The organism is Actinoplanes italicus (assembly GCF_003001815.1).
Lineage (GTDB): Bacteria > Actinomycetota > Actinomycetes > Mycobacteriales > Micromonosporaceae > Actinoplanes > Actinoplanes italicus.
Map to the genome: position 1 here is coordinate 401,498 of NZ_PVMZ01000006.1, position 47,006 is coordinate 448,503.

Below are 47,006 nucleotides of genomic sequence, written 5' to 3' on the forward strand. Positions count from 1 at the left end.
GGTGCCGCGGAAGCCCGACGGAAGCGGGGCCAGGTGCTCCGACACCTCGCTGTGCCGTTCCGGGGTCATCCGTTCCCAGGCGGCGAGCTCGCTGTACTGCTCGACCTGCCGCCGATGCGGCCGGACCAGGATGTTCTCCGGGTCCATCGCGCGCACCTCGGCGTTCAGACGGCCGACCAGCGCCCAGCGCAGTTGCTCGCCGGTGGCCGGCTCGTCGGGGATCTCCGCCGGAGGCTGGCCCACGTCCTCGAGAATCCGGTCGAGGGCGAGCAGCAGATCGGCCCGGCGCCGGAAGAGACGCTCGCCGAGCGAGGGCGTCACATGGCCGTCGCCGCGGGCCAGGCCGGCGTTGAAGAACTCCACGTTCTGGCACAGGTCGAAGACGAGGAAGCCGCGTTTGTCACGGCCCGGACCGAACAGGTCGGGGCGCAGCCGGGTGCCACGGCCGATCATCTGCCAGAACTTGGTCTTGGAACGGACGAGCTTGAAGAAGACCAGGTTGACGACCTCAGGCACGTCGATGCCGGTGTCCAGCATGTCGACCGAGATGGCGACGTGCGGCATCCGGTCGTGCTGCGAGAACTCGTCGATGGCGCTCTGCGAGAACGCGGTCGCATGTGTGATGACCTGGGCGAAGCGCCCTTTCAGCTCGGGGAAGCAGTGGTCGAACCGCTTGAGCAGGAAGTCCGCGTGGTCCTGGTTCTTGGCGAAGACGATGGTCTTGCCTAGCCGGTCACCGCCCGCCACCTTCACGCCGTGCAGCATGAGGGTCCGCAACGCCTTGTCGACGGTGTCGGAGTTGAACAGGAACCGGTTCAGCTCCTCCGAGCTGATCTCGTCCGGGACGGTCCCCTCGTCGTCCCATTCGAGGGACTCCCACTCCTCCTTCTCGTCGTCGGGAAGCTCGTCGTACCGGATGCCCCGCCGCTGGAACTTGAGCGGGACATCGATGGTCCGCGGCGGGACCAGGTAGTCGTCGGCGACGGCCTCCTCCAGGGTGTAGGAGTCGGTCGGCACGCCGTCTTCCAGGTGGAACAGGCGATAGGTGTTGCGATCGATCTCGTCCTTCGGGGTCGCCGTCAGGCCGACGAGCAGCGCGTCGAAGTAGTCGAAGATCGCCCTGTACTTCTGATAGACCGACCGGTGTGCCTCGTCCACCACGATGAGGTCGAAATAACCGGGCCCGAATCGGCGCCGGTCGCCGTCCATCTCACCGAGCAGACCCATCATGGTCGGGTACGTGCTGACCATGACCCGCCCGTCCGGGTTGCGCTCGGTGAGCAGGTTCACCGTCGGCAGTCCCGGCGCGTGGGCCCGGAACGCGTTCGCGGCCTGTTTGACCAGCGCCGTACGGTCGGCGAGGAACAGCACGCGTTTCGCCCATCCGGCCCGGCTCAACTGATCGACCAGCGCGATGACCGTACGCGTCTTCCCCGAACCGGTGGCCATGACCAGCAGCGCCTCGCGCCCTCCGGCGGTGAACACCTCACCGATCCGGCGGATCGCCCGGCTCTGGTAGTGCCGGTTGACGATCTCCGAGTTGATCGGGACGCCGCCGAGCGCCTGCCGGCCGGCCCGCCGCTGGATGAGCAGACGCAGCTGTTCCTTGGTGTGGAAGCCCTGCAGTTGCCGGGGCGGGTAGGAGACGTCGTCCCACATCCAGGTCTCGTAGCCGTTCGTGAAGAAGATGACCGGCCGCTGTCCGTACCTGCGCTCGAGCGCGTCCGCGTAGCAGGCGGCCTGGTGCCGGCCCGCCTGCGGGTCACGGGTGGCACGCTTGGCCTCGATCACCGCGAGCGGCTTGCCGTCGTCGTCCCACAGCACGTAGTCGACCTTGCCCCGGCCGGTCCGGCTCGCCGACTCGGGCAGCCCGTCGACCGGGAACTCACGGTCCTCGTCGTCCGCCAGATCCCAGCCGGCCTCCCGGAGCAGCAGGTCGATGACGAACGTCCGGGTCTCGGCCTCGTTGTAGTCGTGGGTGTCCGGGCGGCCCTCGTTCGCCTTCTTCGCCGCCCTGATGGCGGCCCGCAGGGCGGCGAGCTCGGCGTCGAGGTCCTCGGCCCGGCGCCGGGCCTCGGCCAGCTCGGCCTGCTGGCGGGCGAACTCGTCGGCCTGCCTCTTGAGCTCCTCCTGCCGCTGCTGCCGGGCCAGGGCCGGCCGCGGGATCAGCGACGTGTCGAACGTCAGGCCGGTGGGCGGCAGGTGGCCGGGGTCCCGGGCGTATCGTCCGGCGATCCAGAACATGACCTGGAACAGCTCTCCGGTCACCCGGACCGAGTCGGCCACCGGCACCGTCGCCGTGCGATGCACCGCCGCGTTGCCGACCCGGCGGATCACATCCATCTTGGTGCGGATGGCGGGGCCGGCCAGGGCGAGAAGGCTCGGCTCCGCGATCATTCCGGAGAGATCGTTCTTGTACGGCGTACGCAGGCTCTCATCGGCCCGGTAGAGCCAGTTCAGCGCGAGTTCGAGACAACGGCGGGCGTAGAAGCAGGAGGCACGCGGATCGGCGGTGGCGAGGTGCTCGGCCCGCGCCGCCTCGTCGAACAACTCCGGCCATTCCGTCTCGAGAAACGCGAAGTTGCCCACCGGCTCGGTCCCCTCCTCAGAGCTCGCCCCGGAACGCCCGCTGCCGGAGTGCCCCGAACATCTCATCCAGGACCACCCCGCCGCGGCCCACGGTGGCCTCCAGCTCCTCGACGGCCGCCATCCGCCGCTTGAACTCACGTTGCAGCTCGACCGGCGGCAGCGGGACCTCGATCGCCTTCACGATCGGCGTGTTGAGGTTCTTCTGGGTGCCCTCGGGAGCCAGCCGGGACAGGTGCGGCCGCATGATCCGGAAGAACGAGTAGAGGTACTCGGCCAGGACCCGGTCGGACAGGTCCAGGAATGCGAGGAAACCGTCGTGGATGCAGGACCCGACGCCCAGGAACTTCGGAATGCCGACGGTGGCGCTGTTGGTGAGGATCAGCGTCCCGCGCTCCAGGTAGACGCTCTTGGCCCGGCCCGCCTCGGTCACCGTCTCCCGGACGTGCTCGACGGTCTTGCCCCGGGCCGCCGTGACGTCGGAGATCTTGAGCCAGGGAATGGTCCCGCCGAAGTATCGGGGATCCCCGGCCGGACGCGGTGAGGCGCCCCGGATCACCCGGGCCAGCGATCCCACCGGCGCGGTCGGCCACCGCCCGCCGGGTTCGGCCGGGCTGCCGAACATCTCCAGGTAGACGGAATCGGCGAGTTCGTGCAGCAGACCCCGGGCCTCCCGGCGTCGGGCGCGCAGGGCCTCCACCCGGTCGAGAACGCCAGCGACCCGCCGCTGACCGTCCATGGACGGGATCGCCATCCGGATCTCCGCGACGAACGCGGGACGGGCCCGCATCAGGGACCCTCCGACCCCGGCGACGGTGTTCATGAAGCTCGCGTGGAACTCGTCACCGACGAGCAGGTGGCGGAGGTACCCGGGATCCACCGCGTCGGACCGGAACACGATCCATTCGCTGGAGGCGAGCTTGCGCAGGCCGCGGTCCGGGCCGACCACCCAGGCCCGCCGGATGTGCGGGACGATCTTCGACAGGAGGACGTCACCGGCCTGGACGAGCTGCTTGGAGGAGCCGATCTGAGAACCGGGGACCGTCTCCGGCGCGCCCCGGTCGAACGCCGGGATGCTGTAGAGCTCGAAATCCTCGTCCATGAACCTGGCCGGGTTGACCGTCGTGGCGCGGCCGGCCATCAGGTCACCCAGGCGCACGGATTGCTCCCCGCTCATCCGAGCATGCCCTTCAGCTCGGAGATGCCCTGCTGGATCTCGGCCTCGACCCGTTCCAGGTCGTCGAGGATCTCGACGGACGGCCGGTAGGCGAATTCCTCGTGGACGACCTGCTTGTAGCGGTTCAGGCTCAGGTCGTACCCCTGCCCGGCGATCTCCTCCCGCGGCACACAGAAGCTCTGGTCGGTACGGGTGCGCTCGCGTTCACTGCCGTTGCGGCGCGCCCATCGCGCCAGCAGGTCGGGAAGGTTGTTCCGGCCGTGCTCGGCGTCGTCCAGCGGCTCGGCCGGGGTCACGCCGAGCCGGGCCTCGGGCAGCAGCGGGGTGCGCTTGTCGTCGAGGCTGTAGCCGTCGGCCGTCACCTCGTAGAACCAGACGTCGTCGGTGCCGCCGACATCGGTCCGCCGGAAGAACAGGATGGCGGTCGAGACTCCGGCGTACGGCTTGAACACACCGCCGGGAAGCTTCACCACCGCGTCCAGCTTGTGCTCCTCGACCAGGATCCGCCGCAGGTCCTTGTGCGCCTTGGTCGAGCCGAAGAGCACCCCGTCCGGCACGATGACCGCGGCGCGTCCACCGGGCCTGAGCAGGCGCAGGAACAGAGCGAGGAACAGCAGCTCGGTCTTGCGGGTCTTGACCACCTGCTGGAGGTCCTTGGCGATGGTCTCGTCGTCGAGGCTGCCGGCGAACGGCGGATTGGCCAGGATCACCGAGTACCGGCCGGCGTCCTCGTCGGCACTCTCCGCGAGCGAGTCCCGGTAGCGGATGTCCGGCTGCTCCACCTCGTGCAGCAGCATGTTCATGCTGGCGATGCGCAGCATGGTCCGGTCGAAGTCGAAGCCGTGGAACATGCTGTCGTTGAAGTGCCGGCGCTGCTCCACCTCGAGCAGGGCGTCCCGATGGGTGCGGCTGACGTACTCGGCGCTGGCCACCAGGAAGCCCGCGGTGCCGCACGCCGGGTCGCAGATCTCGTCACGGGGGCCGGGCGCCATCATCTCCACGATCAGCTGGATGATGTGCCGGGGCGTACGGAACTGCCCGTTCTGCCCCGCGGTCGCGATCTTGCCGAGCATGTACTCGTACAGGTCGCCCTTGGTGTCCCGCTCGTCCAGCGACAGGTCGTCGACCATCTTGACGACCCGGGCCAGCAGCCCCGCGGTGGGGATGGTGAACCGCGCGTCACGCATGTGGTGGGCGTAGGTCGACCCGTCGCCGCCGAGCGCCCGCAGCCAGGGGAAGACCTCGTCACCCACGGTGTCGAGCATGTCGCCGGGGTCCTCGTTGGTGAACCGGCGCCAGCGCAGCCGATCGGTGTCCGCGCTGTAGATCGGGTCCTTGATCGGCTGCCCGGTCCGGCTCGCGACGCGTTCCTTGCGGGTGTGCAACTCGTCCAGCCGCCGGATGAACATCAGGTAGGTGATCTGCTCGATCACCTCCAGCGGGTTGGAGATTCCCCCTGACCAGAAGGCGTCCCACACACGATCGATCTTGCTCCTGAGCTCGCCCGTAATCACTGGCGCAGAGTACTCGTCAGGCAGGCGCCAGGACGATCTCGGCGCGCGCCCGGCCGCCGCGTTCACTGACGACGGCCAGCACGTCACCCGCGGCGTCGAAGACGGCGTACGGCCCGTCGATGCCGACCGCCTCGAGCGGACCGCCGTGCCGCAGCACCCGGGTCTCCTCCTCGGTGGCGACCCGCTGCGGGAAGGCCCGCCGGGCCGCCTCGGCGAGCGGCAGCCCGATCACGTCGGGAGCGCGTTCCTCCAGGTCGGCGAGGGTGGACGCGGCGTCCAGGGTCATGCCGCCGACCGCGGTCCGGCGCAGCGCGGTGAGGTGCCCGCCGACGCCGAGCGCGGTACCGAGGTCACGCGCGATGGCCCGGATGTACGTCCCGGAGGAACACGTCACGTCGATGTCCACATCGACCACCTCACGGTCGTCGGGCCGGCGGATGCCGAGCACGTCGAGCCGGTGGATCGTGATGCGACGGGCCGGGATCTCCACGGTTTCACCCTCACGGACCCGTTTGTACGCCCGCTCACCGTTGATCTTGATGGCGCTGACCGCGCTGGGCACCTGGTCGATCTCTCCGACCTGGACGGCCAGCCCGGCCCGGATCGCCTCGTCGGTCACGTGGCGGGCCGGGGCGTTCCCGGTCACGTCGCCCTCGGCGTCGTCGGTGATCGTCGACTGGCCGAGCCGGATGGTGGCGGCGTAGCTCTTCTCCGCGCCGATCACATAGGTCAGCAGCCGGGTGGCCCGGTTCACCCCGATGATCAGGACACCGGTCGCCATCGGGTCCAGCGTGCCCCCGTGCCCCACCCGCCGGGTCTTCGCCAGCCGCCGGATCCGGGCGACGACGTCGTGCGACGTCATCCCGGCCGGCTTGTCCACCACGATCAGTCCGTCCGTGTTCACCCGCCCACCCTAGAGCCGCCGGCACGGCCGGGGTTTCAGCGGGTGGCGCCGGTCACCGCCCACCGCGGGGAGCGCCAGCGCAGGAGCAGACCGACGAACCGGGCCAGGGTGAACAGGCCGAGACCGGCCCAGACACCGCCGAGGCCGAGATCGAACGCGTACGCCAGCCAGATGGCCGGCAGGAAGCCGAGCAGTGCCGACAACACGGTCAGGGTCCGCAGGAAGGCCACGTCCCCGGCGCCGATGAGCACGCCGTCCAGGGCGTAGACGATCCCGGCGAACGGCAGCAACGCCACGAACCAGGGCCAGACGATCGCCGCCTGGGCGTGCACCGCCGGGTCGGGGGTGAACCAGCCCGGCACCACCGAGGCACCGGCCGCGGCCAGCACGGCGAAGGCCACCGCGGCCACCCCGCCGGCCAGGGTGACCCGGCGGGCCACGTCCCGCGCCTCGTCCGCGTCACCGGCACCGAGGGCGGCCCCGACCAGGGACTGCGCGGCGATCGCCACGGCGTCGAGGGCGAGCGCCGCAAAGAACCACAGCTGCAGCGCGATCTGGTGGGCGCCGACCGCCGCCACCCCGAACCGGGCGGCCACCGCGGTCGCGGACAGGAAGCAGACCTGGAAGGCGGCGCCGCGGATCAGCAGGTCACGCCCGAGCACGACCTGGCTCGCGATGACCGACGGGATCGGGCGCAGCTCTCGGGTCTCGCGGATCAGTGCGGTCAGGAACAGGGCACCGCCGATGGTCTGGGCGGTCACGTTGGCGATCGCCGAGCCGGTCAGTCCGAGGCCCACCGGATAGACCAGGATCGGGCAGAGGATCGCGGAGAGCACGTTGGCGCCGAGCACGATCCAGAGCGGCCGGCGGGCATCCTGCACCCCGCGCATCCAGCCGTTGCCTGCCGCGGCGAGCAGCAGGCCGGGCGCGCCCAGCGCGGCGATCCGCAGCCAGCCGGCGGCCGCCTCGGCGGTTTCCGGGTCACCGGCGAGCAGCCCGGCCAGCGGGCCCGCGGCGGTCACTCCGACCAGGGCGAGGATCAGTCCCACGCCGATCGCGAGCCAGGAGGCCTGCACCCCCTCGGCCACGGCGGCGGCCCGGTCCCCGGCTCCGAAGCGGCGGGCGGCACGGCCGGTGGTCCCGTACGCCATGAGCGTGCCGAACCAGACGGCGAGCGACATGATCGTCCCGCCGATCGCGACTGCGGCCAGCGGCACGGAGCCGAGGTGGCCGACCACAGCGGTGTCGACCAGGACGTAGAGCGGCTCGGCGGCGAGCACCACGAGAGCGGGCAGCGCCAGTTCGGCGATCCGGCGTGCTGTCGCGGTGCGCTGCGGCGGGCTCATGGAAACTCATGATGCCCGCCGACAGGTAAGGGCCGCAAGGCGGCCCGTCACTTACAACTACTGACGCGTGTCCATCGAGGTCTGCAGCGCGCGGCGGGCCTGCTCGGCGGAGTCGTCAGAGGGCTTGCTGGGCTTCGACTTGGCAGCCATGAGAGGGAGTCCTTCCAAAGGTGCGGGCGAGCGACGCCCACGGTCGGTCGAGCGGGGCGTCACCGGCGAGCGCGGGGTCGCCGCAGCCTCTGGCCCGGGTGACGCGACCCGGGTCGGTGGACCCGGGCGGCTCGAGGTTCCGCTGAAGGCATCGGTGACAGCCGGGCGGAACCAAAACACCGTTCAGTCCCAAACTAACGTTCAGTCATGCCCTCGCACCCCGCGTTCCCGCGATCCGGGACGAGAAAAGCGGGAGCCCCCCTTTCGGGCGACCCCCGCCATGCAGGTAAAACATCGACTAGTTCAGATGTTCGTCGAGTAGGCGACGCACCGTGTCCACCACGTCGGAGGCCTCGCCGTACCCGGTGAAACCCGCAGCCAGGCGATGACCGCCACCGCCCTGCGAGACCGCCACACCACTCACGTCGACCGCACCCTTGCTGCGCAGCGACACCGACCACTCACCCGGCGCCACCTGCTTGACCACCATCGACACATCCGCCTCGGCCACCGAACGGACCGGGTCGATCAGCGCGTCGAGCACATAGGGCGGCTGCCCGTGCCGCTCCAGATCGGCCAGCGTGGCGTAGGTCCACACCATGCCCCGCCCGGCTGCCGCGGACGGCTCCAGCACGGCCCGCCCGATCACCTCACCGGTCAGCTTCATGGCGCCGAACGGCTTGCTGTCGAAGATCCGCCGCGAGATCTCCCCCGGCCGGATCCCGGTCGCGATCAGCCGCGCGGCCAGCTCGTGGACCGATACCGTGGTCATGTCGAACTTGAACGAGCCGGTGTCGGTCGCCAGCGCGATGTAAAGACACTCCGCGATCTCCGCGTCCAGCGGCACGCCGAGGCGGCTCAGCAGCCCATCGGCCACCACCGAGGTCGCGGCAGCCCGCGGGTCGACCAGCTGCACCCCGCCGAAACCGGTGTTGGACGCGTGATGATCGAGCACCACGCTGGCCGGCGCGTCCGCGACCCGGGCGGCGAGCGCACCGAGGCGCGACTCGCTCGCCACATCGAAGACCAGGATCAGACGGGGCTCGGCGAAGGCGTCCGATTCCGGCACCAGAAGATCAACACCGGGGATTTCGCGGTACGGGTCGGGCACCACGAAGTCGCCGGGGAACGTCGCCCGCACCCGGGTGAAGCCGAGGCGCCGCAACCCCAGCCCGAAGCCCAGCATGCTGCCGAGCGCGTCCCCGTCCGGGTTGACGTGGCAGATCAGCTGGATCTCATCGTCGGGGCCGGCCGAGCGGACCGCCGCGACGGCGGCGGCCCACTGGTCGGCGGAGGGTCCGAGGGTCACCCGTTGTCCTCGCGGGCACCGACCCGCTCGGCCTCGTCGTCCTCGCTCTTGTAAGGGTCCGGATCGCCGGCGTATTTCGCACTCGCCGCGATCCGCTGGACCTCCTCGTCCCGGTGACGTGCCTCGGCGAGCAGGTCGTCGATCTCCTTGACGTGGGTCTGCACGTTGTCGAGCACGAACGCCAGGCTCGGCGAGTGCCGCAGCGCGAGCGCGTGTCCGACCCGGGTGCGGAGCATGCCCTTCGCGCTCTCCAGCGCCGCCGCCGTGGAGGCCTGCTCGGTGACGTCACCCAGAACCGTGTAGAAGACCGTCGCCTCGCGCAGGTCGCCGGTGATCCGGGCGTCCGTGATCGTCACCATGCCGAGACGGGGGTCCTTGATCTCCCGCACCAGCCTGGCCACCAGCTCCTTGATCCGCTCCGCGTGCCGGCGCGTCTTGGCTGGGTCAGACATATCGCCCACCTCCGACTGTGTATCCCGCGGGTCGAACCACCCCGCCCAACTGCTGAAGCGTACCCAGCGTCAATCCTCGTCGCCGTACAGCCGTCGCTTGACCGAGAGCAGCTCGATCTCCGGCCGGCCGGCCACCTGGTTCTCACACGTGTCGACGACGGCGCGGGCCTGCGCGGGCTCGGCGGCCACCACGGCCACCCCGATCCGGGCGCGGCCGTGCAGATCGTGAAAGCCCACCTCGGCGACGCTGACGTCGAACTTCTTCAGCATCGCGATGATCGGGCGGACATAGGAGCGCTTCTGCTTCAGCGAATGCGAGTCACCGGGCAGGAGCAGGTCGAAGACTGCGGTCTCGGTATACATCAGCGAGCAGGGTACGCCCGGAACAGTCCGGGGTTCAGCCCTATTTCCGGGCCACCACCACGTCCCGCTCGATCCCCTGATCCACCCGGTGACTCAACGGCTGGTACTCGATCAGTTTCAGCCCGTGCGCCAGCAGGATGTCCTCGGCCAGCTCCCGCTTGGCGACCTTGGTGTTCCAGGACAGACCGATCGCACCCCCCGGCCGCAGCAGAGGCAGCCACTGCGGGAGTGCCCGCTCCAGCAGTTCCAGCGGCTTGCGGGAGATGCCGCCCTCGTCGTCGTAACTGCCGTGCATCACCCCGTAGGGCAGATCGGCGACCAGCAGGTCGGCGACGTGGCCACGGGACAGGCCCTCCAGCTGAGTGGTGTCGGCCTGCAACACGGTCACCTTCTGCACGGCGCCGGCCTTGTGGTCCTCCTTGCTGGCGGCGAGCGTCACCTCCAGCCGGCGGGCCGCACGGCGTCCCTGCCGGCGCACCGGCACCAGGTCAGCGGTGTGCTTGAGCCGCTTGCGCTTGAGCCACGTCTGCAGGAACAGCTTGTACGCCTCGACGTCCTTGCCGTCGATCTCCACGCCGATGCCGTCATACCCGTACATCAAAGCCTGGTTGAGCGTCGTGCCGCGGCCGCAGAGCGGGTCGAGGACGGTGAGGTGGCCGTCGAGCATCTTGTGGGCAGAGGCGGAGGCAAGCAGCGTGAGATTGAGCACCAGCTTGGTGAACTGCTCGTTCGTCTTGCCCGCGTATTTCGGGATGGTGATCAGGTCGCTGTCGTAACGGGCCAGCGGGGTCAGCTCGACCGGGCGGAGCAGCTCGCCCTCCACCTGCTCGAAGAGCGCGTAGGCCGACGAGAGGTTGGACAGGTAGGCCACGTCACGCTCACCGAGGTCACCGGTGAATGTCAGGTATTCGACACCACCGAGCACTGTCACACCGATGTCGTCGAGTCCCGACGTGAGCACCGGGCCGAACGCGGCCAGCTCCGCCTGTGAGATGCGAGCGGCCTGATCGGCGTAGACGCGGTTGGCGGACGGGGCGAGGAGCATGGCGTACCGGGACATCCGACCATCCTCCCAGCTACGCCGGACCGCCCTGGAAAGGGGGCGGCCCCCGGTGCCGTGTAGCACCGGGGGCCGCCTCAGATCGCTGGACGTTGTTACGCCCGGACCTTCTCGCGCATCTCCCAGGTCTCGATGATGTCGCCGACCTGCGGCGAACCATAGCCCTGGAGCGTCAGACCACACTCGAAGCCCTCGCGGACCTCGGTGGCGTCGTCCTTGAACCGCTTGAGCGAGCTGATCGTGACGCTCTCCGCCACCACGACACCGTCCCGGAGGACGCGCGCCTTGGTGTTGCGGCGGATGAGGCCCGACCGGACGATACAACCGGCGATGAGACCGATCTTCGACGAGCGGAACACCTCGCGGATCTCCGCGGTGCCGAGCTCGACCTCTTCGTACTCCGGCTTGAGCAGACCCTTGAGGGCCGCCTCGATCTCCTCGATGGCCTGGTAGATCACGCTGTAGTAGCGGATCTCCACGCCGGCGCGGTCGGCCATCTCCTTGACCTTGTTCGAGGCCCGGACGTTGAAGCCGATGATCGTGGCCGTCTGCTCCGAGGAGGCCGACGCCAGGTTGACGTCGCTCTCGGTGATCGCACCGACACCGCGGTGGATGACCTTGAGCTGTACCTCTTCCGGAATGTCCAGCTTGAACAGCGCGTCCTCGAGAGCCTCGACGGAACCGGAGCCGTCACCCTTGATGACCAGGGTGAGCGACGCCTTCTCGCCTTCCTTGAGGTCACGCATGAGGTCGTCGAGCGACTTGGCGCGGCCCGAGTTGGCGAAGGTCGCCGCACGACGGCGAGCCTGCCGCTGCTCGGCGATCTGCCGCACCGTGCGGTCGTCCTCAGCGGCGAGGAACGTGTCGCCCGCGCTGGGAACCGAGGTGAGACCGAGCACCAGGACCGGACGGGCCGGACCCGCCTCAGCGACCTGCTTGCCGTTCTCGTCGAGCATGGCCCGGACGCGACCGTGCGCGCCACCTGCCACGATCGAGTCGCCGGCACGCAGCGTGCCCTTCTGCACCAGGACGGTGGCCACGGCGCCGCGACCCTTGTCCAGGTGTGCCTCGACCGCGACACCCTGGGCGGGGCCGTCGATCGGGGCGGTCAGCTCGAGCGCCGCGTCGGCGGTCAGCAGGACAGCCTCGAGGAGGTTGTCGATGCCGGTACCGGGCTTCGCCGCGACGTTGACGAACATCGTGTCGCCGCCGTACTCCTCAGCGAGCAGGCCGTAGTCGGTGAGCTGCTGCCGGACCTTGTCCGGGTTGGCGTCCGGCTTGTCGACCTTGTTCACCGCGACCACGATCGGCACGTCGGCCGCCTTGGCGTGGTTGAGCGCCTCGACCGTCTGCGGCATGACGCCGTCGTCGGCCGCGACCACCAGGATCACGATGTCGGTCACCTTGGCACCACGGGCACGCATGGCGGTGAACGCCTCGTGACCGGGGGTGTCCAGGAAGGTGATCGCCCGGTCCTCCCCCTGGTGGGGGACGACGACCTGGTAGGCACCGATGTGCTGGGTGATGCCACCCGACTCGCCGGCCACCACGTTTGTCTTGCGGATCGCGTCGAGCAGCTTCGTCTTACCGTGGTCGACGTGACCCATGACGGTCACCACCGGCGGCCGGGTGACCAGCCGGTCCTCGGCAACCGCGGCGTCGAGGTCGATGTCGAACTGCGCGAGCAGCTCACGATCCTCGTCCTCGGGGCTGACGATGACGACCTCGAAGCCCAGGTGCACGCCGAGCAGCTTCAGGGTGTCGTCGGACACCGACTGCGTGGCGGTCACCATCTCGCCCAGGTTGAACATCTCCTGGACCAGCGAGCCCGGGTTGGCGTTGATCTTGTCAGCGAAGTCGGAGAGCGACGCGCCGCGGGAGAGCCGGATCTCCTGGCCGTTACCGCGGGGAGCGCCAGAGCTCATCTGCGGTGCGGACAGGTTGTCGAACTCTTGACGCCGCTGCTTCTTCGACTTGCGGCCACGGGTCGGCCGGCCACCGGGACGACCGAAGGCGCCCGCGGTACCGCCGCCACGACCGCGGCCACCGGGACCGCCGCCACCCGGACGACCGGGCGCGCCGGCACCGACCGGGCCACCGCCGCCGCCACCGGGACGGAAGCCACCACCGGCACCGCCGCCGCCACCGGGACGGAAACCGCCACCGGCACCGCCGCCGCCACCGGGACGGAAACCGCCACCGGCACCGCCGCCGCCACCGCGGTAGCCGCCACCGCCGCCGCCACCGGGGCCGCCACGACCGCCACCGGGACCGCCGGGACGACCGGCGCCACCGGCACCGGGACCACCCGGACGGGCCGGACGCTGGGCCGGCATCGAGGAGGGGCTGGGCCGCGGCGGCATCGAGGCAGGGCTCGGCCGCGGCGGCATGCCCGCCTGGTTGGGACGCGGCATCGAGGCCGGCGAGGGACGCGGAGCGCCGCCGCCGGAGACACCGAACGGGTTGTTACCCGGGCCACGCGCCGGCGGACGCGGAGATCCGCCGCCGGGACCGGGACGAGGGCCACCGGGAGCACCCGGACCACCGGAGCGACCGGCGGCCGGCGAACCCGGACGCGGCGGGACGCTGCCCGGACCCGGACGAGGACCGGGACCGCGCTGGGCGCCGCCCTCGGTCGTGCCCTGCGGCCGGCGCTCGGCGTCCCGCGTGCGGGCAGCCTGCGCGGCCTGGGCGGCCTTGACGGCAGCCTCCTGCTCGGCCTTCAGCGCCGAGGCGCGCGCCTCGGCGGCCGCCACCTCGATGTCGTGCGCGCTGGCCGGCTTGGCGACCGGGCCGGGCGTCGGGCCCGGACGGCCGGGAACCGGCGCCTTCGGCCGGACGAACGGGCCGGGCGTCGGTGCTGCCGGGGACGTAGGACTGTTGCTGGGTCCACCCTGCGGCGCACCCGGACGACGCGGCGGCTGGGGCCGCCCCATCGGAGGACCGGGACGGGGGGACGCGGACGTGCTCGGGCCACCGGGGGCGGCGGGAGCACCTGACGCCGGAGCCGGCGAGGACGCCGGAATGGCGCCGCCCTGCTCCAGAGCGCCACGAAGCCGTCGGGCCACCGGGGCCTCGACGGTGCTCGACGCGGATTTAACGAACTCGCCCATGTCCTTGAGGGTGGCGAGAACGGTCTTGCTGTCGACCCCGAGCTCTTTGGCGAGCTCGTGTACGCGGGCCTTGCCTGGCACTGCACTCCTCACTTTGAGGTCGTACGAGCAGCGCCCGCACAGACCTCACTCGTGCACTAGAAGCCTGGTCATTTCAGGGACTTCATCGTGTGCTCATCTGGGTCGTCCTACCTTGCTGGGTCGTGACGGGGCGCCAGCGCCTCGTCATCGGTGGTTCCGCACGGCACGGAGACCGTACGGATGTGCTCCGCAAGCAGTTCTGGGTTAGCAAGTCCAGTGAGACGCAACGCACGCCCGAAGGCGCGACGTCGCTCCGCCTGCGCGAAGCAGGCCGGATCGGGGTGCAAATGCGCTCCCCGCCCCGGCAGTCGGCGGGCCGGATCGGGCAGAAGCCGGAGGTGACCCCCCAGTTCCGCCGCGACGAACCGCAGCAGTTGATCGGCCGGCGCGCGTGTGCGGCAGCCGACGCAGGTTCGCATCGGGCCGACCGAGAGCAAGTCTACCTCTCGTTCGCGCCCGACGCTTATCCGGTCAGTTCCCCGCCTCGGCCGCATCACGGTCCGAGACTCCGGCCGGCTCGCTGTCCGGACGGATGTCGATGCGCCAGCCGGTGAGACGGGCGGCCAGCCTGGCGTTCTGTCCCTCCCGGCCGATCGCCAGCGACAGCTGGAAATCGGGCACGGTCACCCGGGCCGTACGGCTGGCGGCGTCCACCACCTCGACACGCAGGGCCTTCGCCGGTGAGAGCGCGTTGCCGACGAACTGGGCCGGGTCGTCCGACCAGTCGATGATGTCGATCTTCTCGCCGTGCAGTTCGCTCATCACCGCGCGGACCCGCTGGCCCATGGGGCCGATGCACGCGCCCTTCGCGTTCACGCCCTGAACGGTCGAGCGCACCGCGATCTTCGTCCGGTGACCTGCCTCACGTGCGATCGCGGCGATCTCCACGGTCCCGTCGGCGATCTCCGGCACCTCGAGGGCGAAGAGCTTCTTCACCAGCGCCGGGTGCGAACGGGACAGGGTGATCTGCGGGCCGCGGAAGCCCTTCGCCACATGCACCACGATGCACCGGATCCGGGTGCCGTGCGGGTACGTCTCGCCGGGCACCTGCTCGGACTGCGGCAGCACCGCCTCGAGCTTGCCCAGGTCGACGGTCACGATGTGTTTCTCGGCACGGGCGGCGTCGGCCTGCACCACACCGGTGACCAGATCGCCGTCGCGTCCCGCGTACTCCCCGAAGTGCTGCTCGTCGGTGGCCTCCCGGAGCCGCTGCAGGATCACCTGCTTGGCGGTCATCGCGGCGATCCGGCCGAAGTCGTGCGGTGTGTCGTCCCACTCACGCACCACCGAGCCGTCCGCGTCGAGCTCCTGTGCCAGGACGGAGGCCACGCCGCTCTTGCGGTCGATCTCCACCCGGGCGTGACTCTCGGCGCCGTCGGTGTGCCGGTAGGCGGTCAGCAGTGCGGTCTCGATGGCCGCGAGAATGGTCTCGAACGGGATCTCCCGCTCGCGCTCCAGGGCGCGCAGCGCCGCGAGGTCGATGTTCACTCCTCGCCCTCCCCTTCGTCGTCGTCTTCATCGTCGTCGTCGGACTCGTCGAACTCGGCTTCGTCCATACGCTTGAACTCGATCTGGACCTTGCCCGCACCCAGCTCGGCCCAGCCCAGCTCACGGGTCGCGCCGTCCACGTCCAGCACCACGCCGGCGTCACCGGCCGAGACCACCCGGCCGACCAGTCCGTTCACCGCGACCAGGCGGCCGGTGTTGCGACGCCAGTGCCGCGGCTCGGTCAGCGGCCGGTCCACACCGGGCGAGCCGACCTCGAGCTGGTACTCCCCGGCCAGGACCTCGCCGCCGGACTCCTCGGCCGTGTCGAGCGCCTCGGAGATCTCCCGCGAGACCACGGCCACGTCGTCCAGGCTGATGCCGCCGTCGGTGTCGATCAGGACCCGCACCACGAATCGGCGGCCGGCCCGGGTCAGGGTCAGGTCCTCCAGGTCGTAACCGGCCTTCGCGACGACGGGCTCGACCACCTCGCGGAGCCGGGTCCGCGCCGCGGTCAGATCGACGCGGGGAGGGACCGGGGTGCTTCGGGTCTCCGGCTCGGGCCGGGAACGGCGGTTACCGCCGGGGCGGCCACCGGGCCGGGCCCCGGCGCGACCACGCTGCGTCATCGGGCTCGACCTCTCGCTAGCTTTCTCGCAGGAACGACTATATGCCGCCGGACAGCATGAGGCCCCGCGGCTGGCGGTGAGCGTAACGTGCCGCCGGGCAGGGCGGCGCGGCGCCGCACCGAATGGTGTTGACTGTGCTCCGTGCTGACGACTTCACGGCGGTTCCTCCTCGGCGCCCTGGCGGGGTCCGCCGCGCTCGCCGGCTGCGGGATCCTCGACCGCGAGCCCGAGCCCGCACCCCAGCCGGACGCCCTGCAGCCCCTGCTCGACGAGGCTCTGACGCTGGCAGCCTCCTACGATCGGGCGATCGTCGCGCAGCCCGATCTCGCCGCCCGGCTGACACCGCTCGCGGAGGATCACCGGGCGCACGCCACCGAGCTGGCACGGGTGATCGGCGCGACACTTCCGTCGGCCGGGCCGTCGGCGTCCGCTCCGACCGCCGGCGACACCACGGCCACGCTCCGTAAGGCCGAGCAGGCCGCGCAGAAGACGGCCGTCGCCGCGTGCAAGGCCGCCCCGCCCGAGCGGGCCGCGCTGGCCGGCTCGATCGCCGCCTGCCGCGCCACACACGCCGAAGCACTGCGCTGACCGCCGGCGCCGCGCCGGTAGGACGGCTGGGCCGCGGCGTGGTCCAGCCCCACCGGCACAGGCGCTAGTCTTCGCCCGTGACCGAACAACTCGCCGCCGCCCTCGCCGCCGAGGAGGCGGCCATCTATGCGTACGGCGTGATCGGCGTCCACCTGGAGGCCAAGGACGAGGTGTCGCGCGCCCGTTCGGCGGACCTCGAACACCGGGCCCGGCGCGACGCCCTGGTGGACCGGATCGACGAGCTGAAGGCCAGTGCCGCCCCGCAGCCGGCCGCGTACCGGCTGCCGTTCGAGGTCACCGATCGCGACAGTGCGCTCAAGCTCGCCGTCCACGTGGAGGACGGCGTGGCCCAGGCCTGGCGGGCGCTGCTCGCGGTCACCGAGGGCGACGAGCGGGTCGATGCGCTGTCGCATTTGACCGACTCCGCAGTTCGTGCGACCCGCTGGCGGCGGATAGCCGAGGTCACACCGCTGACCATGTCCTTCCCCGGGCGCCCGGGCTGATGATCAGGCCACCCCGCCGAGGGCAATGGCCGAGAATGAGAGCGTGATCGCCGAGCTCGACACCACCACGCCCCGCGGGTCGCTCGCCATCCGGCTGCGCGACGCCGTTCAGGAGCGATGGGCGGCCGACATCCAGGCCGTCGCGCTCTGCGGGTCGATGGCGCACGGCGACGACACCGACAGCAGCGACGTCAATCTCGTGGTGGTCACCTACCGCCCCCGGACCGGCCCGAGGCCCACCCGGCGGAGGGTCGACGGCATCCCGGTCGATCTGCGGGTGGTGAGCGCCGAGGACGGTCTGGTCCAGGCCCGGGTGCTGACATCGTGCTGGCCGCTGGAGGCCGACGCGTTCATCACCACGCTCCCGATGGACGACCCGCGGGGGTGGTTCAAGACACGGCGCGAGGCACATCTCAATCTGCTGGCCGAGGCCCGGCCGATGGAGTTCACCGGGCTGGCACGGCAGAACTGGGCGGTCGCCAGCAGCGCGCACGCCCGGGCCGTACGCCTCACCCAGTGGTACGACACCGACGCCGCCCTGATCCTGATGGCCGACGCCCGGCTGCACGCCGCGCTGGTCGCCGGTTTCCTGACCCGCACCTATTTCCGCAACGTGGCCGACGCCGTGAAGCACACCGGGGTGGCCGCGGCCGACATGCAGGAGCTCGGGGCGATCCTGAAATACCAGGCCGAGGAGTTGACCGCGCGCGGCCGCCCGGTGGACGGCCGGCTCGCCGCCCTCTTCGACTGACCGACGGCCGTCAGGGCAGGGTCAGGATCTCGTAACCGTCCTCGGTGACCACCAGGGTGTGCTCGAACTGGGCCGTCCACCTGCGGTCCTTGGTGACCACCGTCCAGCCGTCGCGCCACAGGTCGTAGTCGTGGGTGCCCAGGGTGATCATCGGCTCGACGGTGAACGTCATGCCCGGTTCCATGACGGTGGTGAGCTGCGGGTTGTCGTAGTGCGGCACATACAGCCCGGAGTGGAACGTCTCGCCGATCCCGTGGCCGGTGAAGTCCCGCACCACGCCGTACCCGAATCGTCGCGCATACGCCTCGATGACCCGGCCGATCGCATTGATCGGGCGGCCCGGCGCAACCGCGCGGATGCCCCGCATCATCGCCTCGTGGGTCCGCTCGACCAGCAGCCGGGCCTCCTCGCCCACCTCGCCGACACAGAAGGTGGCGTCGGTGTCGCCGTGCACACCGTTCAGGTAGGCCGTGACGTCGACGTTGATGATGTCGCCGTCCTCCAGCACGGTGGAGTCGGGGATGCCGTGGCAGATCACCTCGTTGAGTGATGTGCAGCACGACTTGGGGAAGCCCTTGTAGCCCAGCGTCGACGGGTAGGCGTTGTGGTCGAGCAGGAACTCGTGCACCACCCGGTCGATCTCGTCGGTGGTCACGCCGGGTTTGCAGTGCTCGCCGGCGAGCTGGGTGGCCTGCGCCGCGATCCGGCCCGCGATCCGCATCTTCTCGATCGTCTCGGGGGTCTGCACGTGCGAGCCGCGCCACTCGCGGGGGCGCTTCTTGCCCACATACTCGGGGCGGACGATATGAGCCGGGACCGAGCGCTCGCGCGACTGCTTTCCCGGCACGAGTGGGGCACGTACCGTCATGGGGACAGCCTAACCGGCGGCCGGAGCGCCACCCCGCCCCGTCCTTGCCGCCTCCAGTGCGCTGTGAAATCGTGTTCGGCGTGGATCACGAGGGTGCGGACCCGGGTTTCTCCGCGGTCGGCGAGGTGGCCGGTGACCGAGTCACCGTCACGGTGACCGGTGAGGTCGACATGGCGACCGCCGACGCGCTCGTCAAGGCGGCCACCCCGGAACGGGTCACCGCCGCCACGCTGGACCTGCGGGCGGTCACCTTCTTCGACTCGGCCGCGATCCACGCGCTCGTGCGGCTGGCCGAGCACTATCCGGGCCGGCTCGAGGTGTTCCCCTCCGACCGGGTGCGCCGGGTCCTCGACATCTCCGGGCTGGGCGGGCAGCCCTGGCTCAGGAACGACTGAGCGAGGGCCGGGCGGTCAGCCCGGGTCAGGAACGACTGAGCGAGGGCCGGGCGGTCAGCCCGGGTCAGGAACGGCTGAGCGGCCGCCGCAGGGTCACCTCGGTGCCCTCGTCCGAGCGGTGCACGGACAGTTCGGTGAGTGCGCCGATCAGCGCCAGGCCACGTCCGCGGAACCCGGCGTCGGTGGCCGGGCGCCAGTTCCCGGTGTCGCGGACGGTCACCAGCACCGCGCCCGGCTCCATCGACGCGGTGACCCTGATCGCCGGTTCGGCCGGGTCGATCGGGTGCTCGATGGCGTTGGCCGCCGCCTCGGAGACCGCCACCACCAGGTCGAAGGCGTCCTCGTCGGGCACCTCGTGCGCGGCCAGGAAGTCCTCCAGCCGACGGCGCAGCACGGTGAGCCGGCCCGGTTCGGCGGGCAGTCGCAGCACGAACTCGCTTGGCTCGGTCACCTCGAGCACGACCAGGGCGATGTCGTCGCGACGGGTCTGCCGGGCCGCCTTGTCGAGCAGCCGGTCCAGCAGGTCGTCGACGGGCCCGGTGGGGTCGGCGACGTCGGCGATCAGCTCGGCGAGGCCGCTGTCGATCCCCTGCCGGCGGTCCTCGATCAGCCCGTCGGTGTAGAGCAGCAGCCGCGATCCGGCGCTGAGCCAGGTCTCCCTGGTCGGATAGGAGACGGTCCCGAGGGCGCCGATCGGCGGGCCGAGCGCGGAGTCGTACAGAAAAGTCCCGGTCTTGCCCGGCTCGATCATGACGGGTGAGGGGTGCCCGGCCGAGGAGTACGTCATCCGCCGCGTCCGCGGGTCGAAGCCGACACAGAGGACGGTCGCGAACTGCCGCCGGCCCAGGGTGTCCACCAGGCGGTTGAGGCGGCTCAGCGCGGTCCCGCAGTCGAAGCCCTCCAGCAGGTACGCACGCAGCGCGTTCCGCAGCTGTCCCATGCCGGCGGCGGCCTGCACGCCTTTGCCGACGACGTCCCCGATGACCAGGAACAATCCGCCGTCCGGACCCACGATGACGTCATACCAGTCACCACCGACCTTGGCCTCGTCGCTACCGGCCACGTAGCGGCCGGCCACGAGCGCGCCCGGCACCCGGGGCAACGACTGCGGCAGCATGCTGTGCTGCAGGGTCGAGGCGATCCGGTGCTCGGTCTCGTACAGCCGGGCGTTGGCCAGCCGCAGCCCGACCAGCCGGGCCAGCTGGGTGAGCACCACCGGCTCGGCCGGTTCGCCGGGGCCGCGCCACACCCGCAGCTCGCCGAGCGGATCCCCGGCGGTGTCCGGCAGCGGCAGCACGACGTCGGGCGGGGCGGATCCCTCGGCACCTCCGTCGCGTTCGGCCCGCCGGCCGTCCGGTGTGGTCAGCACGACCCGGGCGGCCGACGTCATCGCCTGCACGTGCCGGGCCGCGACCTCCAGCACCTCGGCGGTGCCGGGCACGGCGTTGAGGGCGGCGGCCGCGTCGACCAGCCCGCGCAGGCGGGTGACGGTCTCCCGCCGCCGCTGGCCGAGCTCCAGGTTGGCGCGGACCCGCGCGACAAGCTCGCGGGTGGAGAACGGCTTGACCAGGTAGTCGTCGGCGCCCGCGGACAGGCCCTCGACCGCGGACTCCTCACCGGCGCGGGCGGAGAGCACGACGATCGGCACATCGCGGGTACGCGGGTCCGCGCGCAACCCGGTGATCAGGCCGAAGCCGTCGAGCCGGGGCATCATCACGTCGGTGAGCACCAGGTCGAACTGTTGTGCCCGGGCCAGTTCGAGCGCGGCCGCGCCGTCCACCGCGGTCTCCACGTCCCAGTACGGCCCCAGCAGCCGGGCCACGTGTTCGCGCAGGTCGGCGTTGTCGTCGGCGAGCAGGATACGCCCGCCGGGCCCGCTGCGTACCGGCTGCGGCCCGGACGGCCCGTCCCCTGCCCACCAGGTCGCCTCGTCGACCCAGAGCCGTGCCCCGGCCGGATCCGCGGGCGGTGCCGGATCATGGCTGATCATGTCCGGCGGCAGGTGGGCGGTGCCGAACGGGATCCGCACGGTGAACTCGCTGCCCCCGCCGGGCCGGCTGGCCACGCCGACCGTGCCGCCGTGCAGCCCGGCCAGCTGGCGGACCAGCGCGAGCCCGATGCCGGTGCCCTCGTGGCTACGCGACCAGGTCCCGGTGACCCGGTGGAAGCGGTCGAAGAGCAGGGCCTGCTCGGATTCGGAGATGCCGACGCCGGTGTCGCGCACCGACAGCACGGCGTGGCCGTCCTCGGCCCGGAGCCGTACCTCGACACCGCCCTCGCGGGTGAACTTGACCGCGTTGGAGAGCAGATTGAAGACGATCTTCTCCCAGAACTCGTGGTCGACGTGAACCGGTTCGCGCAGCGGCGGCAGGTCGGCGGTCAGGGTGAGCCCGGCCCGTTCGATGGCGGGGCGGAACGTCCCGGCCAGCCGCGCGGTGAGCGGCGCGAGATCGGTGGGCCGGAAGACGGCCCGCATCCGCCCGGACTCCATCCGGGAGAAGTCGAGCACGCTGTTGACCAGCTTGAGCAGGCGGAGCCCGTTGCGGTGCACCGGCACGAGCCGGTCGCGCACGGGCCCGGCCGCGATCGGATCGTCGAGCAGGTCCTCGACGGGTCCGAGGATCAGGGTCAGGGGGGTACGGAACTCGTGGCTCACGTTCGAGAAGAAGGCGGTCTTGGCGCGATCCAGGGCGGCCAGCCGCTCATAGGCGCGGGCGTTGGCCACCGCGCTGGCGATCTGTTCCGCCGCCAGGTCGAGGAACTCCCGGTAGTCGTCGTCCAGAGCGAGGTACCGGCTGACCCCGACGACCAGCGCACCGGCCGTGTCCGCGGCCACCCGGATCGGCAGAACCAGTGCCTCGCCGGCCGCGGACGGCGCCGGGGTGGTCAGCTCGGCCAGCGCGACCGTGCCGGGCCGGCCGCTCGTGATCACCGCGCGGACCGCCGGGTGCGGATCCGGGTCGTCGAGGAACAGCGCGGCGAACGGCACGTCCTCGGCGTCGCCGGTGAGCACCGCGACCGACTCGGCGGCGAGAGTGGCAAGAGCGGCCTGGTGAGGCACGTCCGCAAGCCGCCGGCCCAGCGCTCCGAGGGTGCGCACCCGCCGTTCACCGATGACCCTCCGGGTCGTCTCGGTGACGATGCACATGACGCCGCTGGGCACGCCCTCCTCGGAACGGACCGGGTCGTACGAGATGTCGAAGTACGTCTCCTCAATGAACCCGTTGCGTTCGATCATGAAGAGGCGGTCCCGGGCGAAGAACGACCGGTCGTCGGCGAGCACCCCGTCGAACAGCTCGTGGAGCACGTCCCAGACCTCGGCCCAGAGCTCACGGCCCGGCCGGCCCAGGAAGCCGGGGTGCTTGCTACCCACCACCGGGATGTAGGCGTCGTTGTGGAGGACCACGTACTCCGGGCCCCAGAACAGGATGATCTGGGCCCGGGAGGCGAGCATGGTGACCACGGCGTCGACCAGCTCCGGCGGCCAGGACGACGGCTCACCGACGGCGGTCCCGGACCAGTCCGTCGCGGACATCCGGGCGCCCATCTCACCGCCCCGCTCGAAGGCGTTGCGCAGCCGCCTCGGCAGGACATCCATCCGTCTGCCTCCCACGGATTCACGGGACCGGAGCGGCACGCCCGGTCCGGTGGCACGTTAACACCGCGCCGACGGTGCCGCTCGTCAGGCGACGACGGCCCGGTCCCGTGCCGCCGCTTCGGCCAGGGCCGCGAACGCCCGCAGGTCGGTGGTGCGCTCCGGGTGCCACTGCACGCCGAGCGCGAAGGACTTGCCGGGGTGCTCGACGATCTCGACGACCTGGTCGTCCGGGCACCAGCCGACCGGCCGGAACTCACCCGGATCGGCGATCGCCTGATGATGGAACGAGTTCACCGTGAGGGTACGGCCGAACAACCGGTGCGCCGCCGTGCCCTCCTCGACGACCACGTCATGCCTGCCGTAGTCGGAGGAGCCGGCGGCGAGCGGATCGGTGCCCGCGGCGGCCCGGTGCCGCTCGTGGCCGACCACGTCGGGCAGATGCTGGTGCAGGGAGCCGCCGGTCGCCACGGCCATCAGCTGCAGACCCCGGCAGACACCCAGGATCGGCAGGTCGGCCTCCAGGGCGGCGCGCATCAGCAGCAGCTCGGAGGCGTCGCGGACCGTGTCGGCCTCGGTGGCCGGGTGGCGCGGGGCGCCCCAGTTCGCCGGGTCGATGTCGCCACCGCCGCAGAAGACGATGCCGTCCAGCGACTCGATCACGTCGGTGCCGGGCTCGTCCGGGGTGATCAGGACAGCGCGGCCACCGGTGGCATGCACCGCCTTCACATAGTTCATCGGCAGCATCGCGGCCATCAGGTCGTTACGTCCGTGGTGGATCTGCTCGGCGTACGCCGTCAGTCCGATCAGCGGTCTGCGCATGCTTTCGTGAGCTCCTTCGAGGCCGCCGCCACCAGGGCTCCGAAGAGGCGCCGATCACGGCTCACCTCCGGATGCCACTGAACGCCGAGCACGAAACGCCTATCCGGATCCTCGACCACTTCGGGCAGGCCGTCGGCGGCCCGCCCGGTGACGGTCAGCGAGCCCGGGTCGGCGACGCCCTGGTGATGGAAGCAGTTGATGGTCAGGTCGTCGCCCATCAGGGCGGCGATCCGGCTGCCCGGTTCGAGCACGGCCTGCTGTGAGCCGTACACCCCCGGTCCCGGACGGTGCTTCTCGTGGCCGAGCACGTCCGGCAGATGCTGGTGCAGGGTGCCTCCGGCGGCGATGGTGAGCAGTTGCATGCCCCGGCAGACCCCCAGGATCGGCAGGTCGCGGTCGAGGGCCGCGCGGAGCAGCAGCAGTTCGGCGATGTCGCGTTCGGCGTGGACCACCGTGTGCGGGCCGAGATTCTGGCCGTACAGCGAGGGCTGCAGGTCCGGCCCACCGGTGAGGACCAGGCCGTCCAGCCGGTCGAGGACGTCCGCGTCGTGGTCGTCCGGCGGCAGGATCACCGCGCGGCCACCGGCGAGGCGCACCGCCTCGGTGTAGTCGTGCGGGACCAGCGCGGTCGGGAGGTCCCTCCAGACGCCCCAGTCGGCCGGGAGCACATAGGACGTCATGCCGATGATCGGACGCATCGCACCACCGTAGTCACAGGCGCGCGGCGCCGGTGAACCGACGCCGCGTCACGGGCCCATCTGTCCCACCTACACGGGGATCTGACCCGTACGGGCAGGGATTCGACCCCTTGCACCTTGTTGAGCTGGTGTTAGGGGTTCCATCCCCACCGTAGCGGGTCGGTAAACCTCACAGCGGAGTTACGTACGCTCCGGTGATGCCGCCGTCGACGACGAACTGGGACGCCGTCATGAACGAGGCGTCGTCGCTCGCCAGGAATGCGACGGCGGCGGCGATCTCGTCCGGTTCGGCGAAGCGGCCCATCGGCACGTGCACGAGCCGGCGGGCGGCCCGCTCCGGGTCCTTGGCGAACAGCTCCATCAGCAGCGGAGTTGCCACCGGACCGGGGCAGAGCGCGTTGATCCGGATGCCCTCGCGGGCGAACTGCACGCCCAGCTCCCGGGTCATCGCCAGCACCCCGCCCTTGCTCGCCGTGTAGGCGATCTGCGAGGTGGCCGCACCGAGCAGGGCGACGAACGACGCGGTGTTGATGATCGAGCCCTTGCCCTGCCGCTGCATGTGCGGGATCGCGTACTTGCAGCAGAAGAAGACGCTCGTGGTGTTGACCTTGAGCACCCGCTCCCAGGCGTCCAGGCCGGTGACCAGGATCGAATCGTCGTCGGGCGGCGAGATGCCGGCGTTGTTGAAGGCGATGTCGACCCGGCCGTGCCGCTCGGCGACCCCGTCGAAGAGTGCCTTGACCTGCTCCTCGTCGCTGACGTCGCAGGCCACGAACTCGCCGCCGACCTCCTCGGCGATCGCTTTGCCAGCTTTGTCGGAGATATCCACGCAAACGACGAACGCGCCCTCCGCGGCGAACCTCCGCGCGGTGGCCAGACCGATACCGCTGCCGGCGCCGGTGATGACGGCGACCCGGTCCTGCAAACGCTCCACTTAGTCTCCCGTAGCCAAGAACACGTTCTTCACGTCCGTGAAGGACAGCAATGCGTCGGGCCCCAGTTCCCGACCCAGACCGGACTGCTTCATGCCGCCGAACGGCGTCCAGTAGCGCACCGAGGAGTTGCTGTTGACGCTGAGCGCCCCGGTTTCCACGGCTCGTGAGACCCGCAGCGCGCGCCCGACGTCCCGGGTCCAGATCGAGCCGGACAGCCCGTACTCGGTGTCGTTGGCGAGCTCGATCGCCTCGGCCTCGTCCCGGAACGGCAACACGCTGACGACCGGGCCGAAGATCTCCTCGCGCCAGTGCCGGTCGGCCCGGTTCCGGGCCAGCAGGACGGTCGGCGGAAACCACCACCCGCTCTGATCGGGCACGGAGCCCCGGAACGCCACGTCGGCGCCGTCCAGATAGGACGCGACCGAGCTCCGCTGACCGGAGGAGATCAGAGGACCCATCTCGGATGAGTCATCGGAGGGGTCCAGCACCCTGAAGTCACGGACGGCCGGCTCGAACAGCGCCAGGAACCTGTCGTACACCGAGGCCTCGACGAGGATCCGGGAACGCGCGCAGCAGTCCTGACCCGCGTTGTCGAAGACCGCGCCGGGTGCGGCAGCGGCCGCGGCCGGCAGGTCGGCGTCCGCGAAGACGATGTTGGCGCTCTTGCCGCCCAGCTCCAGGGTCACCCGTTTCACCTGGTCGGCGCAGCCCGCCATGATCGACTTGCCGACCTCGGTGGACCCGGTGAAGCAGACCTTGCGGACCGCCGGGTGGGTGACGAACCGCTGACCCACGACGCTGCCCTTACCCGGCAGCACCTGGAACACGTCCTCCGGCAGCCCGGCCTCCAGGGCGAGCTCACCGAGCCGGATCGCGGTCAGCGGGGTCAGCTCGGCCGGTTTGAGCACCACTGTGTTGCCGGCGGCCAGCGCGGGTGCGAAACCCCAGCCGGCGATCGGCATCGGGAAGTTCCACGGCACGATGATGCCGACCACACCGAGCGGCTCGTGGAAAGTCACGTCGACGCCACCGGCCACCGGGATCTGCCGGCCGGACAGCCGCTCGGGCGCGCCCGCGTAGTAGTTCAGCACGTCCCGGACGTTGCCGGCCTCCCATCGCGCGTTGCCGATGGTGTGACCCGCGTTGCGTACCTCAAGCCGGGCCAGCTCTTCGATGTGGTCCTCGACCACCGCCGCGAAGCGACGCAGAAGCCGTGCCCGGTCCCCGGGCGCCACGCGACGCCATCCGGTGAAGGCCTTCCGCGCGCGGTCGATCGCCGCGTCGGTCTCTTCCAAACCCGTCGACGGTACGGTCGTGAAGACCTCACCCGTCGACGGGTCGATCACCTCTGTAGTCCCCACGCCAAGATCCTCACACTCAGAGGCGCTCGAATCCACGGCGTAGCTCCCAATCCGTCACCGCGGCGTCGTAGGCGGCCAGTTCCACCCGCCCCATGTTCGCGTAGTGGGCCACCACGTCCGCCCCGAACGCCGTTTCCGCCACCGAACTCGCCGCCCAGAGATCGGTCGCCTCGCGCAGCGTGCCGGGCACCCGCCCGGCCGACGGGTCCTGGTACGCGTTGCCGGCGAACTCGTCCTCCAGGGGCAGCTCGTTCTCGATGCCGTGCAGCGCGCCGGCCACCAGGGCGGCGATCGCCAGGTACGGGTTCACGTCACCGCCCGGCACCCGGTTCTCCACCCGCATGCCCTGCCCGTGCCCGGCGATCCGCAGCGCGCAGGTGCGGTTGTCGACGCCCCAGCGCAGCGCGGTCGGCGCGAACGAGCCCGGCTGGTAACGCTTGTACGAGTTGATGTTCGGCGCGAAGAGCAGGCTGAACTCGCGCATCGTGGCGAGCAGCCCGGCCAGCACCCGCTGTCCGGTCTCGCTCAGATGCGCCGGGCCGTCGCCGAGCATCGCACTTCTCGAGGACGAGTCCCGCAGTGAGAAGTGGATGTGGCAGGAGTTGCCCTCCCGCTCGTTGGGCTTGGCCATGAAGGTGAGCGCCATGCCCTCCTGGGCGGCGATCTCCTTGGCCCCGTTCTTGTAGATGACGTGGTTGTCGGCGCTGGTCAGCGCGTCGGCGTAGCGGAAGGCGATTTCGTGCTGGCCGAGGTTGCACTCGCCCTTGGCGCTCTCCGGGATCAGCCCCGCGCCGTACATCTCGTTGCGGATCCGGCGCAGCAGCGGCTCGACCCGGGCGGTGCCGAGCAGCGAGTAGTCCACGTTGTACTGGTTCGCCGGGACCAGGCCGCGGTAGCCCTTGTCCCACGCCTGCTCGTAGCTGTCCCGGTAGAGCACGAACTCCAGCTCGGTGCCGGCGAACGCGGTCAGCCCGTGCGCCGCCAGCCGGTCCAGCTGGCGGCGCAGGATCTGCCGGGGCGACGGCGGCACCGGCTGTCCCGCCGTGTCGAGCAGGTCGGCGAGGACCAGCGCGGTGCCGGGCTGCCACGGGACCCGGCGCAGCGTGCTGAAGTCGGGCTTCATCACGAAGTCGCCGTAGCCGGTGGACCAGGAGGACATCTCGTAACCGTCGACGGTGTTCATGTCGGCGTCGACCGCGAGCAGGTAGTTGCAACCCTCGCTGCCGCCGGACACCACCTCGTCCAGGAAGAACCGTCCGTGCAGCCGCTTGCCCTGCAACCGGCCCTGCATGTCGGTCAGTGCCAGCAGGACGGTGTCGATGCTGCCGTTGTCGACGGAGACGTCGAGTTCCTCGAGATCCATGTGCTCAGTCCTATCAGTCGGTCGACTCGCCGTGGGCGGCCTTCTCGAGGAGGTTCTGCTTCGGCCCGGTGAACCACTTCCGGGCACTGGCGAACCACCAGATCGCGGCCGCCCCGAGCACCACCGCCACGGCGACGATCGTGTAGTTGAACGTCTCCGCGGTGATCGGACTGCTGGGCGGCAGCACGAAGAGCACGCAGATGATCCCTACCCAGACGATGGCGATCCAGCCCACCGGGGCGCTCCACTTCCCGAGATTCCACGGGCCGGGCTGGAAGTCCGGGTTGAGCCGGCGCAGCAGGACCGGTCCGACGTAGGCGATGTAGAGGCCGATCACCGCGATCGAGGTGGCCGCGAAGTACGCGACGGTGTTCCAGAGCGACGGGAGCACCAGGATCGTGGAGAGGCCCACGCAGAGCCAGATGGAGTTGGTCGGCGTACCGGTCCGGGGATTGACCTTCTTCCAGATCCTCGAGCCGGGAATCGCGTCGTCACGGGCGAAGGCGTAGGACATCCGGGAGTTCGCGGTGACCGAGGCCATACCGCAGAACCACTGCGCGACCATGCAGATGAAGAGCAGGAACACGCCGAGGTCGTGGCCGACCGCGTCGATGAAGATCTGCGCCGGCGGCAGTCCGAGGTCGGTGCCGAGCGCGCCCTCGTAGTCCTGGATGGACCAGGTGATCGCGACCAGCAGCACGAAACCGGCGATGACCGAAACGACCACCGACATCACGATGCCGCGGGGCGCCGCGTTGGCCGCGTCGTGGGTCTCCTCGGCGACGTGGGCGGAGGCGTCGTAACCGGTGTACGTGTACTGCGCCATGAGCAGGCCCATGAGGACGGCGTAGACGCCCGCGCCGGCGAAGGTGAAGCCGGTCGCGTTGTAGACCTCGGTGAACACCTCGGAGATGGGTTTGTGCTGGTCGGGGACGACGGCGAGGATGCCGACGATCACCGCGACGCCGATCAGGTGCCACCAGGCGCTGATGTCGGAGAGGACCCGGACCAGGTTGACGCCGAACGTGTTCAGCAGCCCGTGCACCACGATGATGACCAGGAAGATCAGGAACGTCGAGAGGGCTGTCACCTCCAGGCCGAAGGTGAGGCTGAGGAAGGCCGCCGTGGTGATCGCCGCGCCGAAGTCGATGGCCGCGGTGACGGCGACCTCGCCGAGGAAGTTGAACCAGCCGATGAACCAGGCCCAGGCGGGCTTGTTCCTCTTGGCCAGTGCCGCCGCCCACCAGTAGAGCGCGCCGGCGGTCGGGTAGGCCGAGCAGACCTCGGCCATGGCCAGTGCCACGAAGGTGACCATGATGCCGACGAAGAGCCAGCCCAGGGTGATCGCGACCGGGCCGCCGGCCTTCATGGCGATGCCGTACGAGGTGATGGCGCCGGCCAGGATCGAGATGATCGAGAACGAGACGGCGAAGTTGGAGAAGCCGGAGAGACGGCGGTGGAGTTCCTGTTTGTATCCGAGTTGGGCGAGTCGTTCCTCGTCGGTGCTCATCGGGGTGCCTCCTGCACGAAGGACTGTGACCTGAGCCAAATGAGGCTTGTTCGCGACGGTGGAGACCGGTTGCGTCACCGGCGGCAATGCCTGGAGCCAGGTAGGTCGCGAACAAGCCTCACTGCTGGGAGCATGATCGCTCCGCCGTGTTACGACAGTCAATGCACAGGGTTAATTGCGTTGCCGCGTACGGGCCCCGGTGCGAGCCTGGTTGCAGGCGATCCCCTCGGAAGGATCACCAGTGGACACCTCTCCGCCGGCGGCGGTGCGGGGCGCGGTCACCTCTCTCTTCCTCAGCGCCCGTCCCGCACCGCCGCCGCTTCACGTATCGACGCCTGAAAGAGTTTGCGCAGGTGGTCGGACCTTTGCACGAAAAAATCTACAGCGGCGACTCTAGAAATTCGGCGAGGATCGGCCTACATTTGGTTTGTCGGTCACGGCCGGCAAGCAACTGGCACAGACGCTGAGTTGGAGAAGGAGGACGAGATACCGCAGCAACGCGTAATCACGTTGTCCCCTACCCGACAAGAGGTGATCGCAGCCGATGCCTTTCACTCCGGTCGACTGCTAGCGGCACGCAGCCGGTCGACCAGATGCGCCGGATAGAGTCCGGCATCAGAATTGAAAAGCCAGGGCCCCGGTTACCCGCCGGGGCCCTGGACTGTTCCGGTTCGTGTACGAAGAAGACATGGATCGGGACTCCCCGTCATACAGCATGGGCCGCGCCGCCGAGATGATCGGCGTGACCGCGGCCTTTCTCCGTAGCCTCGACGAAGCCGGCCTGATCGAGCCCGAACGCTCACACGGAGGGCACCGCCGTTACTCCCGGCACCAGCTCGACCTCGCCGCCCGCGTCCGGGTGCTGCTCAACGAGGGATTCCTGCTCACGGCCGCCTGCCGGATAGTCACGCTCGAGGACCGCCTCGAGGCCGCGCACCGGCACATCCGCGAACTCGGCGGCACCGTCACGCCCGACCAGGACGCCACCATCCCGACCCAGACCCGCCGCGGCTGACGCCACCCGTCACCGCAGGCCATCGCCGTACGGCACCGTCGCATGGCATCGTCGTCCGCATGGCATCGGAGAACCTCGACGACTGGGTACGGCCACGCCCGACCGCGGCGCAACGCCGCGCCGACGTGTGGACCGGACTGGCCGTCGCCGCCGTGGCCGTGGTCAACCTGTTCCTGGCCCGGCGTTCCGGATTCTACGAACTCCCGCACCGGGCGGCGCTGGCCGAGCAGATCTGCTGGGTGCTGGCCACCACGCTGCCGCTGGTGGTCCGCCGGTCGCATCCGGACGTGGTCGCCGTGCTGATCTCGATCGCCTTCGTCGGCGGGCAGTTCCGCGGCTCCCAGGAGCAGCAGGTCACCACGGGCGTCCTGTTCGCGGCGATCTACACGCTCGGCGCGTGGGGCCGCCATCGCAACCGGTCCCGGTTCCTGCGGCTGGGCATCATCGTCGGCATGTTCGGCTGGCTGGTCCTGTCCTTCGTGATCTTCAGCCGTGAACTGGGCGACCCGGCCGAGAGAGCCTCGCTCGCCTTCAACGCCCTGGTGGTCAACACGGTCTTCTTCGCCTTCTGCCACCTGATGGGCGACGCCGTCTGGAACGGCGCCCGCCAGCGGCACGAGCTCGAGGAGCAGGCCGCCGAACTCCGGGAGGCGCAGACCCTCGTCGCCGAGCGGGCCGTTCTCGGCGAACGTGTCCGGATCGCCCGTGAGCTGCACGACGTGGTCGCCCACCACGTCTCGGTGATGGGCATCCAGGCGTCCGCGGCCCGCCGGGCGATGGACAAGGACCCGGCCCGGTCCCGGACCGCGCTCACCGCCGTCGAGGAGGGCGCGCGCACCGCCGTCGACGAGTTGCGGCGGATGCTCGGAGCGCTGCACTCCCCCGCTGCCGGCACGGAGGCTCAGGACGTGGTCCCGAACGCGGGCATCGACCGCCTGCCGGAGATCACCGACCGGGCCCGGGACGCCGGGCTCACCGTGCGGTACGCCGTCTACGGTGATCCGGTGCCGTTGCCCGAGTCGCTGTCCCAGGCCGCCTACCGGATCGTCCAGGAGGCGGTGACGAACACCCTCAAGCACGCCCACGCGAAGGCGCTCGACGTCCGGGTCCGCTACCTCAGCGGGGAGCTCGAGCTCGACGTGACCGACGACGGGCGGGGCAGTTCCACGTCCGACGGTGGCCTCGGGCTGGTCGGCATGCGGGAGCGGGTGGCGGTGCACGACGGCGCCCTGGAGCACGGCCCGCATCCGGACGGCGGCTACCGGGTGCGGGCGCGGTTCCCGTACCAGGCGGGCGTGGTCCTGTGACCGTCAGCGTTCTGCTCGCCGACGACCACCAGCTGGTGCGGACCGGGTTCCGGGTCATCCTCGAGATGGAGGACGACATCACCGTCGTCGGGGAGGCCGCCGACGGAGCGCAGGCGGTCGACCTGGCCCTGCGGCTGCGGCCCGACGTCGTGCTGATGGACGTCGAGATGCCCGGCGTCGACGGTCTCGAGGCCACCCGGCGGATCGCCGCGGGCGGCGGGCCGTCGGTGCTGATCCTGACCACGTTCGACCGTGACGACTACCTGTTCGCGGCGTTGCGGGCCGGCGCGAGCGGTTTCCTGCTCAAGAACGGAACCCCGGAGGCCCTGACCGAGGCGGTACGGGTGGTCGCCGCCGGCGAGGCGCTGCTGGCACCGGCCGTGACCAGGCGGGTCATCTCCACCTTCACCACGCCCGCGACCGCCGGGGTCCGTCTCGACCAGCTCACCCCGCGCGAACACGAGGTGCTGGTTCTGCTCGCCGGTGGCGCCACCAACGCGGAGATCGCGACCACCCTGCACCTCGGCGAGACCACCGTGAAGACGCATGTCAGCCGGGTGTTGATGAAGATCGGGGCGCGCGACCGCACCCAGGCCGTCGTTCTGGCGTACGAGCTGGGGGTCGTTCGTCCCGGGGGTTGAGGGTCCTTCGGAAGGAGGACCTCCGCGAGCCGGACGACGAGACAGCGCTCGATCTCTAGCGTGGAACGCATGACAACCGTCCTGAACGTGGAGGCCGTGAACCGGACCTTCGGCGAGCGACAGGTCCTCAAGGACGTGTCGTTCACGGTGGACTCCGGCCGGCTGACCGGCTTCGTCGGCGCGAACGGCGCGGGCAAGACCACCACCATGCGGATCATCCTGGGCGTCCTGGCCGCCGACAGCGGCCAGGTGACCTGGCACGGCCGGCCGGTGACCCGTGAGGACCGGCAGAAGTTCGGATACATGCCGGAGGAACGCGGCCTCTACCCGAAGATGACCGTGGTCGAGCAGGTCGTCTACCTGGGACGGTTGCACGGTCTCAGCGCCGCCGACGCCAAGCGCCGCACCACCGCGCTGCTGGAACGCCTGGAGCTGTCCGAGCGGGGCGGTGACCCGGTGGAGAAGCTGTCGCTCGGCAACCAGCAGCGGGCCCAGATCGCCGCCGCCCTCGTGCACGACCCCGAGCTGCTGGTCCTCGACGAGCCGTTCTCCGGCCTCGACCCGATCGCGGTCGAGACCGTGCTGGCCGTGCTTCGCGAGCGGGCCCGCTCCGGCGCGGCCGTGCTCTTCTCCAGCCACCAGCTGGAACTGGTCGAACGCCTCTGCGACGACCTGGCGATCATCGCCGACGGGACCATCCGGGCCGCCGGATCGCGTACCTGGCTGCGCGAGCAGTACACGCTCCCCCGCTACTCGGTCGAGGTCGAGTCCGACGCGGGCTGGCTGCGCGACGAACCCGGCGTCACCCTGCTCGAACTCGACGGCCGCCGGGCCGTCTTCGACCTCGACCCGGGTACCGACGACCAGGCCGTGCTGCGCTCCGCCCTGGCCCGCGGCCCGGTCCGAGCGTTCGCCCCGGTCCGCCCGTCGCTCGCCGAGATCTTCCGAGAGGTGATCCAGTGACCACGTTCGAAGCCGCCAAACTCGTCGCGGGCCGGGAGATCCGGGTCAAACTACGCGACAAGGCATTCCTCTTCGGTACGGTGCTGCTGCTCTTCTTCACGGCACTCGGTGTCTTCCTGCCCATGCTCCTCGACGGCGGCCCCGACAAGGTCGCCGTGGTCGGCGCCACCCACGTGGCCGCCCTCGAGCAGGCCGGCCTCGACGTTCAGGTGGTCGCCGACCGGGCCGCCGCCGAACAGCTCGTCCGCGACGAGGAGGTGTCGGCCGCCGTCGTCGACGGGCCCGTGGTGCTCGCCCTCGAGGACGCGCCGCAGGACGTGGTGTCCGCGCTCAGCGTCGAGCCGCCGGTCGAGTTCCTCGACCCCGACGCGCTCAACGAGGCCGCCCGGTTCCTCGTACCGTTCGTGCTGTCGTTCCTGTTCTTCCTGACGACACTGACGTTCGGCGTACAGATCGCGCAGAGTGTCACCGAGGAGAAGCAGACCCGGATCGTCGAGATCCTCGTCTCCAGCGTCCCGGTCCGGGCCCTGCTGATCGGCAAGGTCGCCGCCATGACGCTGCTCGCGTTCGGGCAGCTCGCCCTGCTGGTCACCTTCGGCGTCATCGGCATGCGGGTGGCCGACGTCGGCGGCCCGCTCATCGACGCGCTGATCCCGACCATCGGCTGGTTCCTGCCGTTCTTCGTGATCGGCTTCCTGATGCTCGCCACCCTGTGGGCCGCGGTCGGCGCGCTGGCGGCCCGGCTCGAGGACGTGAACGCCACCTCCGCCCCGCTCCAGTTCATGGTGATGATCCCGTTCTTCCTGGTCCTCAGCCTGCAGGAGAACCCGTTCGCGATGACCGTGCTGTCGTACGTCCCGTTCTCCGCGCCGATCGCCATGCCCGCTCGCGTCTTCAGCGGCGAGGCGGCCGCGTGGGAGCCGTACCTCGCCCTCGTGATCCTGCTGGCCACCACGGCACTGACCCTGCTGGCAGGCGCCCGCATCTACCAGGGCTCCCTGCTGCGCACCAACGGGCGGACCTCCTTCGCCACCGCCTGGCGCAACCCGACTCCGGTCGGCTGATCCACGGTGTCCACCGGGCTTGGCCGACCCGGTGGACACCACGCCGTGCCGCCCGGCAGGATCAAGGGCATGTCGATGCGATGGGGCATGACCGTGCCGTTCGGCGGCCTTCCGCTCTCCGAGCACTCCGCCGTCTTCTCAGGCCTGGCCGATGCGGGTTTCACCGATGTCTGGACGGCCGAGGTCGCCGGCACCGACGGGTTCACCCCGTTGACGCTGGCCGCCGCCTGGGAGCCACGGCTGCGGCTGGGCACCGCCATCGCCCCGGTCTTCACCCGCGGGCCGGGCCTGCTGGCGATGACCGCGGCGGCGCTCGCCGAGGCTGCTCCGGGCCGCTTCCAGCTCGGCATCGGCGCCTCCTCGCCGGTGGTCGTCGGCGACTGGAACGCCGTCGATTTCGACCGGCCGTTCGCCCGCAGCCGGGACGTGCTCCGGTTCGTGCGTTCAGCGCTCGCCGGTGAGCTGGTCAACGGCGACTTCGAGACCTTTTCGGTACGCCGGTTCAAGCTCGAGCGCCCGCCGGCGACCCCGCCACGGATCATGCTGGCCGCGCTCCGCCCCGGCATGCTGCGCCTGGCGGCCGCCGAGGCCGACGGGGTGATCCTCAACTGGCTCTCCGCCGCCGACGTGACGACCGCCCTGGCCGAGACCAAGGAGGCGACGACGGACTTCGACGTAGCCGCCCGCATCTTCGTGATCCCGACCGAGGACGCCGCGTACGCCCGTACCGTCGGCCGCCGGATGATCACCGCCTACCTGACGGTTCCCGCCTATGCGGCCTTCCACCGCTGGCTCGGACGCGGTGAGGTGCTCACGCCCATGTGGGAGGCGTGGCAGTCCGGCGATCGCAAGGGCGCGCTGGCCGCCATCCCGGATTCGCTGGTCGACGAGCTGATCGTGCACGGTTCCCCGGCCGAGTGCCGGGCCCGGGTCCAGGCCTACGCCGATGCCGGCATCACGATTCCGGTCATGGCGCTGACCCCGACGCCCGAACTCGAGCGCGGCGGCCTGCCGGCCCTGATGGAGCTGATCGCCGCCCTCGGGGCCTGATCAGGCCCGGTCCAGCGCCTCGCCTCGCCGCCCTGGGGCACCCGCCGGCCCCATCACGACCGGTCCAGCGCCTCACGGAGTCGTTCGAGGAGTTCGGCCTGGGTGAACGGCTTGGTGATCAGGATGGTGTTGGGTTCCAGAGTGCCCTCGCCGGTGATGAACGGCTGGGCGTACCCGGACATGTAGACGACCGGGAGCCCGGGCCGGGCGTCGCGGACGTGTTCGGCCAGCTGACGGCCGTGCATCTGGGGCATGACGACGTCGGTGAGCATCAGGTCGATGTGGCAGCTCGGGTCCAGGGCGACCTTGAGGGCTTCCGGGCCGCCGCCGGCGCTCAGGACGTGGTAACCGTGGCGGGTCAGGATGCGCTCGGTGACGGCCCGCAGCGCCTCCTCGTCCTCGACCACCAGGATGGTCTCGCCGCCACGCTGGAGCTGAGCCGGGCCGGCCAGCGCCGGGACCGCGGCCGGCCGCTCCTCGGTGATCGGGAACAGCGCGGTGACGACCGTTCCGGCGCCGACGGTGGAGTACACGGAGGCGTGGCCCCCGGCCTGGGTGACGATGCCGTACACGGTGGCCAGGCCGAGTCCGGTGCCCTCGCCGGGCGGTTTCGTGGTGAAGAACGGCTCGAAGACGCGTTCCAGCACCTCGGGCGGGATGCCGCTGCCGGTGTCGGCGACCCGCAGGCACACGTAACGGCCGGGCGGGGCGGGTGGCCGCATCCGGCGGGACTCCTCGGCGGTGACCTCGTGGTTGCCGGTGTGGACGGTGAGCGTGCCGCCACCGGGCATCGCGTCGCGCGCGTTGACCGCCAGGTTGACCAGCACCTGTTCGATCTGGCCGGGGTCGGCGAGCACCGGCCGGAGCCGCCGGTCCAGATCGGCGTGCAGCTGGATGTGCTCGCCGAGAGTGCGCAGGAGCAGCTGCTCGACCTCGCGGATGACGCCGTTGAGGTCGAGCACGCGTGGGCGTACGACCTCGCGGCGGCCGAAGGCCAGAAGTTGATGGGTGAGCTCGGTGGCGCGCCGCCCGGCCCGGAGCACCTGCTGCAGGTCGCGGGAGGCCTGCGGCCAGGCGCCCGCCGGATCGGCGTCGGCGGCCTCCTGGATCTGCTCGGCCACGAAGCTGGCGTAGTTGAGCATCACCGCGAGCAGGTTGTTGAAATCGTGCGCAACGCCGCCGGCGAGCTGTCCCAGGCTCTCCAGACGCTGGGACTGCTGCAGCTGGGCTTCGAGGCGTTCCCGTTCGGCGGCGGCGGCGAGGCGCTCCCCCTCGGCCTCCAGACGCTGGCGTTCGGCCTGCGCCTCGATGCGTTCGGTGACGTCCCGGATGGCCGCGGAGACGATCAGCCCGTCCTCGGTCTCCAAGGCGGAGAGGCTGATCTCGGCGGGGAACTCGGTGCCGTCGCGGCGACGGGCGCGCAGGGCGTTGCCGGAACCCATCGGCCGGGGTCGTGGGTCGGCGAAGTATCGGCGCCGCTTCTCCGGATGTCCGATCCGCGCCGACTCGGGGACCAGCGTCTCGATCGGCTGGCCGAGCAGCTCGGTGCGCGGGTATCCGAACAGCCGCTCAGCCTGCGCATTGACCAGGGTGATCCGGCCGTCGGCGGCGACGCCGACGATCGCGTCGGGCGCGGCCTCGAGCAGCCCCTGGAACTTGGCCTCCCGGCGGACCCGGTCGCTGACGTCCCGGACCGCGGCGACGATCATGCCGCCGTTCTCCAGGGCGGAGAGCGAGATCTCGGCCGGGAACTCGCTGCCGTCACGGCGTCGGGCGGCGAGGGGGACTCCGGCGCCCATCGGGCGGGGACGCATGTCGCGGAGGTAGGCGAGGCGGTGCCCCGGGTGACGGCCGCGGAACCGCTCGGGCACCAGCAGTTCGATGGATTGCCCGAGCAGCTCCGACCGTTCGTAGCCGAACATGCGGACGGTCTGCGCGTTCACGACAGCGATGCGCCCGCCGCGGTCGACCGCGATGATCGCGTCGGGCGCCGCCTCCAGAAGACCCGTCACCACGGCATCGGAGGGTTCGCTCATGGCCGCACCTCGCCCTTGTTGCCGCCTGTTTCGCCAGCATCATCGAGCGTAGGTGGCCGTGGCCGTCGTGGGACGCGGTTCGTGCGTCCTTCCTGTCACTCGCTCTCGGCTCGTCCTGTCACTCGCTCTCGGCCAGGATCGCGTAGAGCTTGCGCTTGGTCTCGTTGAGCACCTCGAGCGCCTTCTGGCGCTGCTCGGGGGTGCCGCTGAAACCGACCTGCTTGAGCGCGCCCATGATGCCGACGGCCGCGTCGCGGAAGTCCTGCACCTGGGACATGGTGTCGGCGCCGATCTGGGCCCAGGGCGGATTCTGAGCGGCGATCTCGGCCTCGGGCCGACCGTCCTCGGTGAGCCGGTAGCTCTTGCGACCGCCCTCGGCGGTCATCTCGATCAGGCCCTCATCCTCCAGCAACTGCAGTGTCGGGTAGACCGAGCCCGGGCTCGGACGCCAGATGCCGCCCGTCCGGGAGTCGAGCTCCTGAATCATCTCGTAGCCGTGCATCGGGCGCTCGAGGAGCAGCGCCAGGATGGCGGGCCGGACGTTCTGCCGGCCACCGCGGCCTCGCCGCTGGCCGGGCCGGCCGCCGAAATCGGGTGGGGGGAATCCCGGCCCGCCCGGGCCACCGGGACCGCCGAAGGGGAATCCGGGCGGGAACCCGAAACCACGCCGACGGAACTCGCCCGGCCAACCGTGTCCACGCCCTCCATGCATGTGTCGCATGATCTTCTCCGTTCTTTCGCCGATAGATAGACGATATATCGGCAACGTGTCGCCGACAAGGGTTTCTGGGATCGCGGGGTTGCGATACGTGTCGACGGCCCCGCATCTGGCAATGTGGTACCTGTGTTGACGGTGCCCATTCGTCAGCTCGGTGAGCCCGAGCGCGCGGCCGTCGAGCGGATCCTCGACGCCGATCCCTATGCGGGCGCCCAGATCGCGGAGCGCGTGGCCGCGCACGGCCTGAACTGGTGGCGTTCCGACGGGCGGATCTACGGCTATGAGCCGCGCCGCCAGATCGAGTCGATCATCTGGTCAGGGGCGCACCTGGTTCCGGTCGGCGCGACCCCACCCGCGACCGCGGCCTTCGCCGACCTGCTCGGCGCCGAGCCGCGGATCTGCTCATCGATCATCGGCCGCTCCGAGGCGGTGCTCGACCTGTGGGACCGGCTCGGCGGCAACTGGGGTCCGGCCCGCGACGTACGGCCACACCAGCCGCTGCTGGTGACCGACCGGGATGCGCCGGTCCGGCCCGACCCCGACGTACGCCTGGTCCGCTCCGGCGAGGTCGACCAGCTGTTCCCGGCAGCGGTGGCGATGTACACCGAGGAGGTCGGAGTCTCCCCGACTCAGGACGACGGCGGACGCGGATACCGGCGGCGGATCGCCGAGCTCGTCAAGGGCAAACGGGCCTACGCACGCTTCGACGGCGACCTGGTCGTCTTCAAGGCCGAGCTGGCGATCGTGACCCGGCGGACCACGCAGGTGCAGGGCGTCTGGGTGCACCCGGGGTACCGGGGCAAGGGCCTGGCAACCAGCGCGATGGCATCCGTCGTGGCGGACGCGCTACGCCGGGTCGCGCCGACCGTGAGCCTCTACGTCAACGACTACAACACCTCAGCCCGCAGGGTCTACGCCAACTGCGGCTTCGTCTCGGCAGGCAGCTTCGCCACGATCCTGTTCTGAGCAGCCGTCACCCCGGCACGCCGCACCCTGCACGCCCCGCCCGCGCCCCGCGCACGCATCCCGCGCACCCCGCGCACCCCGCGCACCCGCATCCCGCGCACCCCGCAAGCCCGCACCCGCAAGCCCGCATCCCGCGCACCCCGCGCACCCGCATCCCGCGCACCCCGCGCGCGCCCGCGCACCGCGCACGCCGCAGCCCCGCGCGCCGCATGGACGGGCCAGGATTTCGATAACCGCGACATTGCTGTGCTGGACGATCATCCTGGCCCCGTTTTGGAGGCCGGCTGTGCCCTGTGGCTGCTTCCCGCGCCGGGAAGGGTGTGCAAGGCCCGGCTGGCCGATCAGGACGGCCTGCGGCGCAGCTGGGCGACGCGCGACAAGCGGGACGACACCCACAAACGAAAGCGGGCAGCGGGCAGCGGACGGCGGGCAGCGGACGGCGGGCAGCCGGCAGCGGACAGCGGACAGCGGACAGCGGACAGCGGGCAGCGGGCAGCGGGCAGCGGGCAGCGGGCAAACCCGTAACGAGAGGGGCCGCACGCGGCGCGCAGTTGGAGAAAAGCCGCCGGTGATGAGGCGGTCGAATCGCCGAGGGTCCGCGGTTCTTGCGGAAGGACGGGAATCGACTGCCTCACCACCGGCTGGCAGGTGTTCGTCTTGGAGCGGCTCAGGTCAGTGCACGGTCACCGTCGGGCCGGGGAGCAGTTCGCGTAGTTCGTCGGGGAGGTCGGCGCCCATCTCGTCGGCGAGCCTCAGCGCCTCCTCGACCAGGGTCTCCACGATGATCGCCTCGGGCACCGTCTTGATGACCTTGCCCTTGACGAAGATCTGGCCCTTGCCGTTGCCGGACGCCACGCCGAGGTCGGCCTCGCGGGCCTCACCCGGGCCGTTGACGACACAGCCCATGACGGCGACCCGCAGCGGCACCGGGAAGCCGTCGAGCGCCGCGGTGACCTGCTCGGCCAGGGTGTAGACGTCGACCTGGGCGCGGCCGCAGGACGGGCAGGAGACGATCTCCAGGCCGCGCTCACGCAGACCCAGCGACTCCAGGATCTGGTTGCCGACCTTGATCTCCTCGACCGGCGGCGCGGACAGCGAGACCCGGATGGTGTCGCCGATACCCTCGGCCAGCAGCGCACCGAACGCCACAGCGCTCTTGATCGTGCCCTGGAACGCCGGACCGGCCTCGGTCACGCCCAGGTGCAGCGGGTAGTCGCACTGCTCGGCTAGCTGACGGTACGCCCGGATCATGACCACCGGGTCGTTGTGCTTGACCGAGATCTTGATGTCACGGAAGCCGTGCTCCTCGAAGAGCGAGCACTCCCAGAGCGCCGACTCGACCAGCGCCTCGGCGGTGGCCTTGCCGTACTTCTCCAGCAGCCGCTTGTCCAGCGAGCCGGCGTTGACGCCGATCCGGATCGGGATCCCGGCGTCACCGGCCGCCTTCGCGATCTCCTTGACCTTGTCGTCGAACTGCCGGATGTTGCCCGGGTTGACCCGGACGGCGGCGCAGCCGGCGTCGATCGCGGCGAACACGTACTTCGGCTGGAAGTGGATGTCGGCGATGACCGGGAGCTGCGACTTCTTGGCGATCGCGGGCAGCGCCTCGACGTCGTCCTGGGACGGCACGGCGACCCGCACGATCTGGCAACCGGCCGCGGTGAGCTCGGCGATCTGCTGCAACGTCGAGTTGACATCGGAGGTGAGCGTGGTGGTCATCGACTGGACGCTGACCGGGGCGCCGCCGCCGACCAGCACTCCACCGACGTTGATCTGGCGGCTCTGTCGGCGCGGGGCCAGCGGCGGCGGGGGTACGGCCGGCATTCCCAGACTGATCGCAGTCATTGAAAGTTATTCACGACCTTCCTTGAGTTGCGGTGAGAGCGAGTTGAGGTCCAAGGTCTTCGCCGTCGTGAATAACTTTCACAGCTACTCAACTCACTTGAAGATCGAAATCGGGTTGACGATGTCGGCGGTCACGGTCAGGAGGGTGAACGCCCCACCGATGAGGATGACCGCGTACGTCACGGGCATCAACTTGTAGTAGTCCACCCGCCCTGGATCAGGCCGGCGGAAACGCTTGTAGAGCCACGAGCGAATTGCTTCGAACCAGGCGATGGCGATGTGCCCGCCGTCGACCGGTAGCAACGGCAGCAGGTTGAACAGCCCGATGAACACGTTCAGCGAGATGAAGACCTGCCAGAAGACCTCGGGCACACCCTTCTCGAGAGCTTCACCGCCGATCCGGCTGGCCCCGACGACGCTGATCGGGGTGTCCGGGTCACGCTGGTCACCGGTGATCGAGTTCCACAGCGCGGGGATCTTCTCCGGGATCCGGGCCATGGCCCTCATGGAGTTCTCCACCAGGTACCAGTTGAAGGCGCCGGAGGCCGGAATCGCGCCGACCGGACTGTAGTCGACCACCAGCGGCTGGTCGGTCTCCCAGCTCACACCCGCGACCGCGACCTGGCTGACCGGGCCGTCCGGGTCACCCACCGGCCGTCGTTCGGCGGGGAGCAGGTCGACCGTCGTCGAAGCGGCCTGGCCGTCCCGTACGTACTCGAAGATCGTCTTGCCCGGGGGTTGTGCCCGGATGGCGTCGGTGAGCTCCCCGTAGTTGCCGACCGGGGTGGCGCCGACCTTGGTGATCACGTCACCGGTCTTGAGGGAGGCCGCCTTTGCCGGGCCCTCCCGGCCGCTCGCCTGTCCGGGGACGCACTTCTCGCTCTTGTCCGACAGCGACGTGGGAATGCAGGGCGCCACACCGATCATCGCGGGGGCGGCACGCTGTTCCTCGGCGGTCTGCGGCAGGTCGATGTTGGGCAGGCCGATGGTCCACGCCATGATCCAGGCGCCGATCAGGGCCAGCGCGAAGTGGGCGGCCGAGCCGGCGCCCATCACGATGGTCCGCTTCCACACCGGGAACCGCCACATGGCGCGGTGCTGGTCCTCGGGAGCGACGTCGTCGTCCTGCGGCGTCATGCCGACGATCTTGCAGAAGCCGCCGAGCGGGATGAGCTTCAGGCCGTACTCGGTCTCACCGCGGTGGAACGAGAAGATGGTCGGACCAAAGCCGACGAAGTACTTCGTGACCTTCATCCCGAAGCGCTTGCCGGTGATCATGTGACCCAGCTCGTGCAGGCTCACCGAGATCAGAATCGTCAGCGCGAAGGCTGCGCACCCCAGCCAGAACAGCATCAGGCTCCTTCAGCCACAGTCTCGATTGTCCGTTGTGCCTGGGCACGCGCCCACGCTTCGGCGGCAAGCACGTCATCGACGGTACCCGGCTCCGCGAAATCCGGGGCCGCCGCCAGCACCTGTTCCAGCGTGTCGACGATGCCCAGAAAAGGTAGCCGACCCGAGACGAAAGCGGCCACACACTCCTCGTTGGCCGCGTTGTAGACGGCCGGCAGGCAGCGCCCGGCACGACCGGCCTCCTTCGCCAGCCGTACCGCTGGAAAGGCCTCTTCGTCCAGCGGACGCAGCTCCCAGTTGTGGGCCTGTGTCCAGTCCACCGCGGCGGCCGCCGCCGGCACCCGCTCCGGCCAGGCCAGGGCCAGGGCGATCGGCAGCCGCATGTCCGGGGGGCTGGCCTGGGCCAGGGTCGACCCGTCGGTGAACTCGACGAGCGAGTGCAGCACCGACTGGGGGTGGACCATGACCTCGATGTCGTCGTACGACACCCCGAACAGCTCGTGGGCCTCGATCACCTCGAGCGCCTTGTTGACCATGGTGGCCGAGTTGATCGTGACGACCGGCCCCATGTCCCAGGTCGGGTGCTTGAGCGCCTCCTCGGGTGTGACGTTCGCCAACTCCTCGCGCCGCCGCCCGCGGAAGGCGCCGCCGCTGGCGGTCAGCACCAGCCGCCGCACCTCGGCCGCCGTGCCGCCGCGCAGGCACTGGGCCAGCGCCGAGTGCTCGGAGTCGACCGGGACGATCTGCCCCTCCTTGGCGATCCGCCGGACCAGCGGCCCGCCGGCGACCAGCGACTCCTTGTTGGCCAGGGCGAGGATGCGGCCCTCGGAGAGCGCCGCGAGCGTCGGGGCGAGGCCCAGGCTGCCGACCACACCGTTGAGGACCACGTCGCAGGGCCAGCGGGCGAGCTCGGTCATCGCGTCCGGGCCGGCCACGATCTTGGGCAGTTTGAAGTCGCCGGTGGCCCAGCCGCGCTTCTGCGCCTCGGCGTAGAACGCGAGCTGGAGATCCTGGGTCACCGAGGAACGGGCCACACCCACCACGTCGACGCCCAGCTCGAGGGCCTGAGCGGCGAGCAGTTCGACGTTGCCGCCGCCGGCGCCCAGCGCCACCACCCGGAACCGGTCCGGGTTGCGGCGGACTATGTCGATGGCCTGGGTGCCGATGGACCCGGTCGAGCCGAGCAGAACGAGGTCACGCATGCCGCCCATCTTCCCGGACGGCCGCACCCGCCCGCCGGTCAGCCTTGGTCTGTGCACAACGTGACTCGATCGGGTACTAGCCGTTCGTGCTCAAGCGTGTGGTGACCGCCCTGTTCCGACCTCTGCGTGGCAAGGACGTGGCGCTGCACGCGGCCGCGATCACCTTCTACAGCGGCATCGCGGTGGTGCCGGTGGCGCTGCTGGCTGTCTGGATCACCGGGCTGGCGGTGGGCGCGGAGCGCGTACGCCAGTTGACCGGCCGGACCCTGGCCGCGCTCCCGGACGAGATCGGCGCGCCGGGTGCACTGAACGCGCTCATCGACGCCGGGCTGCACCTCACCCCGATGCTGGCGCTGGCGAGCCTGCTGCCGGCCACGCTGTACGGCGAGGGCCTGCGCCGGGCGTTCGCGTCGATCGCCCGGCCCGGGGAGAAGCTGGTCGGCTGGCGTGGGCGGATCCTGTGGCTGCCGCTGCTCGCCGCCGCACCGGCCCTGCTGCTGTCGCTGCTGCTGGGCCTGCCGACGACGAGCGGTCTGTGGGTGCGCGGCGGCTGGTGGTCGGCGCTCGGGGTGGTGCTCTCGTTCCTGGCGATCTGGCTGCTGCTCACGCCGGTGGTGATATGGGTGTTCCGGTACGTCGCCCCGGGTCGTCCGCCGTGGCTCGCCACCGTGCTGATCGGTTCGTTCACCGCCGCGAATCTGTCCGGTTTCCTGCACGGGGCCGTGCTGTTCTCGTCCCTGCCGCTGGACCTGGGCGTGCCGTTCGGCGGGTTGACCGAGGTGGGCGCGGTGGTGGCGATCGGACTGTGGCTCTACCTGTTCCACGTGGTGCTGCTCGCCGGTTTCGCGGCGACCCGGGCCGTCAAGACGCATTTATCGGATGATTCGGCGAGTTCACCGAAAGCGATCGACAGGTAACCTCGCGAACCATGACCCCCATCCCGGACCGTTCCGACGTGGTGATCATCGGAGCCGGTCACAACGCCCTCGTCTCCGCGATCCTGCTCGCCCGCGCCGGCCTCGACGTCGTCGTGCTCGAGGCGGCCGGCGTGATCGGCGGCGCCACCCGCACCGAACACCCCTTCCCCAAGGTTCCCGGCCTCGGCCAGTCCACCGGTTCGTACCTGCTCGGGCTGATGCCGCCCGAGCTGCTGCGGACGCTGGACCTGGACATCCCCACCCTGCGTCGCGATCCGCACTACTTCCTGCCCGGTGTCGGCGCCGGCTCGCCGTACCTGCTCTTCGGCAGTGACGCCGCCGCCAACCGGGCACAGCTCAGCAAACGTGACGCGGACGCCGACGAGGCCCTCTCCGTCGAGATCGGCGCGATCCGCGCCGATCTGGCGCCCGCCTGGCTGGAGGAGCCGGCACCCGTCGAGGAGATCGCCGACCGGCACATCCGGCCGCAGCTGCAGAGCACCTTCCTCGATCTGGTACGCGGCTCGGTCGCCGACTACCTGGCCAGGTTCGGGTTCGCCAGTGAGCTGCTGGTCGCGATGTACGCGGTCACCGACGGCCTGTCCGGGCTCAACGCCGGGCCGGACGACCCCGGCACGGGCCACAACTTCCTCGTGCACAACATGTGCCGGCTGCCCGGCTCGGACGGCACCTGGCTGATCGCCGAGGGCGGGATGGGGACCGTGTCACGGACCTTCGCCGACGCGGCGCGGGCCGCCGGAGCGCGGATCTTCACGGATGCCCGGGTGACCGCGGTCACCGTCGACGGCGGCGCCGCCAGTGGTGTGGTGCTCGCCGACGGGCGGAGTGTCTCGGCCCGGGTCGTTCTGGGCGGCTGTGACCCGTACCAGCTGATGGGTCTCGTCCCTGAAGGTTCTCTGCCCGCCGGTCTGACCGAGCGGATGGCCTCGGTCAAGCGGCCCGGCAGCACCCTCAAGGTCAACCTCGCGCTGCGTGACCTGCCGCGATTCGACTGCCTGCCGGCCGGCGCGCCGTCACCGTTCGGCTCGACGATCCATCTGCTGCCCGGCGACGAGTCGCCGATGACGAACCTGCGGCGGATGTGGGCCGATGTGCAGGCCGGTGTCCTGCCGGCCGAGCCGACCGTCGAGTGGTACCTGCACACCACCGTCGACCCGTCGCTTCGCGACGAGGCCGGACACCATTCCTCGGCGTTGTTCGTCCAATCGGTGCCCTTCGAGCCCGCGGGTTCGTCCTGGGATCAGGAGCTTCCGGCGTACGTCGACAGGCTGCTCGCCCTCTGCGACAGGTATGCCCCCGGCACCTCGGAGCTGGTGGCGGACGTGTTCCCGCTCACGCCGCCGGGGATCGAGCGGCACTTCGGGATCACCGGAGGCCACATCCACCATGTCGACAACACGGTGGCGTTCGACAAGCGGATGCCGTACTTCACCGGGCTGGACGGGCTGTATCACGGCTCGGCCGGTGCACACCCGGCCGGAAGTGTGATCGGCGCGGCGGGCCACAACGCGGCCCGCCGCATCCTCAAGGATCTTGCCGTCTAGGACTCTTTGCTGGCCCGGATCTTGTGGCCGACGCCGGTGAGGCATCGGCCACTGGGCAGGTCGAACTTCCAGCCGTGCAGCTGGCAGGTGAGGACGTTGCCGTCGAGGACACCGAAACGGGACAGGTCGGCCTTCAGGTGCGGACAGCGCCGCTGGACCGTCCAGTCGCCGAACTGGATGTCCTCGGCGTCGACGGCCTTCTCATGCTCGTCGTACCAGCCCTCGGCGTACTGCAGGCGCTCCTCGGACAGGCACTTGAAGAACGCGTAGACGAACTCGTTGTACTGCCCGATCCGGGCCGCGGAGAAGCGGCACGACAGGAACAGCGAGTTCACCCAGTCGCCCTCGTCGATGAAGATGAGGTGCTCGATCAGCTCCCGCTGCATCTTGAAGCGGTAACGGACCTTCTCGTCGGCATACGACCGGACCTGCTTGCCGGGGAAGTCGACCACGATCGACTCGATCTCGTCGCCGTCGTAGGAGACCAGGTCGAAGCGGACCGGCCCGCCGACGCCCTTGGCCATGTAGAGAGACTCCTCGAGGAGCGGCTCGATCCGCTTCTTCAGCTCGCCCAGGACGTCGATCTCCGGGTGCCGCCAGGAGGCCTTCTCGGCCTCGATGATGGGGCGCTTGCGCTCCCGCATCTCCTCGAGGTGCGCCCGCTTGTTCGCGAAGAACTCGTCGACCGGCGTCGGGTGCGTGGTGGTCTGCCTGGTGCCGCCGTCGGTCAGCTCGGTCACACTGCCGGGCAGCTGAACGACCGCGTTGGTGCCGCCGACCTTCGCGTACTCCGTCAGGAACACCGACTG

Annotated in this window: 40 protein-coding genes and 1 pseudogene (1 of these 41 cut by a window edge); 13 read left to right on the top strand and 28 right to left on the bottom strand. The window is 70.4% G+C overall.

Annotation, left to right across the window (positions count from 1 at the left end; translation table 11 throughout):
• From CLV67_RS18030 to rimP, 14 genes and pseudogenes are all read right to left on the bottom strand, one after another.
• Positions 1 to 2,589, bottom strand: partial view of a DEAD/DEAH box helicase family protein gene (locus CLV67_RS18030; protein ID WP_106319752.1) — the 5' portion only. The gene continues 831 nt to the left of window position 1, outside the view; 2,589 of the gene's 3,420 nt are visible here — the first part of the coding sequence; its start codon is at positions 2,587 to 2,589; its stop codon lies off the left edge, out of view.
• A gap of 16 nt (positions 2,590 to 2,605) precedes the next feature.
• A complete protein-coding gene (locus CLV67_RS18035; RefSeq protein WP_170153909.1) occupies positions 2,606 to 3,745 on the bottom strand; it encodes a restriction endonuclease subunit S in 1,140 nt (379 codons plus the stop codon).
• A 14-nt stretch (positions 3,746 to 3,759) separates the two neighbouring features.
• Positions 3,760 to 5,277: a type I restriction-modification system subunit M gene (locus CLV67_RS18040; protein ID WP_106319756.1), complete on the bottom strand. Its 1,518-nt coding sequence runs from the start codon at positions 5,275 to 5,277 to the stop codon at positions 3,760 to 3,762.
• 16 nt (positions 5,278 to 5,293) lie between these two features.
• Positions 5,294 to 6,181 (bottom strand): tRNA pseudouridine(55) synthase TruB, encoded by an 888-nt coding sequence (truB, locus tag CLV67_RS18045; RefSeq protein ID WP_106319758.1) that lies wholly within the window; start codon positions 6,179 to 6,181, stop codon positions 5,294 to 5,296.
• Positions 6,182 to 6,216: 35 nt separating this feature from the next.
• On the bottom strand, positions 6,217 to 7,527 hold the full coding sequence (locus tag CLV67_RS18050) for an MATE family efflux transporter (RefSeq protein WP_106319760.1): 1,311 nt from the start codon (positions 7,525 to 7,527) through the stop codon (positions 6,217 to 6,219).
• A gap of 448 nt (positions 7,528 to 7,975) precedes the next feature.
• Positions 7,976 to 8,986: a DHH family phosphoesterase gene (locus CLV67_RS18055; protein ID WP_106319762.1), complete on the bottom strand. Its 1,011-nt coding sequence runs from the start codon at positions 8,984 to 8,986 to the stop codon at positions 7,976 to 7,978.
• Positions 8,983 to 9,438, bottom strand: coding sequence for a 30S ribosome-binding factor RbfA (gene rbfA, locus CLV67_RS18060; RefSeq protein WP_106319764.1), 456 nt, complete (start codon positions 9,436 to 9,438; stop codon positions 8,983 to 8,985). The genes CLV67_RS18055 and rbfA overlap by 4 nt, the downstream gene beginning before the upstream one ends.
• 69 nt (positions 9,439 to 9,507) lie before the next feature.
• Positions 9,508 to 9,801 (bottom strand): DUF503 domain-containing protein, encoded by a 294-nt coding sequence (locus tag CLV67_RS18065; protein WP_106319766.1) that lies wholly within the window; start codon positions 9,799 to 9,801, stop codon positions 9,508 to 9,510.
• Positions 9,802 to 9,841: 40 nt separating this feature from the next.
• Positions 9,842 to 10,861: a TRM11 family SAM-dependent methyltransferase gene (locus tag CLV67_RS18070; RefSeq protein WP_106319768.1), complete on the bottom strand. Its 1,020-nt coding sequence runs from the start codon at positions 10,859 to 10,861 to the stop codon at positions 9,842 to 9,844.
• A gap of 95 nt (positions 10,862 to 10,956) precedes the next feature.
• Positions 10,957 to 13,797: a translation initiation factor IF-2 gene (infB, locus tag CLV67_RS18075; RefSeq protein ID WP_373873115.1), complete on the bottom strand. Its 2,841-nt coding sequence runs from the start codon at positions 13,795 to 13,797 to the stop codon at positions 10,957 to 10,959.
• A 107-nt stretch (positions 13,798 to 13,904) separates the two neighbouring features.
• Positions 13,905 to 14,055 (bottom strand): annotated as a pseudogene (locus CLV67_RS54765) (translation initiation factor IF-2 N-terminal domain-containing protein); the annotation flags it as partial.
• A 107-nt stretch (positions 14,056 to 14,162) separates the two neighbouring features.
• Positions 14,163 to 14,549: a YlxR family protein gene (locus CLV67_RS18080; protein ID WP_203736853.1), complete on the bottom strand. Its 387-nt coding sequence runs from the start codon at positions 14,547 to 14,549 to the stop codon at positions 14,163 to 14,165.
• Complete coding sequence (gene nusA / locus CLV67_RS18085; protein ID WP_106319772.1) at positions 14,527 to 15,543, bottom strand: transcription termination factor NusA; 1,017 nt, start codon at positions 15,541 to 15,543, stop codon at positions 14,527 to 14,529. The genes CLV67_RS18080 and nusA overlap by 23 nt, the downstream gene beginning before the upstream one ends.
• Positions 15,540 to 16,169 (bottom strand): ribosome maturation factor RimP, encoded by a 630-nt coding sequence (gene rimP / locus CLV67_RS18090; RefSeq protein ID WP_106319774.1) that lies wholly within the window; start codon positions 16,167 to 16,169, stop codon positions 15,540 to 15,542. Before rimP ends, nusA begins: the two co-directional genes overlap by 4 nt.
• Positions 16,170 to 16,310: 141 nt before the next feature.
• On the opposite strand from rimP, the gene CLV67_RS18095 reads away from it, so the two are divergent.
• From CLV67_RS18095 to CLV67_RS18105, 3 genes are all read left to right on the top strand, one after another.
• Positions 16,311 to 16,757 (top strand): hypothetical protein, encoded by a 447-nt coding sequence (locus CLV67_RS18095; protein WP_239165970.1) that lies wholly within the window; start codon positions 16,311 to 16,313, stop codon positions 16,755 to 16,757.
• A 77-nt stretch (positions 16,758 to 16,834) separates the two neighbouring features.
• A complete protein-coding gene (locus CLV67_RS18100) occupies positions 16,835 to 17,260 on the top strand; it encodes a ferritin-like domain-containing protein (protein ID WP_106319776.1) in 426 nt (141 codons plus the stop codon).
• A gap of 43 nt (positions 17,261 to 17,303) precedes the next feature.
• Complete coding sequence (locus tag CLV67_RS18105) at positions 17,304 to 18,011, top strand: nucleotidyltransferase domain-containing protein (RefSeq protein ID WP_106319892.1); 708 nt, start codon at positions 17,304 to 17,306, stop codon at positions 18,009 to 18,011.
• Between the two features lie 10 nt (positions 18,012 to 18,021).
• Here the strand turns inward: CLV67_RS18105 and map are convergent, their stop codons facing one another.
• On the bottom strand, positions 18,022 to 18,879 hold the full coding sequence (map, locus tag CLV67_RS18110; RefSeq protein ID WP_106319778.1) for a type I methionyl aminopeptidase: 858 nt from the start codon (positions 18,877 to 18,879) through the stop codon (positions 18,022 to 18,024).
• Between the two features lie 80 nt (positions 18,880 to 18,959).
• On the opposite strand from map, the gene CLV67_RS18115 reads away from it, so the two are divergent.
• Positions 18,960 to 19,274, top strand: a complete 315-nt coding sequence (locus CLV67_RS18115; protein ID WP_106319894.1) for an STAS domain-containing protein — start codon at positions 18,960 to 18,962, stop codon at positions 19,272 to 19,274.
• Positions 19,275 to 19,338: 64 nt separating this feature from the next.
• On the opposite strand, the gene CLV67_RS18120 is transcribed toward CLV67_RS18115, so the two are convergent.
• The 7 genes from CLV67_RS18120 to CLV67_RS18150 all read right to left on the bottom strand — a co-directional run bounded on the left by CLV67_RS18120 (position 19,339) and on the right by CLV67_RS18150 (position 29,558).
• On the bottom strand, positions 19,339 to 22,872 hold the full coding sequence (locus CLV67_RS18120; RefSeq protein ID WP_106319780.1) for a SpoIIE family protein phosphatase: 3,534 nt from the start codon (positions 22,870 to 22,872) through the stop codon (positions 19,339 to 19,341).
• An 84-nt stretch (positions 22,873 to 22,956) separates the two neighbouring features.
• A complete protein-coding gene (locus CLV67_RS18125; protein ID WP_106319782.1) occupies positions 22,957 to 23,691 on the bottom strand; it encodes a gamma-glutamyl-gamma-aminobutyrate hydrolase family protein in 735 nt (244 codons plus the stop codon).
• On the bottom strand, positions 23,676 to 24,389 hold the full coding sequence (locus CLV67_RS18130) for a gamma-glutamyl-gamma-aminobutyrate hydrolase family protein (RefSeq protein ID WP_106319784.1): 714 nt from the start codon (positions 24,387 to 24,389) through the stop codon (positions 23,676 to 23,678). The genes CLV67_RS18125 and CLV67_RS18130 overlap by 16 nt, the downstream gene beginning before the upstream one ends.
• A 169-nt stretch (positions 24,390 to 24,558) precedes the next feature.
• Positions 24,559 to 25,323 (bottom strand): 3-oxoacyl-ACP reductase, encoded by a 765-nt coding sequence (locus CLV67_RS18135; protein WP_106319786.1) that lies wholly within the window; start codon positions 25,321 to 25,323, stop codon positions 24,559 to 24,561.
• Positions 25,324 to 26,685: an aldehyde dehydrogenase family protein gene (locus tag CLV67_RS18140; protein ID WP_106319788.1), complete on the bottom strand. Its 1,362-nt coding sequence runs from the start codon at positions 26,683 to 26,685 to the stop codon at positions 25,324 to 25,326.
• 16 nt (positions 26,686 to 26,701) lie between these two features.
• Positions 26,702 to 28,048, bottom strand: coding sequence for a glutamine synthetase family protein (locus CLV67_RS18145; RefSeq protein WP_106319790.1), 1,347 nt, complete (start codon positions 28,046 to 28,048; stop codon positions 26,702 to 26,704).
• Positions 28,049 to 28,061: 13 nt separating this feature from the next.
• Entirely contained in the window at positions 28,062 to 29,558 is a 1,497-nt protein-coding gene (locus tag CLV67_RS18150; protein ID WP_106319792.1) for an amino acid permease, read from the bottom strand.
• A 688-nt stretch (positions 29,559 to 30,246) separates the two neighbouring features.
• Here CLV67_RS18150 and CLV67_RS18155 point away from each other — a divergent pair.
• The 6 genes from CLV67_RS18155 (at position 30,247) to CLV67_RS18180 (ending at position 35,598) form a co-directional block, all read left to right on the top strand.
• On the top strand, positions 30,247 to 30,573 hold the full coding sequence (locus tag CLV67_RS18155) for a MerR family transcriptional regulator (protein WP_106319794.1): 327 nt from the start codon (positions 30,247 to 30,249) through the stop codon (positions 30,571 to 30,573).
• Positions 30,574 to 30,632: 59 nt separating this feature from the next.
• Positions 30,633 to 31,880: a sensor histidine kinase gene (locus tag CLV67_RS18160; RefSeq protein ID WP_106319796.1), complete on the top strand. Its 1,248-nt coding sequence runs from the start codon at positions 30,633 to 30,635 to the stop codon at positions 31,878 to 31,880.
• The gene (locus CLV67_RS18165; RefSeq protein WP_106319798.1) at positions 31,877 to 32,521 is read left to right on the top strand and encodes a response regulator; all 645 of its coding nucleotides are present in this window, start codon (positions 31,877 to 31,879) and stop codon (positions 32,519 to 32,521) included. Before CLV67_RS18160 ends, CLV67_RS18165 begins: the two co-directional genes overlap by 4 nt.
• A gap of 69 nt (positions 32,522 to 32,590) precedes the next feature.
• Entirely contained in the window at positions 32,591 to 33,484 is an 894-nt protein-coding gene (locus tag CLV67_RS18170) for an ABC transporter ATP-binding protein (RefSeq protein WP_106319800.1), read from the top strand.
• The gene (locus CLV67_RS18175) at positions 33,481 to 34,548 is read left to right on the top strand and encodes an ABC transporter permease (protein WP_106319802.1); all 1,068 of its coding nucleotides are present in this window, start codon (positions 33,481 to 33,483) and stop codon (positions 34,546 to 34,548) included. Before CLV67_RS18170 ends, CLV67_RS18175 begins: the two co-directional genes overlap by 4 nt.
• A gap of 69 nt (positions 34,549 to 34,617) precedes the next feature.
• Positions 34,618 to 35,598, top strand: a complete 981-nt coding sequence (locus CLV67_RS18180; RefSeq protein WP_239165971.1) for an LLM class F420-dependent oxidoreductase — start codon at positions 34,618 to 34,620, stop codon at positions 35,596 to 35,598.
• A 53-nt stretch (positions 35,599 to 35,651) separates the two neighbouring features.
• Here the strand turns inward: CLV67_RS18180 and CLV67_RS18185 are convergent, their stop codons facing one another.
• A complete protein-coding gene (locus CLV67_RS18185) occupies positions 35,652 to 37,634 on the bottom strand; it encodes a hybrid sensor histidine kinase/response regulator (protein ID WP_106319804.1) in 1,983 nt (660 codons plus the stop codon).
• Positions 37,635 to 37,752: 118 nt separating this feature from the next.
• Entirely contained in the window at positions 37,753 to 38,346 is a 594-nt protein-coding gene (locus CLV67_RS18190; RefSeq protein WP_106319806.1) for a PadR family transcriptional regulator, read from the bottom strand.
• Between the two features lie 132 nt (positions 38,347 to 38,478).
• Between CLV67_RS18190 and CLV67_RS18195 the strand changes: the two genes are divergently transcribed.
• A complete protein-coding gene (locus CLV67_RS18195) occupies positions 38,479 to 39,318 on the top strand; it encodes a GNAT family N-acetyltransferase (RefSeq protein WP_106319808.1) in 840 nt (279 codons plus the stop codon).
• 672 nt (positions 39,319 to 39,990) lie between these two features.
• Here CLV67_RS18195 and ispG read toward each other — a convergent pair.
• The 3 genes from ispG to dxr all read right to left on the bottom strand — a co-directional run bounded on the left by ispG (position 39,991) and on the right by dxr (position 43,724).
• A complete protein-coding gene (ispG, locus tag CLV67_RS18200; RefSeq protein ID WP_106319810.1) occupies positions 39,991 to 41,163 on the bottom strand; it encodes a flavodoxin-dependent (E)-4-hydroxy-3-methylbut-2-enyl-diphosphate synthase in 1,173 nt (390 codons plus the stop codon).
• A gap of 93 nt (positions 41,164 to 41,256) precedes the next feature.
• Positions 41,257 to 42,516, bottom strand: coding sequence for a M50 family metallopeptidase (locus CLV67_RS18205; protein WP_106319812.1), 1,260 nt, complete (start codon positions 42,514 to 42,516; stop codon positions 41,257 to 41,259).
• Positions 42,516 to 43,724: a 1-deoxy-D-xylulose-5-phosphate reductoisomerase gene (dxr, locus tag CLV67_RS18210; RefSeq protein WP_106319814.1), complete on the bottom strand. Its 1,209-nt coding sequence runs from the start codon at positions 43,722 to 43,724 to the stop codon at positions 42,516 to 42,518. The genes CLV67_RS18205 and dxr overlap by 1 nt, the downstream gene beginning before the upstream one ends.
• 77 nt (positions 43,725 to 43,801) lie before the next feature.
• Between dxr and CLV67_RS18215 the strand changes: the two genes are divergently transcribed.
• The gene (locus CLV67_RS18215) at positions 43,802 to 44,632 is read left to right on the top strand and encodes a YhjD/YihY/BrkB family envelope integrity protein (protein WP_239165974.1); all 831 of its coding nucleotides are present in this window, start codon (positions 43,802 to 43,804) and stop codon (positions 44,630 to 44,632) included.
• An 11-nt stretch (positions 44,633 to 44,643) separates the two neighbouring features.
• Positions 44,644 to 46,197 carry a phytoene desaturase family protein gene (locus tag CLV67_RS18220; RefSeq protein WP_106319816.1) on the top strand — a complete coding sequence of 518 codons (1,554 nt, stop codon included), beginning with the start codon at positions 44,644 to 44,646 and terminating at the stop codon, positions 46,195 to 46,197.
• On the opposite strand, the gene CLV67_RS18225 is transcribed toward CLV67_RS18220, so the two are convergent.
• Positions 46,194 to 47,006: Rieske (2Fe-2S) protein (locus tag CLV67_RS18225; protein WP_146169216.1), on the bottom strand; the 813-nt coding region annotated here is incomplete at its 5' end. The two genes, CLV67_RS18220 and CLV67_RS18225, sit on opposite strands and share 4 nt — an antisense overlap.

What these genes read in the sequence shown, in the direction of transcription:
- CLV67_RS18050 (WP_106319760.1), bottom strand. Translation starts at nt 7,527, where the DNA reads ATGAGCCCGCCGCAGCGCACCGCGACAGCACGCCGGATCGCCGAACTG.
- rbfA (WP_106319764.1), bottom strand. Translation starts at nt 9,438, where the DNA reads ATGTCTGACCCAGCCAAGACGCGCCGGCACGCGGAGCGGATCAAGGAG.
- CLV67_RS18065 (WP_106319766.1), bottom strand. Translation starts at nt 9,801, where the DNA reads ATGTATACCGAGACCGCAGTCTTCGACCTGCTCCTGCCCGGTGACTCG.
- CLV67_RS18070 (WP_106319768.1), bottom strand. Translation starts at nt 10,861, where the DNA reads ATGTCCCGGTACGCCATGCTCCTCGCCCCGTCCGCCAACCGCGTCTAC.
- infB (WP_373873115.1), bottom strand. Translation starts at nt 13,797, where the DNA reads ATGGGGCGGCCCCAGCCGCCGCGTCGTCCGGGTGCGCCGCAGGGTGGA.
- CLV67_RS18080 (WP_203736853.1), bottom strand. Translation starts at nt 14,549, where the DNA reads ATGCGGCCGAGGCGGGGAACTGACCGGATAAGCGTCGGGCGCGAACGA.
- rimP (WP_106319774.1), bottom strand. Translation starts at nt 16,169, where the DNA reads ATGACGCAGCGTGGTCGCGCCGGGGCCCGGCCCGGTGGCCGCCCCGGC.
- map (WP_106319778.1), bottom strand. Translation starts at nt 18,879, where the DNA reads ATGACGGTACGTGCCCCACTCGTGCCGGGAAAGCAGTCGCGCGAGCGC.
- CLV67_RS18120 (WP_106319780.1), bottom strand. Translation starts at nt 22,872, where the DNA reads ATGGATGTCCTGCCGAGGCGGCTGCGCAACGCCTTCGAGCGGGGCGGT.
- CLV67_RS18125 (WP_106319782.1), bottom strand. Translation starts at nt 23,691, where the DNA reads ATGCGCAGACCGCTGATCGGACTGACGGCGTACGCCGAGCAGATCCAC.
- CLV67_RS18130 (WP_106319784.1), bottom strand. Translation starts at nt 24,389, where the DNA reads ATGCGTCCGATCATCGGCATGACGTCCTATGTGCTCCCGGCCGACTGG.
- CLV67_RS18145 (WP_106319790.1), bottom strand. Translation starts at nt 28,048, where the DNA reads ATGGATCTCGAGGAACTCGACGTCTCCGTCGACAACGGCAGCATCGAC.
- CLV67_RS18150 (WP_106319792.1), bottom strand. Translation starts at nt 29,558, where the DNA reads ATGAGCACCGACGAGGAACGACTCGCCCAACTCGGATACAAACAGGAA.
- CLV67_RS18155 (WP_106319794.1), top strand. Translation starts at nt 30,247, where the DNA reads ATGGATCGGGACTCCCCGTCATACAGCATGGGCCGCGCCGCCGAGATG.
- CLV67_RS18160 (WP_106319796.1), top strand. Translation starts at nt 30,633, where the DNA reads ATGGCATCGGAGAACCTCGACGACTGGGTACGGCCACGCCCGACCGCG.
- CLV67_RS18170 (WP_106319800.1), top strand. Translation starts at nt 32,591, where the DNA reads ATGACAACCGTCCTGAACGTGGAGGCCGTGAACCGGACCTTCGGCGAG.
- CLV67_RS18180 (WP_239165971.1), top strand. Translation starts at nt 34,618, where the DNA reads ATGTCGATGCGATGGGGCATGACCGTGCCGTTCGGCGGCCTTCCGCTC.
- CLV67_RS18185 (WP_106319804.1), bottom strand. Translation starts at nt 37,634, where the DNA reads ATGAGCGAACCCTCCGATGCCGTGGTGACGGGTCTTCTGGAGGCGGCG.
- CLV67_RS18190 (WP_106319806.1), bottom strand. Translation starts at nt 38,346, where the DNA reads ATGCATGGAGGGCGTGGACACGGTTGGCCGGGCGAGTTCCGTCGGCGT.
- ispG (WP_106319810.1), bottom strand. Translation starts at nt 41,163, where the DNA reads ATGACTGCGATCAGTCTGGGAATGCCGGCCGTACCCCCGCCGCCGCTG.
- CLV67_RS18205 (WP_106319812.1), bottom strand. Translation starts at nt 42,516, where the DNA reads ATGCTGTTCTGGCTGGGGTGCGCAGCCTTCGCGCTGACGATTCTGATC.
- dxr (WP_106319814.1), bottom strand. Translation starts at nt 43,724, where the DNA reads ATGGGCGGCATGCGTGACCTCGTTCTGCTCGGCTCGACCGGGTCCATC.
- CLV67_RS18220 (WP_106319816.1), top strand. Translation starts at nt 44,644, where the DNA reads ATGACCCCCATCCCGGACCGTTCCGACGTGGTGATCATCGGAGCCGGT.